Raw genomic sequence first — 57671 nt, forward strand, 5'->3', positions numbered from 1 at the left:
GAGTTGGTTTGTATATATTTTACGATGTGCGGATGATTCTTTATATACCGGGATCACCACAGATAAATCTCGACGTTTAACCCAACATAATAAAGGGATTGCCGCAAAATATACACGGGTACGAACCCCAGTTGAAATGGTTTACAGTGAAGATTCACCGGACCGCAGTGCCGCCAGTAAAAGAGAAATCGCCATTAAAAAACTAACTAGGAACAAAAAGTTAGCGCTCATAAACTCAAAAAAAACGGATTAATCTCAACATAACTTGGACGTATTACTTTAGGAGTTAATGTCTGTCGCATTCAATTCAAGGCCTTAGTCACTAAAATAGCATAGTCAACTAAAGTACCATTGCGTTATTAATTGCTTATAGACCATGATGAACTCAATTATTTAAACATGAGTTGGTTTATGCAAAACATTAAAGTTAACACCTATTTGTTAATGACGTTGGTGATGGGCCTATCAGCGACATCAGTCGATGTTCAGTCAATTGAAGCCGAAACTAAAAACGTTAATACCGTCACGGATTTTACATCATTAACTCATTTTGGTGATAACCCAGGTGAGTTGTTAGCGAGTGTCTATTTACCCAAAACCAAAATGGTAAATAACAAACAACAGAATAAATTAGTTGTGTTATTGCATGGGTGTGGGCAAAACGGTGAGACTTTATCTAGTCAAAGTGGTTTGTTGGATTTAGCCAAAAGTCATCAATTTTCATTATTAATCCCACAACAAGTGAGTACGAATAATGCCACGGCTTGTTTTAATTGGTTTTCCCAACAGGATCAACAAATAGAACAAGGTGAAAGCCTGTCTATCATGAATATGATACGCACAGTGCAATCCAAGTTTAAACTAGAGCAAGTGTATATTGTTGGTTTATCTGCTGGAGGTGCGATGGCCAGTAACCTTTTGAGTCAATATCCAGGTAGCTTTGAGGCGGGAGCCATTATAGCTGGAATACCTTTTCCTTGTGCCGATAATCTGGTTAAAGCCATTTCATGTATGAAATCTGGTTCTGACCTTAGTGCAAAACAACAAGCTGACCGTATTATGGAATTAAACAAAGGCGTTAAACAATGGCCCAAGCTAACCATTATATCGGGCAGCGCTGATGGCATTGTTAATCCAAAAAACTCACTTGATATGGCACAACAATGGAGTCAACTACATCAAGTTTCAGAACAACCGCAAACACAAAAAGGCACCAATATGACCATAAGCTATTGGGGAGACACCAAAAATGTCGAGCTAATTGAGTTAGATAATATTGGTCATGGTTTTCCGGTAAATCCCAATATTGAAGGTGGAGGTACGGTAGCACCTTTTGTGGTTGCTTCAGACCTGAGCGCGGCTCAGTATTTAGTTGGAAAATGGATTAATTAAATAAAAACATGTAGTTACGTTTATCCAATAGGTTAAACCATATACTACTATCGTACAGATTTAATATGGTAAAAATTCAGATACAGTTAAAAGGTCAAAAATAATTACACACACAATTTGAATAATCGAATTTAAAAAATTAACTAATTATAAAAAAAATAAAATTAACAGGGTAGCAACATGACAAATAAAAATATCAAAATTACGAGTCTCGCTTTAGCTATTTCAACCGCGTTAGCAAGCAACGTTTTGGTTGCAGCTGAAAATGATAAAAAAGAAAAAGTACAAGGTTTAGAAGTTATTGAAGTGACCGCTCGTAAAACAGCTGAAAACATTCAAAAAGTACCAGTAGCTGTCACGTCATTAAGTGCGTCTGATTTAGCTGAAGCTGGTATCTCAACCATGACAGAAGTTCAGCAGTTTTCCCCTAACACCACTTTGCAAACAAGTCGCGGAACAAACTCAACATTAACCGCATTTATTCGTGGTGTCGGCCAACAAGATCCACTTTGGGGTTATGAACCTGGTGTTGGTATTTATATCGACGATGTTTACATGGCCCGTCCACAAGGTGCCGTATTAGATTTATTAGACGTAGAGCGTATTGAAGTACTTCGTGGGCCTCAAGGTACACTTTACGGAAAAAATACAATTGGTGGTGCTGTAAAATATGTCACTAAAGAAATGTCCGGTGACATGGAAGCTAACGCAGAATTGACTGTTGGTAGTTATGGCCAAGCGGATATGAAATTAACAGGGCAAGTACCTGTTATTAGTGACAAACTTTATGTTGGGTTTGGTTATGCAAACTTATCACGTGATGGTTACGGTGAATTCTTAAAATCAGCCATTGCTGGCCAAGATAAAGAAAACTACAACAAAGACTTAACTGCAGCTAGATTGACCCTTGAATACCATGCCAGCAATGACTTATTCATGCGTTTAGCGTGGGATAGCACGACGGATAACTCTAACGCGAAAGGCGGTTATCGTTTATTGCCAAGTATATTAACTGATGCACCAGTACCGGATAGTGTGTTTGATTCTTACACCAGCATGCCAACAGAAAACTTAGTGGAGCTTGATGGTTTGAGCTTTATGGTGAACTGGGATGTAAGTAAAGACTGGTCATTAAAATACGTGGCTTCGTCACGTGAAAGTTACTCAGATACAAACATTGATTTTGATAATACCGATTTAGATATTTTTGATGTGCCTGCAATCTATGACGACAACAATACCAGCCATGAATTACAAGCAAATTATGTTGGCGATGGCTTTAAATTAGTCAGTGGTGTGTATTTGTATGACGGCGAATCATGTGGTCATTTTGATGCCATTTTAGGTGTATTAGGTCGTTCACTAGCTTTACCTGGTTTAACTCGTGAAGTGACCGGTTGTAATAACAGCACAAGTAGTGCGGTTTATGCTCAAGGTAGTTTTAATCTAACCGACGCATTATCACTCACCGTTGGTGCGCGTTACACCAATGAAGAAAAAGAAGCTTATGTAAATAATGGCTTAGCTTACACGGGTGTTTACCCGTCTTCTGGTTGGGTACCTGGTTATGTAAGAGACCCAAGCATTGTATTCCCACAAGTGCTAGGTACCGATACCAACAATGATGATGTATTAGATGCACCTGCTAAAGCGGATTGGTCTCGATTCACCCCACGTTTGGGCGTTGAGTATCAAATGGATGCAGACACTATGTTGTTTGCAAGTTACTCTCAAGGCTTTAAATCAGGTACGTTTAATCCTAGAGCCACAGTGAATGAAATGGCTGCGGATCCAGAAATTGTTGATTCATTAGAGTTTGGTATCAAGAAAGACTGGAATAATACTTTACGTACTAACATCACTGTATTTTCAATTGACCATAAAGACCGTCAATATATTACAATCACACCATCGCCAGATGACCAAACCGTGCTCAACCAGAACTTAGGTAACATCAAAGGTTCGAGTGTAAGTGGTTTGGAAGCGGAAGTGACATATTCGGCTTCTGCTGATTTAACCTTTAATTTTGCCTTAGGCTTGTTAGATGCAAAAATTGAAGATGATCCAACGTTAGTTGGCGAATTAGTTGGCTTGTCTAATACACCAGATATGACCATGAACTTGTCGGCAAACTACTTAATAGACAGTGATTTAGGTTATTTTGTTGTAACAGGTGGTTATTACTATCGTGATGATTACATCTTGTTTGAGGACAGTGATTTATTGTCGCAAGAAGGTTACGGTATGGTAAATGTCGGTGTGAATTGGGAAAGTAATGAAGGCAATTGGTATGGTGGTTTGTACGCTAAAAACTTAACGGACGAAGAATATCAAGTTGGTGGATATAACTTTGTTGCTGATAATGGTGATGGTACGTACACACCAGGTTTAGGCGGCGACCAGACCTTAGTAGCTTATTACGGCGACCCAATGACATTACATTTAACAGTTGGTTATCGTTTTTAATTAAACGAGTTAAGACTAACAGTAAAAGTAATGGGTAAGATTATGGAACACGTTAGTGCAAACTAACGTGTTTTTTCTTTTAACATGTTTAAATCAATGTTAGTACTTACCAAAGTTTATTGATTAACAAATACCAAACTAAGGAACATTATGAGCAAAGCAACCGTTGCCATCGCTGATGACCATCCATTGTTTAGAACGGCGTTAAAACAAGCGGTCATACAAAGTTTAGATACTGTCGATATTTTAGAAGCTGAAAATGTAGATAGTTTATTTGAGTTGATTGAACAAAATCCACAATTGGAATTAGTGTTTCTCGACTTGCATATGCCAGGTAATGACGGCTTTACTGGCTTAACAAGATTGCAAAACCATCATCCTGATATATTAGTTATAATGGTGTCCTCTGATGACACGCCTGAGATCATGCAAAAAGCAATTAACTTTGGTGCCGCAGCGTTTATCCCTAAATCCGCAGATTTATCGGTTATTGCCAGCGCCGTGCAGCAAGTATTACAAGGTGAGATCTGGTTGCCTGAAGGCATTGATTTAACGGCCAATAACCAAGAATTAGAAGTTCATAAGCAGTTAGCAAAACAACTTGCACAATTAACACCGCAACAATATATCGTTTTATCACAAATAGCCGATGGCCAATTAAACAAACAAATAGCTTATGATCTTGATATAAAAGAGACCACAGTGAAAAAACATGTTTCTGCGATTTTACTTAAACTAGAAGTCACAAATAGAACCATGGCCGGATTGGTGTTTCAGCAACTTAAGTTATCTTAACCTGAAAAAAACAGCATTGAGTTAAAGTCGTTAATTGGTATTACTCGCCGAATAATTCCTATGTTAGACTGATGTTGTCTTTTGGTATTATTGGGCTTGGTTTTTACCTCGTTATTTATTTCATGGTTAATTTACGAACCTTCGTTATCGTTTTTGCTATTGTTACTCTTAGTTTGTCTGGCCCAGCGCAGGCAAATAATAGTCAGACTGATGATAAGAAAAAAGTACAAGTTGCTTCGTTACAAGAACAAAAACAAGAACAATTATTAGTCCCAAATTTCTCTGATATTAATGACCTACTTGATTACAAGACTCAGTGGTTAATAAACAAACCTGAAAATGTGCTCAAGGCATTTCAACAATTTGAATCAAACTCACTAAACACCAAACCAGAGCAACACAGTGTGCAATATACTCTGGCGTTGGTTGATGTTTATACCAGACTATCCGATTTTGATAACGCTATAACGACGCTTGAGTCGATTGGAGTGATTGACAATTTAGATGTTACTGAACAGATCAAGGTATTAGAAAAAAAGCACAAGTATCTATACTTCAAGCAAATATATTTAACGCTAACCAGTTTTTATTGTTAGCAAACCAACTGGCCACAGACAATCAATTAACTAGGCAAAGTATCTTTACCGCATTATCAATCTCTGATAATTACGTCAGATTAGCTGATGAAGTAAACGCCGTATTTTGGCAAGAGCAAGTGCAGTCTTTGTTATCGACGCAAGACGACATTGGTATGTTAATCGAAGCGTCGATTATATTAGCTAAACAGCAACAAACCTTAGGGTTATATTTAACGGCGACTAAAACTTTAATTCATGTCATTGATTTAGTCTCAGCACAAAACTTCTATAATGTTGAAGCTAGTTTACGTATCCAGCTTAGCCATAATTTTAAGACCGCAGAGCAATACGTAAATGCGGAACAAGAATTAGAAAAAGCTTATAAGTTAGCGGTTAAATCTAGAAATCAACAACAGCAATTGATGGCGATTGTTAACTTGATTGATGTGTACATAATTCAATCTAAGTATGATGATGCACTGCCGTTGTTAAAGGCGGCAGAAAGATTAGAACGATTTTTTACATCGGCAAAAGATCAAAGGGCATTTGCATTAGTCAAAGCACAAGTTTTAGCTGGGACCTCACAATATAGCCAAGCGTTAATTATTCTAGATAAGATCAATACCGATGACATATTGGCACCACCTGAAAAACAAAAAATAGCTATCGATATATTAACGTTAAAATCAAAATGGTTAATGTTAAGTGGTGCTAAACAACCCAGCATTCTAGCTTTTGAGCAGTTGCTAACTAAATCATTAACGTATCAGCAACACACATCAAATTTAAAGTTAGATTTTGTTATGGCTAATTATCAACATGATCTCGAACAAGCAAAACAAGATGTAATTCAGCAAAAGTCTTTAACTGAAGAAGTGAAACAACAAAACTTAGCATTGGCTGAGAGACTATCTAATTTTAAAGTTCTGTTATTGCTTAGCTTTGTAGCATTAATTGCTGGTGGTTATTTTATCTATAAAAGGCTACAGCCTAAACGTACAGAGTTTCAGTTTATCGACCCTATTACCGGCGCTCATAATCACAGTTACTTTGTCAAACATGTAAATAGACTGATGCAAAACGACATGCCATTTAGTTTAGTTATGTTTGATGTAGATAATATGCGGATGATTAATCAAAAGTTAGGGCACGAATTGGGTGATAGGTTATTAACTCAAATTGTTGAGCGCTTGGGCGTTCGTTTGGGGAGTAATAAGTTGTTAGTTAGGTTGTCAGGTGATCGATTTATCGTCATTGCGAAAAATTTTAGCTTAAATCAGGCATTTGCACTGGCGGAAATCTTACGAAAAGAGTTAAATAGTAATAAGTTTTATGTGGACAATTTGGGCATTAATTTGTCTGCTTCATTTGGTGTTACTTGTCATTATGAAAATAAGACAATTGATTCCATGAAAGATGAAGTTCAAGACGCGCTAAATAAGGCAAAAACCAAAGGCGGTAACATTACCCAAGTAGTTGGTTTTTGTTAATAATAATTAGAAATAAAAAGGTTTAGGCAATGACAGAGGCAACTACGACCATAAGTAGTGACGGAATAGAACAGCTGCCATTAAGAAAATTCACGGAAGAGGCGTATTTAAATTACTCCATGTACGTGATCATGGACAGAGCACTACCTCATATAGGTGATGGTTTAAAACCAGTTCAACGCCGGATCATTTATGCAATGTCTGAGCTGGGATTATCCTCAAACGCTAAATATAAAAAATCTGCCCGTACCGTTGGTGACGTTTTAGGTAAATATCATCCGCATGGTGATAGTGCCTGTTATGAAGCTATGGTGTTGATGGCACAGCCGTTCTCGTATCGTTATCCGTTGGTAGACGGTCAAGGTAACTGGGGTGCCGCGGATGACCCTAAGTCATTTGCCGCGATGCGTTACACCGAAGCGCGTTTATCTAAATTTAGTGAATTGTTATTGTCTGAAATTGGTCAAGGCACCAGTGACTGGATCCCTAACTTTGACGGTACAATGGACGAGCCTAAGATACTGCCGGCGCGTTTACCTCATATTTTATTAAATGGGATCACCGGTATTGCGGTTGGGATGGCAACTGACGTACCACCACATAATACAAGAGAAGTTGCTGAAGCTTGTATTCACCTCTTAAAAGAACCTAACGCGACGTTAGAAGATTTAATGGGTTATGTAAAAGGCCCTGACTACCCAACTGAAGCCGAAATTATTACGCCATCGGCGGATATCGCTAAAATCTATGAGACAGGTAAGGGCAGCATTAAGATGCGTGCTACTTACGTGGAAGAGAATGGCGATATTATTATTACCGCATTACCGCACCAGGTTTCAGGCGGTAAAGTGCTAGAACAAATTGCTGCACAAATGACCTCGAAAAAGTTACCTATGGTAACGGATTTACGTGATGAGTCTGATCATGAAAACCCAACTCGTATTGTTATAGTCCCGCGTTCTAATCGGGTTGATATTGCCCCAGTTATGCAGCATTTATTTGCATCAACCGATTTAGAGAAAAACTACCGTGTTAATTTAAACATGCTTGGTCTAGATGGTTTGCCTAAAGTTAAAGGGCTTAAAACTATTTTAACTGAGTGGTTAGAGTTTCGTCGTGATGTCGTGACTCGTCGCTTAAACTTCCGTTTGGAAAAAGTATTAGCACGATTACATATTTTAGAAGGTTTATTAGTTGCCTTCCTGAATATTGATGAAGTCATTGAAATTATTCGAGCACACGACAAACCAAAACCCGTTTTAATGGAAAAGTTTGGTATTTCTGAAACTCAAGCTGAAGCGATTTTAGAGCTGAAATTACGTCAGTTAGCTAAGTTAGAAGAAATGAAAATTCGTGGTGAGCAAGACGAATTAGACAAAGAACGTGAACAGTTAGAATCGCTATTAGGTTCACGCGTCAAAATGAATAACTTGTTGAAAAAAGAAATAGCAGCGGATTCTGAAAAATACGGTGATGATAGACGTTCACCTTTAGTGGTTAGAAACGAAGCTAAAGCTATTTCTGTAAAAGACTTAGTACCAAGCGAATCAGTTACCGTTGTTATCTCTGATAACGGTTGGGCACGTTGTGCTAAAGGCCACGATGTTGACGTGGAAAAATTAAGTTATCGTTCAGGTGATGGATATAAATCTTCAGCCAAAGGTAAGAGTAATCAGCCAGTTGTGTTTATTGATAGTTCTGGACGTAGCTTTAGTACCGATGCACATTTGTTACCGTCGGCGCGAAGTCAAGGTGAGCCATTAAGCGGCCGCTTTAGTATAGTTGCTGGGGAAACATTAGAACACGCCATCATGGCAAAAGAAGAACAGAAATATCTAATTGCATCTGATGCGGGTTATGGATTTATTTGTACTTTTGCCGATATGTTAACGCGTCAAAAAGCTGGTAAAGCCTTGGTGCGTTTGCCAACAGGAGCGAAGTTAGCCTTACCGCAAAAAGTATCAAACATAGATACGGATCAGTGTTTAGCCATTACCAATGAAGGGCGAATGTTGGTCTTCCCATTAAAAGACTTACCTATGTTAGCCAAAGGCAAAGGCAATAAGATCATTAATGTGCCATCTGCTCGTGCGGCGAGTCGCGAAGAATATGTGACTCAAATTACGGTAGTGCCGGAAAGTGGCATGGTGGTATTACATGCTGGTAAACGTAAGCTTACCTTAAGTCAAAAAGACTTAGAGCATTATCAAGGTGAGCGTGGTCGTCGAGGTAGTAAGTTACCAAGAGGGTTACAACGTGTTGATTTAGTTGAGATTGAATTTAAAAACCCAGCGGATCAACCGGATGAACCAGAAGACGAACCAAATTCATTTTTGGGTGAATAATAAGAATAAATAAGGCATTTTATTCTATAGATTTAAGCTCTTATCTTTATAAGAGCTTTTTTATTACTTGTATAAAATTTAAATGTTACTGCTGTAGCATGAGTTTGTTACAATGCCGCCTTGAATTTTTAGGAGCTTGAGTTTGTGTTGGCAATAATTAGATTATTTTTAATGGCAATTTTTTTCATCTTGTCATCTGTGTTTTTGTTAAGTTACTTAATTGTAAGGCCATTTCGTCGAAATAATGTAAAAGTTGTTGCTAATGTTTATGGTTGGTTTATTCGATTTTTGGGGATTAAAGTCGAAATAAGAGGCCTTGAAAATGTGAAAGACCATCCTGTTGTTTATATCGGTAATCATCAAAACACCTACGATATATTTACAGTGGCCAATGCAGTACGAAAAAATACTGTGAGTGTTGGTAAAAAAGCCTGAAATGGGCGCCGTTTTTTGGTCAGGTATATTGGTTATCGGGAAATATATTAATAGATAGAGGTAACCGTACTAAAGCTCATGGCACCATTGGCCAAGCCGCTGCTAAAATTAAAGACAAAAAAATATCCGTTTGGTTGTTTCCAGAAGGTACTCGTTCAAACGGTCGTGGTTTATTAAAGTTTAAGTCAGGCGCATTTTATACTGCTCAAATGGCGGGTGTGCCAATAGTTCCTGTTGTCATCAGTACTACACATAATCAAATTAAATTGAATCGCTGGAATAATGGTAAGTATATTATTGAGTATCTTCCAGAGATCATGATTGAAAATGACGATAAAGTGACTATCAGAGATGCGGCTAATAATGCCCATGAACAAATGAAAGTTAAATTAGCAGAGTTAGACGCAGAATTAGTTGACGTTAACGCTTTTGATAAGAAATAGTACGTAACACACGTAGGAAAGAAAATGGATAATAAATCAATAGATTGGCAAGAGTTTACCAGCGATATTGTTGAGCAGTTAATTGAAGATGGTTCAAATGAAGAAGCCATGTACGGCATTGAGCATCACTTTGTAGCAATGACGGCTGAAGACGCAGATGTAGCCATGCAAAAAGGCTTTTTGAATGGTTGGGACATTTCAGAATTAGAGCAAATGGAAGAAGAAGACGGACAGATAGTATTTTGTTTTGATGTTGAAACAGAATGCCCATTAGATGAAGACATTATTGATGAAGAAGTTGCTATCATGCTTGAGTTTGCTAGTAGTCATAAACTGGAATATGAAGGGTGGGGAACACACTTCGAAGAATAATTATATTCTGTTTTAAATAAAAAATGGCGAGTCAGTTGACTCGCCATTTTTGTATGTAAATATGATTAACCTTGCGCTTAATTATATCTTTAACGGTTTAGTTGTTAATAATCGGACAAGGTTATTGGCCAATTAAATCAAGCTGCCAGGTGGATTTATGTTGATCAAACCCATGTTTTACAAACTCGACAAAGTCATCATTAATTAACGGCTTACTAAAGTAATATCCCTGAATTAATCCGCAATTAAAGGCATGTAATATCTTTAATTGCTCCAATGTCTCAATCCCTTCAGCAACGACTTTTAAGCTCATAGATTCGGCGAGCACCATAATTGCTTTTACGATGGCTTCGTCATTTTCATTATCTGCGATATCAATAATGAATGAACGGTCAATTTTTAACGTATTTATTGGGAATTTCTTTAAATAACTCAATGAAGAATAACCCGTACCAAAATCATCAACCGCAATGGTTACGCCCATGTCTTTTAAGTTTTGCAAACGTATTATGTTGTCTTCAACGTCAGACATGATGGCACTTTCAGTCAATTCCAATTCTAATAACTCAGGGGTAAGCCTGATTCGCTCAGAGCCAGTTTAACTTTTTCAATTAAGGCTGATTGCTTAAATTGAACACTGGAAACATTGACTGAAATACGACAAGGCATGCCATCGTCTAACCAACGTTTAGCCTGAAAACAAGACTCTCGTAATATCCATTCCCCTAGTTCAATAATCAAACCTGATTCTTCAGCTAAAGGAATAAACTCTATTGGTGAAACAACGCCCAATTCTGGATGTCGCCATCTCACCAAAGCTTCCGCTTTATTTACGCAATTGTTTACTAAGTCGACTTGTGGTTGGAAATGTAATTCAAACTCTCGATTCTCTATGCCGGTTCTCAGATATTCTTCTAGTTTTAAGTGCTCTAAACCTTTGTCATTTAAAGAATGGGCATAAAAAGAATAAGTCCGTCGGCCAATTTCTTTTGCTTTGTACATCGCAATGTCAGCGTGTTTCATTAATTCGTTTACTGAATTACCGTCATCTGGATAAATGGCGATACCAATACTTGGTGTTACCATTACTTCATAATTTTCAATCTTAATTGGCTTAGAAATACTGTCGATAATTCGTTGAGTGATGATGGCAATTTCTTCAGATCCTTCAACTTGACTTAAGAATAGGGTGAATTCATCACCGCCAAGTCTTGCTATTTCACTATCGGGTTTTGCTACATCAGAAGTTCTTGCGACCATATCGCTGGTACGAATACAGCCATTTAAACGTTCTGCAATCTCTTGTAACACCAAATCGCCATACTCATGACCTAAGGTGTCGTTTATCCGTTTAAACCTGTCTAAATCAATAAACATAACCGCAGCTTGATAATGGCCTCGTTTTGCTAATGATAAAAACTTCTCTAAGCTTTCGTAGAAACTCTGGCGGTTTGGTAAACCGGTTAATGAATCATAATAAGCAAGTCTGTGCAGTCGTTGTTCGTGAGCAAGTTGACGCCTAACTTTCTCTTTTTGTTGCTGAACTAATAAATAGACAGAAGTAACCAGCACTAATATATAAGTTAAATATGAATACCATGTGCGCCAAAGTGGTGGTAACACTTCAATTGGAATAACAAGCTCATCACTCCAAACATTATCATTATTACTTCCTTTAACTCTTAGGGTGTAATCCCCATCATCTAAATAAGAGAAAGATATTTTGTTATTGGTCCCTAAGTTAATCCAGGTATCGCCCAATCCTTCCATTTTATATTGGTATTTATTATTTTCAGGTTTAGTGAAATCTAAAGCGGCAAACTCAAAATCAACAATGGTTTTATTATAGTTTAGCGCTAATACGCCGTCTTCCCTTAATTCTTGATGGATAGGACGTACTACATTGGACTGACTGTACTTGGTAAGACGTAAATCAGGTTTGTGATTGTTAATCGGCACGTTTTCCGGTTTGAAGGTATTAAATCCGTTTGAGCCACCAAAATACATGCGGCCAGTTTTATCTTTATAAAATGCACTGCTGTTAAAGTCGGTACCCTGTAATCCGTGAGTGGTATTAAAGTTGATCACTGCAAAGGTTTTGCTATCTATTCTAGACAGCCCCTTGGCATGGCTAACCCAAATAAAGCCATTTTCATCCTCTAACATGCCATAAGTGAAATTACTGGCTAACCCATGTTGTGTCCCAATATGCTCAAAAACAGTTATGTTTTTGTCTAATTTAGCTTTATTGAGTCGAGCGATTCCTGCATCTTTGGTAGCAACCCAAATGTAATCTTTCGTATTAAGTACACCAAATATATCGTCACTAATCAGTTGAGCTTTTTTATTTGGTTGAGCTAAAAATTGAGTGATCTTTTTACTCTGGTAGTCATACTTGAGTAATCCACCATCTCGAGTAGCAATCCAAATGTTACCTTTTTCATCTTCAGTCAAATCAACGATATATATACTAATTGGGAAGTCTTTTATAGCTGATGGAAGTGTAACAAGTGAAAATTTTTCAGTGTTTCTATCAAAAAGATTAAGCCCTCCGCCATAAGTGCCAACGGCTAATTGCCCATTAGAAAGTTGCAGAATTTTACTTATGGCATTTTCACTAATGGAATCAGGATTATCATCATCATGTGAATAAACTTTAAATGTTGTAGACCCTTTTGTTCGTAAATGTAAACCACTTCGTAAAGTACCTACCCATAAGTTATCTGCATCATCAACTAATAAACTCATAATATTATCTTCTTGCAACGTATCTGTTCGTTGAAGGTTGGCCAAGATAGTCTTAATGTCATGACTATTATTAGATAATATATTTATGCCACCATTCCATGTACCTATAAATAACTCACCAGATGAATCTTTTGCAAAGGCCATTATCGAATTACTGCTTAATGCTCGATATTGACCATTTTTACTAATATGAGTAAAGTAATTTAACGATGCGTTCCATCGGCTAATACCAGATTGAGTTCCAACCCAAATAACACCTGCAGAGTCTTGCATTAATACGGAAGTTCTATTGCTTATCAAACTGGAATTACGTGAGGCTTGGTGCAAGGTACGAGTGAAAGCTTTACCATCTTCGTTTAATTTACATAGGCCATTTTCCGTAGCAAACCACATTGTGCTGTTGTTGTCTTGCATTATGCTATTTACATAATTGGCACAAAGACTATTTTCGATTTGAGCATTAAATATATAATGTTTTGTCACTTCTAATTTCTGATTTAGAACAAAGACACCTGCATCTTCCGACCCCACCCAAACGTGATTGTTTTTATCTACAAATAACGTTCTTATTTTATCACTAGGAATAGATAACTTTGTTTTTAAAGTTAATTGCTTGTAACTAGACTTATTTGCTTGTTTGAGCTTTAATCCATTTTTTGGAGATGCTATCCATAAATTATCATTTTGATCAAAAGTCAAATCAGAGACTGGATTATTCTTAATTGTTACATCAGATTTTTCATTCAAATAAGTTGAGAACTTAGCTGTTTGGATGTCAAATTCTGTATAACCAGAAAATTGACTAGCAAATAATAGATTTCCATTTGGAGCTTCCGTAATAGCAACATAGCTAGTTCCATCAATACCATCGATTCCTTTAGCTGAATTATAATTAGTAAAGCCATCAATTTCCGGAATATATAGATGAAAACCACCACTACTAGCAGCCCATAACCGACCTTCTGAATCGATATATAGATCCCAGATCCAGTTATTGCCTAAACTCGTTTCAATGCCAGGGGAGTGAGTATAGGTTTTAAAATGTTTGCCATCATAACGGGTTAATCCGTCCTGGGTCGCAATCCAAATATAACCCATATTGTCTTGAACTATGGCATTAACCGCAGGATGAGGTAAACCATGTTCCGCAGTAATGTGATTGAAGAAAATATTATTATTAGCTTCGTTTAACCATGTATTTGAAATGGCAGTTGAAGAAAAAATAAGTAATAAAACAGGTATAAAACGTTTTTTTATTATTAACTTGAAAGATGAAATAGAGAACAACATTAAATAACCACTTTATTATTTTTATTCGGGGTTAAAGCTGTACTAGTTTATAACATAACGCCAATTCAGTGTCACTGAATGCAAGCTTGTAAAGTGTAAGTATTTATAACGAAAAAAGCTCCTAATTAGGAGCTTTTACTAAATTTACAAATTATCGTAAATTACACAAATTCAGCACCACCTTTTTTAGTACGGATAGGCCATACAAAAGCTGCAATCTCAGCACCGCCTTTTTTAGTACGGATTGGCCATACAAATGCTGCAACTTCAGCACCGCCTTTCTTAGTACGAATTGGCCATACAAATGCCGCAGTTTCTAATGCTTTGTCATTTGAAGATAAACGCACTAAAGGATTGATAGTATTAAGTTGAGTTGTTTGTTCTTCTGTTAATGAAGCTGATATCGCGTTAATAACAGAAAAGTCATGAATAATTTCGCCGCCAACTTGCTGAACAAGTTCAACCATTGTTGCTTTACTCGCACCTTGTAACATATAGGCAGCTTCGTTTGAATTTGACTGATAAACATTAGATGCGGCTAACAATGTAAATACACTGGCAGTCGATAACAAGATTGCTTTTTTTGCTTTATTAAAAACTTTGTTAAACATGACGATAATTTCCATTTTTTTATTATTAGTGACTCTTTGCTAGCAAATTCAGTACCAAATAGAAAAGATGGATTTTTGACGTTATTAATTAGTTACTTAAATGGCTTGAAGGCCTTTATTTATAAGGGTCATTGATAATGGGCTTGTTTTTGATGTGGCTGTTCTTATCGTGTATTTTGAATATAAAAAGAGAGTTTGTGCGGTAAATGTTTGCCGTTAAGTGGCCGTTAGTGCGGTGTGTTTTTGCCGTGTAATTTTTATGTTAATAGCATCTAATTTACCGTTATGTAGTTATATAACTAATATACAAAAAAAGGTGTTATACACAGAAGTGGTTAACAGAGAAGGAATAAAAAGGAGGTGTTAATTAAACGCCTCCTTAATTTAATTAAATGGTTTTAAGTTTTAGCAAACGAGTAGCAACAACAGCAGTAATACAAGCTGTATAACAACTAAATATAAATACCATCCACTGTGGCATAGAATATCCAAACAATGACCAGTCGATATCGCCGCAAGTGCCTCTAGGTTCAAATAATGAAGGCATTAGAGTGTGCAATTGCAACCAATCTGGGAAGTTAGGGTAGACATCACAGCTAAGGGCTAATAAGAAGTTATCAGGATTTTGCATTGCCACGTGTTCCTGAGCAATTAACAGCCCCCAAATACAAGCCACCAATAATCCTGTAATACTGATCAATCGAGCGATATTACTTTGAGGAACTGATAACGCTGGTAGGCTGCTTAATAAGATGCCAAATACTGCGACACGTTGGTAAATGCACATAATACAAGGCTCTAACCCCATACCGTATTGAAAGTACAAAGCAACGGATTCTAATATAAGCGCACTGGTAGCTACGATAAACCAAGGCCAGCGTGTAGCTGGCCAAGTCGATATTGCAGTTAAATTAAACACTATGTTTAGTGACCAGTTATATTTGATTGGCCAATCGTAGTATGGTGTTCAATTAAGTTATGGTCATACATATATTGTGTTAAGTCAGCTAAACCATAATAAGTCGCTAACAAGCCAACAATAGAAAGAACAACAGTGTATGGCAATGCCATATAAACCATTTTTCCATATGACAATCTAATTAACGGTGCTAATGCAGATGTTAATAAGAATAAAAATGCAGCTTGACCATTTGGTGTCGCAACACTTGGTAAGTTAGTACCTGTGTTAATGGCTACCGCTAATAAGTCAAACTCATCACGAGTAATAATGCCACGTTGTAATGCAGCAGCAACTTCGTTGATGTACACAGTACCAACGAATACATTATCACTGACCATAGAGAGCAGGCCATTGGCGATAAAGAACATCACTAATTGCATCTTACCTTCAAAGGTTAATACCCATTGAATCACAGGAGCAAATAATCCTTGGTCAATTATTACAGCCACAACGGCAAAGAATACACAAAGTAATGCGGTAAATGGCAAGGCTTCTTCAAATGCTTTACCAATTGAATGTTCATCCGTAATACCGGCAACTGAGGTTGCTAAAATGATAACTGAAAGACCAATTAAACCTACAGCAGCTAAATGCAGAGCTAATCCAATGACTAACCAAACTGCGATTGCGCCTTGCGCCCATAATTTAACTTTATCGCGTTTTGTTAACCCTTTATCTTTTTCAATATCGTAATCAACTAATATCTTGCGAACTGACTCAGGCAATTGTGCCCCATAATCAAAGATCTTAAATTTCTCTAATAAAATCGTGGTTAATAAACCAAAAATTAATACCGGAATGGTAACTGGTGACATGCGTAGTGCGAACTCAATAAAACTCCAGCCCGCTCGTTCTGCTATTACTAAGTTTTGAGGCTCACCAACTAAAGTACAAACCCCACCTAATGCAGTACCCACACCAGCATGCATCATAATGTTACGCATGAAGGCTCTAAATTCTTCTAATTCTGAACGGGTAGGGACGTCTAAGTGATTGTCATCGGTATGGTCGTGGTCTGTTACATGATTTTGTTTACCGGATGCGACTTTATGATAAATCATATAAAAGCCGGTACTGACGGTAATAATTACGGCAACAACAGTTAAGGCGTCTAAAAACGCAGATAAAAATGCAGATGCTGCTGCAAATGAAACCGACAGGGCGACTTTAGATTTTACTTTTATAAGGAGTTTGGTGAAAGAATACATAAGTAAGTCTTTCATAAAATAGATACCGGCGACCATAAACACTAACAATAAAATGACGCTTAAGTTTTGCGAAATTTCATGTTCAACGTGTCCTGGGGTTGTCATTCCAATAATGATTGCTTCTAAAGCTAATAATCCACCAGGTTGTAATGGGTAACATTTTAACGCCATGGCAAGAGTAAATATAAACTCTAAAACCAATGCCCATCCTGCAATGTATGGATCTAAACTAAATAAGATTGGGTTGATAACCAAACACGCAATAATAGTGAGCTTGTACCATTCGGGAGATTTCCCCAAGAAATTTTGATAAAAAGCGCTCATAGAATTTTGCTGCATACGTTTAAAACCTTCCTTTAATTGTTTTGTAGGCGTTAGCCCGTTTGATGCTGAACTAATGTACTAAAGTTATTAGTTTAATCCTACATAAAATAGTAGTTTTCTTAGAGTTTTGAAATGATTGCGGAAAAAAAACCATTTGTTGTACTCGTGTCTTCTTCTGGTACAATCAGTCCAGATGAAATAAGGTAAACAGTATTAATGAAAATAATAAAGGCGCAAAGCCCAGCAGGATTTGCTGAAGAATATATTGTAGATTCTATTTGGAACAATCGTTTTCCTCCCGGTTCAATACTTCCAGCCGAACGAGAGTTATCAGAATTAATTGGTGTTACTCGTACTACTTTGAGAGAAGTATTACAAAGGTTAGCTCGTGACGGTTGGTTAACAATCCAACATGGTAAACCTACTAAAGTAAATAATTACTGGGATACATGTGGGTTAAATATTTTACCTACATTAGCCAAATTAGATGCTGAAGGCGTTGGTGAATTAATTGACCAACTATTATCAGCTCGCACAAACTTTAGTGCTATCTATGTTAGAGCCGCAATTAAAAACTCACCAGAGCAAGTGATAGCTTTAACACAGGAGGCGCTTGCGGTTTCAAATGATCCGCAAGAATTTGCTGATTTTGATTATCACTTAAATCATGAATTAGCTCACGCCGCAGGCAATATAGTATTTGTATTAGTACTAAACGGCTTTAAAGGTTTGTGGTCAAAGATTGCTAAGTATTATTTCTCACACGAAGAAGCACGCGCTTTGTCTAGGAAGTATTACGAAGAACTAGAAGTCTTTACTAAAGCGGGTAAACATGACGAATCAATTGCGTTAATTCGTAAATTTGGTTTAGAGTCAGCTAAAATCTGGCAAAAGGTAAAAGAAGATTTACCGTTAGATTTAGTAGAATAAAGTAAAACATACCTAACAGTAAAAACCTGCAATTTGCAGGTTTTTTTATATATACTATTAATTCGACTTTGATATCACTGAATCGCAACCTTTAAGGGACTAATTTAAACTTAAGTTATGCCACAATTAGAACTATTTCATATTCCAAGCCCATGTAAGGGCATTTGCTTAAACGGAACCAATGGCTTTTGCCAAGGGTGTTTTCGCAGTCGTGATGAAAGATTTCAGTGGATGCAGTTTAATGACGAAGAAAAACGTCATGTCATCAAACTATGTAAATCGAGAAAGCATAGGTGGATAAAAAAACAAATTGATATAAAAGTGTTACAAACGCCAAAAGAAGAAGACCCTACAAACGACTTATTTGGTGATCTATAACTGACCTAATCTTTGCGTAATAAAAATGAGCATTTAAGCTCATTTTTTTAATTATACTGCTTAATAAAATAAACTTAGTTCAGCTTAATATAAAAGAAAGAAAGAGCTTAACCTCAGTTTAGCAACTTTAGATCATACCTAAATAAACCTATTTCTTGTTTTTCAGAATTGCAATTACTTTTGTTGGTATTTATTTTTTGCTATATTTTTAATCAATATTTAAATTTCGGATTTTCAAAAGATGATTAAAAAGAATGGTAAGTCAAAATTCTGGACTCGTACTTTATGTCTATTGTCTGTACTTTTCTTAGTTTCTTGCGGCGGTAGCGAAAGTGACGATGTTAACGCAAACAACGACCCTCAAGATAATATCGATAACGTTGACAATGAAAATATTGAAATTTTGAATGATATAGAGGCAACATATTTAGAAGACTTGCAAGCCGGTCGTTGGACCGAAAACGGATGGAGTGGTGGTAACTTCCACGGTCTGGACGAAGCAATTGTAAAGGAAGTAATGAGTAGCTACGCTAACGTTCCGCCACCTCAAGTGGACTCATTTCCCGCGACTAATACTGAAACTTCGTGCCCTTATGTTAGTGAAGACGGTTCTCAAGATGCGATTTGTGATTATTATTGGGCTCATTGCCCAAACGAGCTTAATACAAGTTTCGATAACTTCGGCTTCGATGAAGTTTTGTGTAACGACGATAGTGGGCTTTTAGATGGATATCAAAGATATTATGCGTCTTCCAATACCTTATCATCAGTGGAGTTTATCGCATCAGGTGAAAGTGTTGGACCTGTAATTAGATTTGGGAATACAACCAATCGGGGCCCAAAAGACAGAGTGATTGCAAAATATTTCAATTACTTTGGTTTAGAACATGGACCTTACATCACCTTTTACGAAGATCATATCGATGACTTTAAATATAGAGTTAAACAATTAAGTTTTTTTGTATATGGAGAAGTTCAGGGAAATACAGTGAGTTTTTGGCCCAATGGGAATATTAAGAGTGTTGTGCCATACCTTAACGGAGAGTGTAACGGAAACGTAACCGAATTCTTTCCAAATGGAGAGTTAAGATTTAGTGCTCAATGCCAAGATGATAATGTTAGTGGCGATATCAGTCTATATAAAGCAATTGCTTGCAAACCAGGGCTTGGAGGGTTTGATTTTCCTGCTTTAGCAAATTTTATTGATCAGGACTTTATAGAACATTTTTTTCCGGTGTGCACATCGAAGATCCTGAATCGTATGATATATGCCCCGCAGTGGAGTTCTGGGATCAAAGTGATTATCTCTTTTACAGAACTCAAAAAATAGAAAGTTCAGTTAACACGCCTGTAACTTATATCCCTAGTTCACATGACTACTACGAGTACGACGGAGAGTTTCTTCGCTTTGAACTTGTTGATCCATTCTCGAATCAAATAAATAGTGAAGCTCAAGGAGAAGTGCTAATTGAAGAAGCTACGATATCAAAAAATCAATTTAATGGTTCATTTAGGAGATGGTTAAGGGAAGATGTGAGTCAAGTTGATAAATACTTATGGCGAGAAGGTATTTACTTAAACAATTCGATATTTAATGTTGTTGAGTATGATGCTAATGGTTTTAATGTTTACGAAGGGTTTTATTCAACGCGCCAAGAAGAGTCAGTAAGTGATCTCTCGGTTTCTATTCCCAGTATTTTAGATGTACTTAATTTTTTTCATGATGGCGATTACACTACAGAGGAAAGCGAATATCATCGTTTTGCGCATTTAAGTTCGATAGGATCTTCGTATTCGATATTAAATCGAGAATGGTATGTTTATGAAAATGATAAATCAGCTTTAACTATTAAATATGAAAAGTCGAATTACACTGCTGGCGAAGTGATAGAGATAGATGTATCTCAAGTAAATGACTTGCAAGCACTAAGTGCAACTTTTGAAAATGGGCTGTCTAATGATTTGATAGTGACAGACGGCGGTGCTGTATTCTTGTTTATACCATTTGATATAAATGATGGTGAGCAGTCGATTTTGCTAGATTTTCAGGAAGGTAGTAGGAAAGAACAGTTTGGTTTATCAATCAATATTGAATCTGCAGTCATCTCTGGAAGTGCGCGAGATTATTCGGTCAGTTTTATTGAATCACTTATCGAGCAGTTGATGGCAGTCGGCGAGTCGGGACAAACTATCGGAGGTGAAGAACCTTCTCTTCTTATAAGTAATTTACAAGATCAGTTAAATAAGGTTGAAGAGTTAACGGATGCAGAATTACAGCAACTAGCGAAGCTGCTAAGTGCCTTAAAAGCGGAAGATACTTCGAAAAACAGCCTAATTACCAAGACGAGAAGCACAATACTTTTAAATGATGATGATACATTTTCAATATTGGAGTGCGAGCCCGAAGCTATAAGGTTTACCAAAGCGATGGCGCGTAGTGTCATTGCAGCGGGATTGACAACTTTGTCAATTGAGGGCGCAATATCATCCGGCCCTTTAGGGCTACTATCAGGAGCTTTAGTCGTCGGGGGCGGTATCGCTGGAGCCGCGACTATCGTGTATGCACAAGACGCTTATAACTCAGTTTCTCTACTATATGGACACTGCACTAAATGGGCTGAGGCAGATCTTAGTAGCCAGGAAAGTGTATCGAGTAGTAAACAAGCACCACAGATGAAACAACTGGCATACAGGTCTGAATTGAACAACACGCAAGTTTTATCTTTTGTTAATCTTCAGACAACTCCTATGACACTTAATGTTAGTTATTCTTTAAGTAGTGAGCTAGAACAACAAGTTAATCGTATTCAAAATTTTATTGATGATTATTCTTCGTTGTTCCCAGATGCCCTTATCAATGAGTTCAGTACTATTAATCGCTCGCCTTCATTTGATGTGCCATACACAACTTATTCTATTTTGAATACCTCAAATCAAAACATTACAGGTGAGGTAACATCTAATGGCTTATTATTTCAGTGGTCAGAAAATGAAATACTCGATCAATCAACCATGTTTAGTTTTGATCTTGTATATACCGATGAATCGGGTGATCACCTCACAACATTTGAGGCATTAATCACTCCAAATGTTATTCCAGCTGGAGCACAGGGACGCTGGCAAGTAGAGCTAACTGTTACAGAAGATCAGCCTCCTTATAGTGGCTACAATGATTGCGAGGATTTCCTCGCGAGCTTTGACCCATATTTTTCAATAACTAATACTTATTATTTATACCAAGATCCAAACCTAACATCTCCGCAGTCAATTAATATGTGGGGCTTCAATCGAAGCCCAATGGCGGATACTTTGTTAGAAGCGGATTTCCTATACGGAAGTATGAGTTTTGACGGTTCATTTTCGATTGACAAGTTTTTCCCGGGAGGAACGATTAATGTGCCGAGAACTTCTGAGGGGCAGAAGACTGAGTTAGAGTCAATTGAGGGAGAGCTGCGTGCATTCTTGGGTAATACCTTTCTTGGAGAAGGTGGATTTTGTGTGGCCGAGTTTACGGCAACTAAGGTGTCTGACAATGTTGGTGCTCTGCCACCTGGAGTTTCGGGTGTTAATGCTCAATGAGTAAGATCTTCATTTGATAGATACTTCAAAAAAGTATCTATCATAGGAGCTTAAGATTTATTATTTATGGGCATTTATCAAAATGCAGAACACAAACTTTTACTTATGTCAGATTAATTTTGAGCTTGAATTTCATCGCCAGCCAAGTTCTTATTAATTTTCAGTCTTGGCTGACTGATCTTTCTATTCGAAAGATCAGAGGTGCGTGAATGTAGACCTTACTTTATCGACTTAACTAATATCTTTGAGTTTCGTTGATAGTTATAAAGTTGCTTTTTACCTTCTGGTAGTGCATCGATAGTACTTTCAATAAACCCTTGTTCTTGAAACCACATACCGCTAACCGTGGTTAATACAAAAACATTTTCTATACTCTGTTCTTTTGCTAATTGAAAAACAGCGTTGATCAATCTCTGTCCTCGATTCCCTTTACGGTAATCTGGATGGATCACAACACAGGCTAATTCAGCTGATTTTTCTTGGGGATAAAGATACAAAGCGGCGCAGGCGATGATCATCTCTTCCTTTTTAAGCACAATAAAGCGATTAATCTCCAACTCTAATAATTCTCTAGAGCGTTTAACTAAAATACCTTCGGCTTCCAAAGGCTGAATTAACTCAAGAATACCCACAACGTCATCAATGGTTGCGGTTGCGATCTGTTCTCTATGATCTTTAGCGATAAGTGTACCGGCACCATCTGGAGTGAATAACTCCTGTAGTAAAGCAGTATCGCTTTGATAGTTAACACAATGGCAACGTTCAACGCCATTTTCACCCGCTTTGATAATCGCTCTTAATAACAATTGACGGATATGATCACCCTGATCATCCAGTAATGTTTTAATCGTGCGCACACTGCAACTACGGATTAGTTCACCCTGTAAATCAATAATGCCATCGTCTTTACTAAAGGTGATCAGTTTATCGGCATTTAGTGCGATTGCGGTTTGGGTAGCAACATCTTCTAACGCCAAATTGAATACTTCACCTGTGGTTGAATAGCCGATAGGAGATAATAAAACAATCGAACCGAAATCTAATTGGGTGTTAATGCCATGAGTATCCACTCTTCGAACACTGCCTGTGTATTTAAAGTCAATGCCATCTTTTACGCCCACTGGTTTGGCAATAATAAAGTTACCTGTGCTAACTCGGATCTGTGAGCCGTGCATAGGTGAATTTACTAATCCCATGGTTAATAACGCTTCGATATGCAGACGCAACGAACCGATGGCATCTTTAACCGCAACTAAGGTCTCAGCATCGGTAATGCGAACTGAGTTTGCTATTTTACGTTCTATACCACGTTGAACGATACGCTCTTCAATTTGAGGTCTGGCACCGTGAACCACAACTAACTTCATGCCTAAGCTGTGCATTAGGGCAATATCGTGAATGATATTGGCAAAGTTAGGGTGACGAACGGCGTCGCCACAAAACATTAATACGACCGTTTTACCTCGGTGCGCATTAATGTATGGGGCGGCATTTCTAAACCATTTAACGTAATTAGGGTTGCTATTATCCATCATCTCTATCTATTAAAAACTAAACTAGGCCTAAGGTGTATTTCATTGCAACTTCGCTGTTTGGTTCTTTCAGCGGAGATGGCTCACTGTCTTCAATAATATTGTCAGCTAAAATGCTTTTATCAATCGTATCAAAACCCAGTTTGTCGAAATACGTTGGAATGTAAGTTAAAACAATAATGTCTTTAAGTTCCATTTGATGCGCAAACTCTAACAAGTATTGAACTAAAGCAATGCCTTGTCCTTGACGCTGAAACTCTTCTTGTACAACGATAGAGCGGATTTCAGCTAAGCTTTTCTCATATATATATAACGAGGCACAACCCACCACTTTGCCGCCAATTTCAGCAACAACAAAATTTTGAATATCATGAATAATATTATCTTGGCTTCTCGGCAGTATTTCACCTTTAGCCGCCCATTCATTGACCAATTCAAAAATAACCGCTGAGTCTGACATACGAGCACGGCGAACCGAAGTGACCTCAGCTTTGGTGGCATTCAAACGTTGCTGAATTTGTTTTAGAGCATTGTTTATACTTGCTTTCCCTGGAGCCCCCACAACTTGAGAGTTTAATAACGTTTTTTGTCCGGTTTGCACATCCGCTAATGCTTTTTCAACTTGCTGGCGAGATGTACCACCTAAAGACTCACGTTTGTCTAACGTTGATTCAATAGACAAGTGTTGGTAAACGTCTTTGTCTATCTTAGGGCTGAATTGTTGCAATTGTGTTAATGTTAGGTCTTCAAGAGGCACACCTTTTTCAATCGCATCAAGTACAACTTCACCCACAATATGATGTGCTTCTCTAAATGGAATGTCTTTACTCACTAAATAATCAGCTAATTCGGTGGCATTAGCATAACCTTGTTGAGCCGCCGCTAATGTACGCTTACGATTCACCGTTAAACCTTCAGCGACTAAAGTGGCCATTTCCATACATTCTTGCCAAGTATCTAACCCGTCAAACAAGCCTTCTTTGTCTTCTTGCATGTCTTTGTTATAAGCAAGAGGAAGGGCTTTCATGGTCATTAACATCGCGGTTAATGAGCCAGTAACACGGCCTGATTTACCACGGATTAATTCACACGCATCTGGGTTTTTCTTTTGCGGCATTAATGATGAGCCTGAACTGACAAGGTCACTCATTTCGACAAAACCTGCTTCACCAGAGTTATAGAAAATAAGATCTTCAGCAAAACGTGACAAATGAATCATCGAAATACTTGCTGTTGATAACAATTCAATCACGTGATCACGGTCAGAAACGGCATCTAAGCTGTTTAACGTTGCGGTTCTAAAGCCTAAATGATGGGCAAGGTCTTCACGATCAATTGGATAAGCAGTACCGGCTAATGCCCCTGAACCTAAAGGCGAAGTGTCAGCACGATATAGTGCGTCTTTTAAACGGCCAATATCACGGTTGAACATTTCTACGTAGGCTAAACACCAGTGGCCAAATGTCACAGGTTGGGCACGTTGTAAATGAGTGTAACCAGGCAATACTGTGTTACGTTCACGTTCAGCTAAATCTAACATGGCTTGTTGTAAGTTGACCAAAGCTACGTAAATCTCATTGCCTTTTTCTTTACACCAAAGTTTTAAATCGGTAGCGACTTGGTCATTACGAGAGCGGCCGGTATGTAACTTTTTACCAAGGTCGCCGGTTTTTTGAATAAGCTGAATTTCAACCCAACTATGGATATCTTCTGAATCTGCTTCAAGAATTTGTTCAGGATTGTTCTCAACCGATAACTTTAGCTCTTCTAATGCTTGAGTCAGTTTCGCAACTTCTTGATCGGTTAATACATTCACGCTATTTAGCGCACGAGCCCAAGAAATTGAACCAACAATATCTTGCACTGCCATGCGGTAATCCACTGGCAGTGAATCATTAAACTTCTTAAACTGTAAGCTCGCTTTTTCTTTAAAACGACCGCCCCATAAACTCATAAATTACTCCGCCACAAAAATGGGAAAACTCAGGCGAACCTGAGTTTTAAAATATTAAAACGTTAGTGCTTAACTTATTTTTTAGTTAAGGCTTTGATTCTGCTAGATAAGCTGTATAAACGAATGAAACCTTCTGCATGTTTTTGGTCGTAAACATCATCCGCACCAAAGGTTGCAAAATCTTCTGAGTATAAGCTATTTGGTGACTGTCTCTTAACAACAGAAGCGGTGCCTTTGTAAAGTTTAAGTACAACGTCACCCGTAACATCTTGAGCTAACGCATTTGCGCCCGCTAAAATCGCGCCACATAAAGGCGTGAACCAACGACCATCATATAATAAGTGTGAAAACTCATGACCCAATTGTTCACGATATTTTAACGTCATCTTGTCTAAGATTAATGTTTCTAAACCTTTATACGCTTTGAATAAAATGGTGCCACCTGGGGTTTCATAACAACCACGAGACTTCATGCCAACTAAACGGTTTTCAACAATATCGATACGGCCAATACCATGTTCAGCACCAATGTTATTTAACGTAGTGATTGCTTCAACGCCAGATAATTTTTTACCGTTAACTGTGGTTAATTCACCGTTTAAGAAACTAAGTTCAACATATTCCGCTTTATCTGGTGCTTGTTCAGGCGATTTAGTCCAAGTCCAAACTTTATCAGTCGGCTCTTGCCACGGATCTTCTAACTCGCCACCTTCGTGAGAGATGTGCCAAAGGTTAGCATCACGGCTATAAATCTTAGTTGCGCTTGCTGTCGTCGGAACGTTCTTTTCAGCCAAGTAAGCTAATAAATCTTCACGGCTTTCCATGTCCCATACACGCCAAGGCGCGATAACCGTTAAATGCGGTGCTAGTGCTGCAAAGGTACTTTCAAAACGTACTTGGTCATTACCTTTACCTGTACAACCGTGACAAACCGCGTCAGCGCCAAGTTTTAATGCTAACTCAACTTGCGCTTTAGCAATAACTGGACGTGCTAGAGATGTACCTAATAGGTATTCACTTTCGTAGATAGCACCCGTTTTTAGGGTTGGGAAGATGATGTCGTTTACAAATTCTTCTTGTAAATCTAATACGTGACATTCACTAGCGCCCGATGCGATTGCTTTTGCTTCAATGCCTTCAAGTTCGTCATCGCCTTGACCAACATTTGCAGCAAATGCAATGACTTCAACGCTTTCGCCATATTGCTCTTTTAACCAAGGAATAATAGCTGAAGTATCTAAACCACCAGAGTAAGCTAATACGATTTTTTTAATTTCTTTGTTTTGTGCAATTGCCATTTTTTATCTCTTAATCTTTATATTCTAAATTGTTTTATTTTACTAATATGCTGTGAAGTAGGGCGTTTTGAGCCCACATTCTGTTCTCTGCTTGTCTTAGAATGACAGATTGCTCTGAGTCTAAAACATCCGCAGTGACTTCCTCATCTCTATGTGCAGGTTGGCAATGCATAAAATACTTTGCATTGGCCGACTGCATTAATTCTTTGGTGATCTGGTAAGGTTTAAACGTACCTAATATTTGCTCTAAGCTTTTGTCATCGCCCATCGAAATCCAAGTGTCTGCGTAAATAGCATCTACGTTACCTAATGCATTTACATCGTTTGTTACTGTGACAGTACATTGGTTCTCGTCTGCAATCTTAGTCGCTTGTTGCACTATTTGCTCATCAACGCCATAACCTTCAGGTGTTAATACAACTAAATTCACACCTAATTGCGCGCCAGCTAACATTAATGAATGGGTCACATTATTGCCGTCACCAATATAAGCTAACGTTAATCCTTTTACCTCGCCAAATAACTCTTGTAAAGTCATATAGTCAGCCAAGGCTTGGCAAGGGTGGTAAAGGTCACATAATGAATTTACAACGGGTACAGACGCTGCTGACTTTAAGGTTGTTAATGTTGCATGTGACATCACTCGTGCGACAATCGCGTCACACCAACATGAAAGGTTGGCACCAAAGTCTGCCACATCCTCACGTTTACCCATAGCCCCATTTTGTTGGTCCAAATAAACGGCATGGCCGCCTAATTTATTAATACCTACATCAAAACTGACACGTGTTCTTAACGATGGCTTTTCATATAATGTAGCAATCGATTTACCTTTTAAAGCATCACCATACTTTTCTGGTGTTGCCTTCATGTCGATGGCCAATAATAAAATATCTTTTAATTGTTGCGGTGAGATGTCTAAATCACCCAAAACTGACTGGTTATATAAAGTCATTGTGTACCTGTATTTATTTAATTTGTTTGCTTAAGCATTAATTTGAGTGCCAAGTTGTATTTGTTCAGACAAATGTAACTTGTTTAACGCGTTAGAATCTTGCCAACTACCGATATGCACAGGTCGTCGTAAAAGTCGGGCGGCGTCATAAGCAGCGTTTACTTTCACTACCATGCCATCCCGTATCACTCCTGTGTGAATAAGGTTTGAAATTGATTCTTTATCGAGGGATTGAATTAATTGTTTTTCAGCATCTAATACACCGGCAACGTTACTTAACAAACATAAGTCAGCTTGTAATAATTTTGCTGTTGCCACCGCGGCATCATCTGCATTGATATTAAGTGTTTGACCGTTGGCATCACAACCAATTGAGTTAATTAACACGACAAAGCCATTGTCTAATAATGCGTTGATCGCGCTTGGATTATTTGGTTGTACTTCACCCACAGCGCCTAATTTTTCTGATTTAATATGTGCATCAAATAAATCAGCATCTGCAAGACTTAATGCGACGGCATTTACCTGTAAAGATTTACATGCTGCTAATAATTGCTGACTGGCCACACCAGCAAGAGCACCAACAACAAATGGTAAGTGGGTAAGTGGTGTTGCTCTAACACCATCAACTTTGGTGGTGTCTAATTGAGTTGCTAACATCATTTCTTCAACTTGAGGCCCGCCACCATGAACTATAACAACGGGACGAGTTTGTTTGATGTTAGCAATTTGTTGTAAAAACTCAGCTAACGCCACTTTATCTGTAAGGGCTTCGCCGCCTAATTTAAAAACGATAGGGCTAGCTAGGTTGGTCGTGCTCATTGTCAAATAGCCCCTTGCGTTTGTGAAGTAGGCAATAAACCAAGTCCTTCATGTAAACCACAAATAATATTAGCGCATTGAATAGCCTGCGAAGACGCACCTTTTAGTACATTATCTATTGCACTTATCACGATTAAATCTGTGCCATTTAATTGCCAATACAAATCACAATAAGGAGTATGAGCTACATCGTTTATATGAGGCGCTTCAGAACGTAAACGTACAAAGGGTTTGTCCGAATATTGTGATTCAAAAGCCATATTGATCTGTTCTAATGTCGTGCCTTCTTTTACTTGCATAACAATAGTGGCAAGAATGCCTCTGTCAAAATTAGCCACATGTGGCGTAAAGATGACTTTTCTACCTACTTCTTGGCATATTTCAGGCAGATGACGATGAACAAACAAGTTATAAGGTTTTAAACTTAATTCACAAAAGCTAGTTGCTAATGCGGCTTTTCTGCCAGCACCACTTACGCCACTAATTGCATTAATAACAGGTGTACACTGATCCGTTAATAACTCGCTTTTAACTAATGGTTTAATCGCCATTTGAGAAGCGGTTGGGTAACAACCGGGTAAAGAAATTAACGCTTTGTCTTTTAAATTATGTGCATTCCACTCAGGTAAACCATAAGGAATGTCACTTAATTGCCCGGCATATTGATGAGCAAAGCCATAATATTCTGGGTATAAGTCCGGATCTTGTAAACGGAAGCCGCCTGACAAGTCTAGAACCGTAATATTAATTGCGGTTAATGAATTGGCTATATCATGACTGAATTCATGGGGCGTCGCTAAAAAAATAAGCCCTTGGTCAACACCACTTAAAGTTGACTTCAGGGCTTCAATATTCGCTTTTCCACCAGGAACAAGAGTGAAATCGAGTAGACCTTTATATTTAGGATAAAGATCTGACAATAATTTATTGGCGTCACTGCTTTGCTCAGATACAAATAAAGCTTCCAATGAGAAAGTAGGGTGGTTGACAATCATTTTTGCCAACTCTACACCAGCATAACCACTTGCCCCAAATACGACACAAGGAATGTTTTTGTTGTTTGCCATTTAAATTACTGCTGAAAATATTTTACTAATTACGTTGATCAGGATAATCACAGATTATTATTGTGATGTAAACAATAAAAATGCAAATAAAGTGAATTTATATTCAATTGTTGGTTTTTTATCGTGTTCATGCTTTTTTATAAGGCTAACGCATCTTCCAAACTTGGTAATTTATTATCAAAGGTTTTAGGTTGGAATTGTGGCAAAGGTTCATTAATCGCCCATTGAGTAACTTTTCCATCAACAAATTCTATGTTGATCCATTGTAATAAAGTTAAAATTGGGTTGCCTGATGATGTTGTTTGGATGTCATGCCTTGATATGTTCGATGCAAGGGTAACGTTTAATGCTGCAATGATGGCTTCGTTACACTCATTTTTACTTAATATACAGGTGAGTCCCAATAGAGAGACTAATGAAGTGGTCAGTAAATTTAAGTCACCGGCTCTTTTATCAACTTGGATGTAAGTTTCATCAAAAACGGTAAAGTTGCATATTCCAGATTCAAAACATTCTTTTTCCATATTTGGAAATAAAGCGGTCACTTGCGCTTTGCTCATGCCTATTTTTAGTTGATTTAGTTGTATGTCATATTTCTGATTGATATCTGGAATGTCCTCAGTAGAACCAACTTTTAATATGACAAGATCAGCTTGACTGACACAAGCTGTTAGAAAAGTTAATGTTAGAGTTAACATTAACCATTGCAAACCAGCTCTTAGCTTTATTAAGTCCTTGTTAAATTTAAAGCCTTTGGGGAATATTTTTAACATTCGTATGTTCCTTTACAAAGAGTAATGACCTCCATTAAACAATGAATTGACGATATTTTGAATTGTTAAATTAACTTATTTAAGATCTATAAAGCGAGTAAGAGCCTGTGATACAATTCGGCAATTTAAAATACTTAGTAAGTTGTTGTTTTGCTTGAAGTTCAAGGTTTAACCTGTTTTCGTCAGAATCGCTGTTTGTTTGCTGATCTCAATTTTGTCTTATCTGAACACCAGATCTGTCAAATTGAAGGGCCAAATGGTGCTGGCAAATCAACTTTGTTAAGAGCAATTTTAGGTCTGTTTAGAGCTGACGAAGGTCAGGTAATATGGTCTGGTAAGAGTACAACGCAACAAGCTGAGCTATTTTTACAGCAAGTGTTTTTCTTAGGTCATAAGTTTGCAATTAATTCGGATTTAACGCCATGGCAAAACCTTGAGTTTTGGTCTGCGCTTAATCCGACACAAAATGACGACTTTGATTCTGCGTTAACAAAAGTAGGGCTTACCGGTCTTGAACATATCCCATGCCATTCATTATCTGCCGGTCAACATCGCCGTGTTGCTTTAGCTAGATTATGGCTCACTAATACTAAGCTGTGGGTATTGGATGAACCTTTTACAGCGATAGATAAAAGTGGTGTGCAATTATTACAACAACGCTTTAATTCGCACTTAACATCTGGTGGCATGATCTTATTAACGAGTCACCAAGATTTATCGCAAGACTTTGCTCAGTTACACACGATTAAACTCACTGATAATACTGGTGAGATAATATGAACAATCTCAGCACATCTAAACCACTTTCCTATTGGTCCGCGTTTAAGTCTATTTTTATTCGAGAGATTAAATTAGCTTGGCAAAAGCCTACACAATTAGTTCAACCAGTGGTGTTTTTTCTAATTGTTGTTACTTTATTCCCGTTAGGTATCTCACCAGCCCCAAAAACTTTACAAATGATAGGGCCTGGGGTTATTTGGATTGCCGCCATTTTAGCCATTATGTTGGTGGTTGAACGTTTATTTAGACAAGATTATCAAGAGGGAACTATTGAAGCTTGGTTATTGTCTACTGTGCCGATGTCACTCTTGGTCGGGGCTAAATTACTTGCTGCATGGTTTATCTCATGCTCAGTATTAGTATTAATAACCCCAGTGTTAGCTTTGTTGATGAATATTGAAACGCATGTGATACCGGCTTTGATGTTGAGCTTATTGGTAGGGACGCCAATATTATTGTTTGTTGGCGCTATCGGTAATGCGTTAACGGTAGGCTTAAATCAGGGGGGTACTTTTAAGTTTATTAGTATTACCTCTTTATATACCAGTGTTAATATTTGCTACGTCGTTAATTGAAGCCGCGACGTTAAATATGAGTTACACAGGTCAAATGTCTATTTTGATCAGTATGTTATTAGTGAGTTGTTTTTTCGCTCCGGTTGCTATCGCAGCCGCTTTAAAAAATACGGTGAATTAAGTTATGTGGAAATGGTTACATCCCTACGCAAAGGCAGAAACTACCTATAAGTTGTGTTATCGCTTATTGCCATACTTTTCTTGGTTAGCGGTGATCACATTAGTGTCAGGTTCTATTTGGGGACTTTTTTATGCGCCTTCAGACTATCAACAAGGCGATAGCTTTCGAATTATTTATTTCCATGTACCAACGGCAATTTGGTCAATGGGCGCTTATACCTCAATGGCCATTTGTGGGTTGATTGGTATAGTTTGGCAAATTAGAAATGCTGAACTCGCGGTTTATGCCATTGCGCCCGTTGGCGCGGCTTTTACTTTTTTAGCGCTGATTAGTGGTGCTATTTGGGGAAGCCTATGTGGGGCGCTTGGTGGGTTTGGGACGCCAGATTAACGTCAGAATTAATCCTATTGTTTTTATACCTAGGGGTTATCGCTTTATATAATTCTTTTGAAGATAAACGGACAGCGGCAAGAGCATCATCTATTTTAGCCATCGTTGGGGTTATCAATGTGCCTATCATCCATTACTCGGTTGAGTGGTGGAATACCTTACATCAAGGGGCTTCTATAACTAAGTTTGATAAACCATCCATATCACCAGATATGTTATGGCCATTATTATTGAACATTTCTGGCTTTCTGTTCGTATTAGCAGCATTAGTATGTTTAAGACTAGCAAATCAAATTTTGATAAATGATGCACGTCGTCCTTGGGTAAAGGCAATGGTTAGTGAAAATAATCACAAGGCAGAGCAATCTAAAAATAAAGCCACCTTAGCGGGTAAGGAATAAAAATATGCACTTTAATTCTATTTCTGAAGCTTTAGCGATGGGGGGATACGGCCCTTATGTATGGTCAACTGTAGGGATTGTTATAGCTGTTTTATTATTTTTGATTATTCACTCAATGACCGCCAAAAAACGTACATTAACCATGTTAAGACTTGAGCAAGAGCGTGCGAATAAAATTGCATTGGCTAAGCAGTCTAATAACGATTATCAATCAAAACCAAATCATAATTAATCGAAAGTAAGATCAAAATCATGAACCCACGTAGAAAAAAGAGACTGTTTATTATTGCTGCTTCTATTAGTTTTTTAGGGGCCGCAACTGGTTTAATGTTGTATGGCTTAAGCCAAAATATTGATTTGTTCTATACCCCTAGTGAAATTTTACAAGGTAAAGATTTAGGCAAAGGTAAAATTGGTGCTAAACCACAAATTGGTCAACGTCTAAGAATTGGAGGTATGGTTGTTGAGGGCAGTGTGGTTCGCAGTGAGCACAACTTAGATGTGTCATTTAGGCTGACAGACACCGGGCCAGAAGTAACCGTGAAATACACTGGGATCTTGCCAGACTTATTCCGTGAAGGGCAAGGTATTGTGGCGCAAGGTATTTTAATCAGTGCTGATACGATTGAAGCAACGGAAGTATTAGCGAAACATGATGAAGAATATATGCCGCCAGAATTAGCTGAAAAGATGAAAGGCATAAAACACGTTAAGCCAGAATACTAAGATCAGACTGTAACCAGATAAACTTGACCTTGTCTCGTTTTAAACCCTATAGATTTAATTAATTAATTAACAAGAAACTACTATGATCCCAGAACTCGGTAATTTTGCTTTATATATCGCATTTGCATTAAGCATTTTATTGTCGATATTCCCAGCAATTGGTGTAAGACAAAACAATGCAAGACTTATGGCAATGGCGCCAAATCTTTCCATAGGGTTATTTGTATTTACCTTATTTTCATTCTCTTGTTTGGTTTATGCATTTTTAACTGATGATTTCACGGTTGTGAATGTGGCACAAAACTCAAATTCTGCATTGCCAAACCAATATAAATTTGCGGCCAGTTTTGGTAGTCACGAAGGCTCATTTTTGCTTTGGTTGTTAATGCAATCAGGTTGGTTATTCGCGGTGGCTATTATGTCTAAAGGCTTACCAGTTGATATGCGAACTCGAATATTAACGGTATTAGGCTGGGTATGTGTTGGTTTTTACGCGTATATCATTATCTCGTCTAATCCTTTTGAACGTACATTGCCTTACTTCCCTGTTGATGGGCGGGATTTAAATCCGTTATTACAAGATATTGGCATGATCATTCACCCACCTTTGTTATACATGGGATATGTTGGTTTATCCGTTAGTTTTGCATTTGCTATTGCTGCTTTATTAAGTGGCAACTTAGATTCAACGTGGGCTAAATGGTCACGTCCTTGGACTGCAGCTGCCTGGGCATTTTTAACATTAGGTATCACAGTTGGCTCTTGGTGGGCTTATTCTGAGCTTGGCTGGGGCGGCTGGTGGTTTTGGGATCCGGTTGAAAACGCATCCTTCATGCCATGGTTAGTGGCTACCGCTTTATTACATTCATTAGCGGTATCCGAAAAACGGAATGCCTTTAAAAGCTGGACCGTGTTTTTAGCGATAGCGGCATTCTCCTTAAGTTTGTTAGGCACGTTTTTAGTCCGTTCAGGCGTTATCGTTTCAGTTCATGCTTTTGCTAGCGATCCGGAACGAGGGATCTTTATTTTAATACTATTAGCCTTAGTGATTGGCGGTAGTTTATTACTTTACAGTTTAAGAGCTGGCAATATTAAAAGCTTTGGTAAGTTCTCAATTTTCTCAAGAGAGTCCATGTTGTGGGGTAACAACGTATTGTTAATTGCCGCGACTATGGTGGTATTGATGGGTACATTATTACCTTTGGTACATAAAGAAATTGGTTTAGGTACTATCTCCATTGGCGAACCATTTTTTAATCAAATGTTTACCTACTTAATCGTCCCTTTTGCCTTATTGCTTGGTATCGCGCCTTTGGTGCGTTGGAAACAAGATAAACTGAATAACTTTGTTACTAAGCCTGTAGTAGTCATTATCAGCAGTGTCGTGCTGACATTATTGTGGTTAAAAGTTGAATTTAATGACATTAATTTGCTGGCTGCGCTGGGGACATGTTTAGCTGTTTGGGTTGTATTGTTTACCTTGTTAGAACTAAAACAAACGTCAAAGAAAGTATCTTTATTTAAACTGCCATTAAGTCATTACTCTATGAGTTTAGGCCATATAGGTTTAGCGTTTGTTATTGCCGGCGTCGCTTTAACCTCGCAGTATTCTGTAGAGCGTGATGTAAAAATGAATACTGGCGATTCAGCTGAACTTCGTGGGTATCAATTTACCTTTGATAAAATTAAAAATATTGAAGGTCCTAATTACGATGGTTGGGCAGCGGTAATTTCAGTAACCAAACAAGATAAGCCAGTTGCTACCATGTTGGCAGAAAAACGTTTTTATCCAGTTCAACGTAATACCATGACCGAAGCCGCCATTGATGATGGTTTCTTCCGTGATATTTATATTTCTTTAGGAGAACGACTACCTGATGGTGCTTGGGCATTACGATTATACGTAAAACCATATGTTCGCTGGATTTGGTTAGGTGGCATCATAGTCGCATTTGCCGGTGGTCTAACGTTATTTGATCGCCGTTATAGAAATAAAAACGTTGCAAAAGTAACTGCACAATAAGAGTAAATAAGATTATGACTAAAAAGATAAATTTTAGATTTTTACCCTTAGTAGTATTTGTACTTTTACTTGGGTTTTTATTAAAAGGTTTGTTTAGTGATCCCAATGAACGTGACTCTGCATTAATTGGCAAATCATTTCCACAGTTTGAGTTACCGGATTTAAATTCCAATAACAAAATTCATACTCCAGAAACATTATTAACTGAGCCTGTATTAGTGAATGTTTGGGGAACCTGGTGTTTAACCTGTAAATACGAGCTACCGTTTTTGACTAAGTTGGCTAATGAGTACGATGTTAAAATAGTAGGTCTGTATTACGACCAAAATCACGCTCCAGAGTTTGGTGAGTATGCGGATATTCCAACCATTCGAGTTGAAGTGAAAGAAATGTTGGCCCGATTGGGTAACCCTTATCAATATAATATTTTGGATTTAGATCGCAGTTTATCCCTTGATTTAGGGGTAACTGGTGCGCCAGAGTCATTTTTGATTGATGCCAATGGCATCGTTAGGATGCATCACATGGGTGATGTTAATGAACGAATTTGGCGTGAAAAGTTAGCCCCTGTTTGGAATGAGATCAGCCAATGAATAAATTTGTTATTACCATAGGGTTATTGCTACTAAGCAATATTGCTCAAGCGACGACAGAAGATCAAATAAGCTTTAAGTCGGAACAACAAAAACAGTTGTATTTAGAGTTAACTGCAGAATTACGTTGCCCTAAATGTCAGAATCAAAATATCGCGGATTCAAATGCAGTCGTAGCCAAAGATATGCGTGTAAAAACAAAACAGCTGTTAGATGAAGGACAAAACAAACAACAGGTTATTGATTATATGATTAATCGATATGGCCAGTTTGCTCATTATCAGCCGCCATTTAACGCAGCGACAAGTATGTTATGGCTTTTACCTATCGGGTTTATTTTATTTGCTGGTTTTGTTCAAGTTAAGCGCAGTAAGTCTAAACAACAGGTTGATGAGCCAACTAACTTGTCTGATTTAGACGATGAATTAGCTCAATTATTAGTCAGCCATTCAAACAACAAAATTGATACTTCTGCATCTAACAATGCGACGATAGAAGCTAATGTAAAGGACATTAAATAATGATGACTTCATTTTGGTTAGCAGCCATATTTATGCTGTTAGTTGCCTGTATTTTTGTATTAGTTCCTATGTTTACTTACCAAAATAAAGTGTCTAAGTCAGGGCAAACGTCAGATTGGTTTCATGCTCGTGAACAAGAGTTAGCAAAAGAATATGGCCTAGGTAAATACACAGAACAAGAATACAAAGATGCATTAACGGAATTAAAGTTAACAGCAAAAGATGAATTAACAACCCAAGCGAATGCAACAACAGACGTGCGTGAAAATAAAGTAATTAAACCTTATTTATTCACCGCGACCATTGGTTTAGTTGTTGTGGTTATTGGGTTTTATGCTTATAAAGGACTTTATCAGCAAGTTGATGATTGGCAGCAGACATTGTTAAAAATGCCTGAGTTAAGTACAAAGGTTATTGAGAACTTAGACTCAGAAGTATCACCAACTGAATTGCAGGAGTTTGCTTTAGGATTACGCACCAAACTCTCAGCATCCACCAGTGAAGATTATATTGGTTGGATGATACTAGGTAGAGTCTTAATGTCGTTACAAGATGTTGATGGTGCTTTATCCTCGTTTGAAAAGTCATATAACTTACAACGTAGTAATGTATCCAATACCATCAGTTTTGCTCAAGCTTTACAAATGAAAGGGGAAGAGTTTGAGATCAAACGATCGTTAACATTATTACAAGAAGCCATGGTGTTTCAGCCCGATAATGAATTAGCGGTTATCTTATTTGGTGAAGGTAACTTTATGCTAGAACGTTTTGATATTGCCAAACAAGGTTTTGAATTTGCGTTACAAATTTTAGATAAACAAGACCTACGTATCGAGCCTATAAAAGATAGATTGGAATTTATTGAACAACAGCTCACACCTAAAAATATACGTTCGATTCAAGTCTCCGTTTCTGTTATGCCTGAGCTGAACAGTCAACTAGAGCAATTTAGCCATGTATTTATATTTGCTAAAACGGATCAAATGCCGATGCCAATAGCAGTGAAAAAACTACCAGTCACTACTATGCCAATGAACGTGACTCTTTCAGATAACGACATGATGATAGAGGGCCAGAAGTTATCGGATTATGCGCAAGTAAATGTTTTTGCTCGCTTATCAGTTGATGAAAATGCACCTTTTGAACAAGGTGACTGGCAGGGCAGTTTATTAAACATCAGTACCTCAGAATCTGAAACCATCAATACCGTTATCATTAATAAGGAATATAAATAATGCAGTTTTTTAATCGGGCTACTTTGTTAGTGTTATTAATATTAGTGACGAGTGGCTGTACAACTAACTCGGAACAGCAAAAACAACAAGCCGCCACCAATGATACGGCGATGGTGCAAGACTTCTCGGACCCAAGAGACCCATTCGAAACGGTGAACAGAGAATTATGGGACTTTAACTGGAATATATTAGATAAATACTTATTAAGACCATTAGCGGTAGGTTATTCAGAATATTTACCACAACCAGCGCAAACAGGGGTAAGAAACTTTGTCACTAACTTAGAAGAACCTGGTTATGCGTTAAACAGCCTATTACAAGGTAAAGTGAAAAAATCAGGTACGGCAGCAGGACGTTTTGTTATTAACTCCACCATTGGCATACTTGGTATATTTGACGTTGCAAAATACATAGGTTTAGAACAGCACAAAGAAGACTTTGGGCAAACGATGGCGGTTGCTGGGGTTGGTAACGGTCCTTACGCAATGATCCCTGTGTATGGTCCTACAACGGCTCGTGACTTTTCTGGTGACTTCGTTGATGGCATGATCTTTCCTTTGTATTTATTAACTTGGCCAGAGTCGATACTTAAACTAGGGGTGAAAGCGATTTATACTCGTGCCGATTTGTTGCAACAAGAAAGAATGATAAACAGCTCAACCGACAGTTATATCTTTGTTAAAGAAGTATATTTCCAAAGTCAGAACTTTAAGATCCATGACGGTAATCCACCGCTGAAAAAAGAAGAAGAGTTTGATGAAGCGTTTTTAGATGAAATAGATTAATACCAGTCCAAATTGTTAAAAAGAAAGTAATAAAAAAGCCATTTATAAATTAAATGGCTTTTTTTGTTTTGGGCTTTGGGCTTTGGGCTTTAGGGCTATAAGGCTATAGAGTCATAAGGCTTTTATTACTTTACAGCTTACAGCTTACAGCTTTAAGGCTTTAACGCCTTATCACCACGCCCGATACCAACCACACCAGAACGAACGGTTTCAATGATATTGCCGTTTTCACGCATCACATCAATAAAGGCTTCAACCTTTTCTGAGGTTCCCAGTAACTGTACTGTGTAAATCTTGGCTGTTACGTCGATAATCTGACCGCGGAAAATGTCAGAACAACGTTTTATCTCTTCACGTTGTTCATTATTTTCAGCTAACATTTTTACCAGAACAATTTCGCGTTCTACATTAGGGCGTTCAGTCAATTCACGTACTTTTAATACGTCCACAAGTTTATTTACTTGTTTGGTAATTTGCTCAAGTACGCGTTCATCACCACGGGTGCTAATGGTGATACGAGATAAGGTTTCATCATCAGTTTTAGCAACCGTTAAACTTTCAATGTTATAACCACGTTGCGAAAACAAGCCTACAATTCTCGATAAGGCACCAGGTTCATTTTCTAATAGGATAGATAAAATACGACGCATTATTTGTTCTCCCCATCTTTAGTTGCCAATACCATATCGTCAATTTTACCGCCTTTAATTTGCATAGGATATACATGGGCAGTAGGGTCAACATTGATGTCTAAGAATACTAATTTGTCTTTCATCGCGAATGCTTTTTCCATTACATCTTTTAGCTCAGCTGGATCAGATACGCGCATGCCTACATGCCCATAAGCTTCAGCAAGTTTCACAAAATCAGGTAATGAGTCCATATAAGAATGAGAGTGACGTCCGTCGTAGAACATAGACTGCCATTGTTTTACCATACCTAACGAACTGTTGTTGATATTAATGATCTTAACCGGAATGCCATATTGCAAACAGGTTGCTAATTCTTGAATATTCATTTGAATGGAGCCATCACCCGTTACACAAGCAACATAACTGTCAGGGAAAGCTAATTTAACCCCCATAGCCGCTGGTAAACCAAAGCCCATTGTTCCTAGACCGCCGGAATTAATCCACTGTCTTGGTTTTTTAAATGGATAATACATGGCCGCGAACATCTGGTGCTGACCAACGTCTGAGGTCACATATGCATCACCATTAGTTACTTCGTATAAACACTCAATAACTTGTTGCGGCATGATTTGTTCAGGCGATTTTTTATAACCTAAGCTATCAACTTCACGCCATTGATCAATCTGGCTCCACCATTTGGCCATTTCATCTTTGTCGTTATCTATATCCGCACGTTCTATTAAGTCTAAAACTTGTTGTAGAACACGTTTGGCGCCACCAACAACAGGTACATGTGCTTGAATGGTTTTGGAGATAGAAGTTGGATCAACGTCAACATGTACGATAGTGGCGTTTGGACAGAATTTTTTGACGTTGTTTGTAACACGGTCATCAAAGCGGGCACCAACTGCAAAAATAAGATCGGCGTTGTGCATCACTTTATTCGCTTCGTAAGTACCGTGCATACCTAACATTCCTACAAACTGAGGATGTACACCAGATATGCCGCCAAGTCCCATCAGAGTATTGGTCACTGGGATATTTAATTTTTCTGCTAATGACGTTAGTTCAGTAGATGCGTCCGCAGAAATAATGCCGCCACCAGTATAAAGAACAGGGCGTTTAGCATTACATAATAATTCAACCGCTTTTTTAATTTGGCGTGGATGACCTTTAGAAGACGGTTTATACGAGCGGATGTTAATATCTTTAGGTAAGTTATATGGCGCTTTAATTAAAGGATTAACTATATCTTTTGGTAAATCCACCACAACAGGACCTGGACGACCTGTACGCGCAATATAATAAGCTTTAGCAATAGCTTCTGGAATGTCTTCTGCTCGTTTAACCAAAAAACTATGTTTAACGATAGGACGTGAACAACCTACCATATCGGTTTCTTGGAAAGCATCTTCACCAATAACGGTAGTAGGTACTTGACCTGATAAAACAACAAGAGGGATTGAATCCATGTATGCAGTAGCAATACCTGTAATGGTATTGGTTGCACCCGGACCAGAAGTAACGAGTACAGAGCCGACATCACCGGTTGCTCTTGCATAACCATCTGCAGCATGCACTGCAGCTTGTTCGTGACGAACAAGAATGTGCTCAATAGCTTGGTGTTCAAACAAGGCATCATAAATATCTAAAACGGCACCACCGGGATAGCCAAATAAATACTTAACGCCAAGTTCTTCCAATGACTTAACCACCATTTGGGCGCCAGATAACATTGGCGTTTCTTCTTTCTCCATACTTCAATACTCTCTTATTATTCTGTTGATCGTAGCTAGTTACGTTTTTACTCTAATTCAATTGGAAAATACACCCCTAATTAAGCATTTCTTTAAATAAATTTAGGTCTAAAGTAATAAAATATGATTTACTAAACATTCACTCAAATTGCATAAATACCTAAAGCTAATCTTAATGATTGAAATTAAACATTTAAGCCCATTAAAATTATCGGAACTAATGAATCGGTTAGATTTTTTTCGTGCCTTGGAGCCTATCGATAAAAAACACTTAGTTGAAAAACATTTGATTAAGGTCCGAAGTTATCGACAAGGTGAATATTTAATAGAGTACGGTGAACACGGCGATGAATTTTTTATGTTAATGGCAGGTATTTTAGATGTAAAAACCGCCAACGGTAATAAAGTGGCAGAAATAGAACCAGGACAAGTTTTTGGTGAAGTGGCATTTATATTAAATGAGAAAAGAACCGCATCCATAGTAGCTAGCGAAGATGTGGTCGTGATGTTGCTAGATCACAAAACGTTAAAAATGATGCCTGTAAATGTACGAGATAAAATAAAAGATAAATTGATTGCGGGTTTAGTTAATCGGGTATCAGAACTAAATTCTAAATTAGAACGCTTCATTTTATAACACATAACATACATGGACTTTACGTCGGTTATTAACCAGGGATATATACTAGCCCAAAACTAGGAATGGAGACAGAAACGCTGTATAGTTCGGCCGTTTTTTGTCGAGAATGAAGTTGTAATGAAAGAAAAGATTTTATATTTAATAGTTGTATGTGTCATTTTTGTCGCGCTTGTCGTTGGATTACAAAATATAGAGTCAGGTTCTTTATTTGGCTCTAGCGGTGGAGGTGGCTCTCGAGCTATGTCTATAGAAATGACTATGGCACCGGCAGAAGTCACTACGACTATTTCAGAATTAAAAGCCTATCGACCGCATTTAAGTGAAACTTGCTTATATGGCGCTGCTATGATGTTAAATGATCTAGGGGCGGAAGCAAAACAAGCGATTGATAGGGAAGGCAAGTGTATTCATACGTTAGTGTTATTTATTGCCAGAGAAAAGCATTTGGAGCACCAACTTAAAATTGATTCGGCTAAATTGTCTGAGCTAGAGTCTTTAGCTAATCAATCTGAATAACCCTTTCTGCCTCTATAGTAATAGAGGCTTCTTATTAAAATAACTGCTCCAGCTCTTTTATTGTCACTTTATCAGGCAAATCAGAATTAGCTAAAAAACGCATTTTTTTAGCCAATTTTTTACCTGTGATAGGGCGATATCTTCTAATGAAAGGAAGATACTTCAAACCAATAAATAACCAAATTGCAATTTTTTCACCGACCCTAAGTTGATCTCTTTTTCCGGCTAAAAACGAAGGTCTCACAATGATCACTTTATGCCAATTCATGGAAATTAAATTTTGCTCTAATTGTCCTTTGAGCTGCAGATAAAATGAAGGTGAATCTTGTTTTGCACCTGTCGAGGATACAAGTATTACTTTATTTACACCGTTATTCAGGGCATAGGTGGCTATTTCACTTGGTAAATCTAAGTCGACTTTTATTTGATTTAATTTACTGCCAGCTTGTTTTAACGTGGTACCAATACAGCAAAATAATTCATCACCAGCTAACTTCTCATGCCAATTAACCACATTGTTGAAATTAACCACATGTTGAATGAGTTTGTTGTTTGGGTCAGCGTCAATAGGAAGTGACATTAAGCGGCGGACAAAAATATGTACAACTTGGTAATTATCATCAAGTAATAACTGTCTGGTTAATTGTTTTCCTACCAGCCCAGTTGCGCCGATTATTAATGCTGTTTTATTTTCCATAATAAAATTATTTCCGTAGTCGTTAAGCTTTCGACTAAACCTTAATACTGGCTTTCAAACCAGCTTTCTAATATAACCACAGCAGATTGTGCGTCAATATTCCCTTTCTTTAAATTTTTGAAGCCACCTCGTTCAAACAAGGTGGCTTTTGCATCTACAGTCGTTAAACGTTCATCATGAGTTGTCACTTGCACGCCAAAGCGGCCATGTAAACGGTTGGCAAACTTTCTTGCTCGGACGGTAATATCTTGATCGGTTCCATCCATGTTCAATGGTAAACCCACGACAACTAAATCCGGTTGCCATTCCGTTAACAACTTTCCGACCTCATCCCAATTGGGAACACCATCTTTTGCTTTGAAGGCTTTTAGTGGAGATGCAGTGCCCGTTAACATTTGGCCAATAGCAAAGCCGATTGAACCTGTGCCAAAATCCACACCGATGACGGTTTTAACATCCATTACATTGTATCCATTTAATATATAAGCATGTTCAATTATGCGTGACCTGAAAAGGCCGTTAACTGTTCTACATTAATACCAAGCTTTTGCACTGCTTTTTCCCAGCGTTCTTCCACCGGAACATCAAAAATTAAGTTTGGATCAGCATCAATGGTTAACCAAGTATTGTCAGCTAATTCTTGCTCTAACTGCCCCGCAGTCCAGCCAGCATAACCTAAAGTCATGATGTACTTTTCTGGGCCTGCATCTGTTGCTAAGTTAGGCAGAATATCTTTGGATGTCGTTACATTAATTTGGTCTTGTAACTGCAAACTAGAAGACCATTTTTTATCACCGTTATGCAAAATAAAACCGCGGTCAGTTTGAACTGGGCCTCCAGACATCACATGGTTACTGTTTAATTCAATGTTGGCTTCTGAATCATCATCTTCAATATGCATCTCTAACAACACTTTGTTGATGGCAATATCAGTGCTTTTATTAATCACTAACCCCATAGCACCTTCATCATCATGCTCGCAAACATAAATAACCGTGCGTCCAAAATATGAGTCATCCAGAGCAGGCATCGCAATTAAAAATTGATTGGCTAAACTGGTCATCGATGAATGTTGATTCGGCATATTCGCTCCTTAGTTAGCAGACTCTATTTTTTTAGCTCTAAACGACGCTCAATGGCATCAAATAAGTGGCCAGTAATGCTAATGTCATAAGCTGCTTCAATTTCTTTAATACATGTAGGGCTTGTTACATTGATTTCAGTGACACCTTCGCCAATGACATCTAATCCAACAAAGATAAGACCTTTCTCTTTAAGTTTTGGTCCAATAGCTCGAGCAATGCGCCAATCTGACTCGCTCAGAGGTCTAGCTTCTCCACGACCACCAGCGGCTAAATTACCGCGAGTTTCACCTTTGGCTGGAATACGAGCTAGGCAATATGGCATAGGCTCACCATCAACGATTAAAATACGTTTATCACCATTTGAAATATCCGGAATAAAGGCTTGGATCATGGCGTAACAAGTGCCGTGATTGGTTAAGGTTTCAATTATAACGCCTAAATTAGGATCCTGTGGTTTAACGCGGAATATGGATGAACCACCCATGCCATCAAGCGGTTTTAAAATAATGTCTTTATGCTCAGCGTAAAACTCTCTAATTTGTTTATCAGAGCGAGTAACCAATGTTGGCGGAATATGTTCTGAGAACCAGCTAGTAAATAGCTTTTCGTTAGCATCACGTAAGCTTTGTGGTTTATTAACGATTAAGCTGCCTTCATCTTCTGCACGTTCTAACATGTAAGTTGAATAAACAAACTCAGTATCAAATGGTGGATCTTTACGCATTAATATGACGTTTAAGTCTGACAATGGCATGGTTTGCACATCACCTAGATTGTAATAATCATCGGCATCATTTTTAACGCTCAACGGTTTAGCATTACCAAATGCACGGCCATTTAATAAAAATAAGTCTGCCATTTCTAGGTAGTACAGTTCGTAACCACGGCCTTGGGCTTCAAGTAACATAGCAAAACTGGAGTCTTTTTTAATATTAATGTCCGTAATCGGATCCATTACAATACCAAGTTTAATAGTCATTATTTTTCCTAATAATTAGAGTTATGCTAAGTCGCCAAATTGTAATTGCAACGCAGATAATAGCGTTAATGCGGCGGTTTCTGTTCGTAAAATTCGTGGGCCTAATAATATCTCTTGATAACCCGCTGACACAGCCTGTTCTATTTCGTGGTCATTTAATCCACCTTCTGGGCCAATAATAAATCGAACGCCAGAATCAGGAACAACCAGACCTTTTACAGTAGTGGAGGCTCTTGGGTGTAAATTCAACTTTAACTGATCAGATTGTTGCGTTAAAAACTCAGTTATCTGTATTGGTTTGTGAATGGTTGGAATAGTGGCTCGGCCACTTTGTTCGCAAGCTGCAATCGCAATTTTTTGCCACTGACCATGTTTTTTATCTAAACGCTCGCCGGATAGCTTTACTCCACAACGTTCAGTGAATATAGGTGTGATATCCGTAATCCCTAATTCAACCGACTTTTGTATAGTAAAATCCATTTTATCGCCACGGGAAATACCTTGGGCTAAATGTACTTTTAGTGGGGATTCATTAGTGACCGGATGTTGTGATAAAACATTTACCACCACATTTTTTTTGGTCACTTCTGTAATTTCAGCATCATAATCATTGCCATCACCATTAAACAAGACGATCGATTGGCCCATTTGCATGCGTAATACACGACCAACATGATTAGCCGCTTCGGGTTCTAAATTAACTCTGGTGTTAACAGAGAGGGCGCTTGAGTGATAAATTCGAGAAGTTCGCATACAAAATTTTCAAGTGTTTAGACGTTAACCTGATCATATCAAGCTATTGAAAATCTTTATATCACAACTTTAACTAAGCTAATGTTTTTTGAATTTTTGTTTGATCAGAGTCATTCTTTAGGTATTAGTTGAGTTCAATTAATCTTGGCGTTATTGTCTTTGTTAATAAATAGAGTTTAACCAACAGGTTATAAGTCGGAGCTGAGATGTCAGTTGTTATAAACGTAGAAAAATTAACAAAACAATACAAAGAATTAACGGCTGTAGATGGTATTTCGTTTTCAGTAAAACAAAGTACTTGTTTTGGCTTATTAGGGCCAAACGGAGCAGGCAAAACCACGACCATAGAAATGATGGAAGGGTTAGTTAAAGCTAGTTCTGGTGAGATTCACTTTTTTGGTGAGTTAATTAATAAAAAAACGTTACGAGAAATAGGCATTCAATTTCAGCACACGGCTTTACAAGATTATTTAACGGTGGAAGAAACCATCGACATGTTTTCTGCCTTTTATCCGAGAGTGACTGAAAAACAAACCTTGATGGACCTTTGTGATTTGCATGAAATAGCCGACCGAGATCACAAAAAGCTCTCTGGTGGTCAAAAACAAAGATTATTACTGGCTTTAGCTCTTATTAATGATCCTAAGATACTATTCCTTGATGAACCGACAACCGGACTTGACCCACATGCCAGACGTAACTTTTGGGATTTGATCAATAAAGTAAAACAGCAAGGTAAAACAGTCGTGTTAACCACGCATTATATGGATGAAGCGGAATATTTGTGTGATGACATCGTCATCATGGATAAAGGCAAAATTATAGCGCATGACTCACCTCAAGGTCTGTTATCTAGCCACTTTTCCGGTGCCATTATTCGACTGCCAATTGAGAACTTAAAAGATGACAATCCAGAACAATACGGTCGTTTATTTGGTGAGAATCATGTTGATATCGATGCGGAAGACGTAGAGAAAGTGATTTCAGATTTATTAGCTAAAAAGATCTCGTTAGAGGGATTACAAGTGAAATCGGCTAATTTGGACGATTTGTTTATTAAGTTAACAGGGCATCAGTTGTCTGAAAGCGAACAAAAGGAACAAGCATAATGTTATTTTTTAAACGTTTTTATGCCATCTTAAAAGCCAGAAATTTAGAGTTTTTTCGTGACCGTGCATCCTTAGGTTGGAGCATCGTTTTCCCCGTTTTATTATTAGTTGGTTTTGCCATCGTATTTAGTGGCGATGGCAAAGACATGTATAAAGTTGGCGTGTTAAATACACCTGATAAAGAGGCAACATTTTTACAAACTAAATACATCGAATTTGTTGATTATCAAGATACAGAGCTGGCGTTAGGTAAGATAAGACAACATAAGTTGGACTTGTTAGTGGATTATCGTTTGGGTCTTTATTGGATCAACGATACGTCACCTAATGGTTATATGGCCGAACGTTTATTGTTGTCAGAACAAAATGACATTGCTAAAAAAGAATGGGTAAAACAAACCGTTACCGGTAAACAAATACGTTATATAGATTGGGTATTACCGGGTATTTTGGGCATGAATATGATGTTCAGTTGTTTATTTGGAGTGGGTTACGTTATTGTTCGATACCGTAAATCAATGGTATTAAAACGCTTAAATGCAACGCCAGTAAGCGCGTTTGAATTTTTAACGGCGCAAATCGTTTCCCGCTTATTCATCGTTATGTGTTTGTCGTCGGTGATCTTTATTGGTTGTGATCTGATCTTCGATTTTTACATGTTAGGCAGTTATTTTGATTTATTTATTATTGCCATATTGGGGGCGATGTCGCTTATATCGTTAGGTTTGATTATCGCTGCCAGAAGTCAAAGTGAAGAGTTAACAGGTGGCTTATTAAATATGGCGTCTTGGCCTATGATGATATTTTCTGGAGTATGGTTCTCGTTAGAGGGCAGCCCAGAACTTATTCAACAAATGGCCTACTGGTTACCGCTCACGCATTTAGTCGAAGGGGCACGTTCTATTATGACGGAAGGAGCAAACCTGTACGACTTACGTGAACATATCTTAGTTATGTTGGTCATGACGGGCGTATTTTTAGGTTTAGGCACGTTAATGTTCCGCTGGGATGGTGATGGCCGTTAATAAAGCCTCACCTATAAATTAAGTATTTGGCTATAAAAGTTAAAATTAATTGTGAAAATCAAGTACCATATGCCTTCTTTATCAGCCCCAGTTATTTGGGCTGATAAACCAACGGTTATCGGAGCGAGCATTGAGTAAACAAATTAATAACCCATTACATGGCATCACGCTACAAAACTTGTTAACAGAACTCGTTGACGTGTATGGCTGGGAGTATTTAGCTGAACAAGTGGAAGTACGTTGTTTTATGTTCGACCCTAGTATTAAGTCGAGTTTAAAGTTTTTACGAAAAACTCAGTGGGCTAGAGATAAAGTTGAAGCGATTTACCTGTCCATGTTAGCAGAACAAACAGACAGCCAGACCGAGAACGATTCTCAAAGCCATTCTGAAGACGGATCTCAAAGCCATTCTGAAGACGGATCTCAGAGCCAACCTGAAAGCATAAACCCGTGGGCCCAAAGCTTAAACGCATTATCAAATGACAATAAAAGCTAAGTTGAGTACAACAACTTAGCTTTTATGTCGCTTTCAAAAAAATGTTATAACCACTTCTCAAACAATCGCTTATCAATAGACTCAAAGCATTAAGACAATACTTGTTTGATCAAGTGTTTTAACGCCAATGCTTTCACTGGTTTTCTAATAAAACTAAACTGAGCATCACTGCAATGTTGTCTTAACTGCTCTGATGGATCCGCAGAGCAAACAATACATGGGGCTGACCATAGGTTGTCCTTAAACAATTCAAGTACTAAGTCCACACCATTGTCGCCATTATCCAAATGATAATCGGCAATCACTAATTGAGGTGTAAAGGGGGCCGTGTTGTTGTGCGCCACTTTATGCTGTTGCCAACCTTGCTGTCCAGAAACCGCCGTGACCTCACACCCCCAGCCTTGTAGCTGTTTGGTGAGAGCCGTTAACATTAATTCATCATTATCAATTAATAGTACCGATAACCCACTTAAATCTGAGTTTTGGTTGTTTTGTGCAGCGAGTTTTAAGTCATGCTCGTGGTTTTGTTTTTTAACTACTCTTGGAATATCCACATAAAACACCGAGCCTTTGTTGAGAGTAGATTTAATGCCCATAGATAAATTAAGTAACTTCACTATACGATCAGAAATTGCTAACCCTAACCCTAATCCAGGTTTATCTCTGTTGCTTTCTAAGCGTTCAAACTCTTGGAATATCAAGGTTTGCTTTTCAAGTGGGATACCAGGACCGTTATCCCAAACTTCTATTCTTATGGCGTTATTGTGGTGACGAACCCCTAAAAGTACTTTGGCCTTTGTTTCTTCACTTGTCGAGCCGGTTTGTTCATTACCTAGGGGACTGTAATGAATAGCGTTGGCTAACAAGTTTTGAATAACCCGTCGAATTAAACGTTTATCCGTATTCACCCAACAAGACGAATGTACATAACTAAAGGTTATCTGTTGCTGATGAGCTAATATCGCTATTTCATGGCTGAGAGGCTCTAACACATCGTTAATATTAAATGGGCTTAACTCAGGTTGTTGGCCGCTACTGTCTAATTTTGATATTTCGACTAAGTCTGACAATAATACTTCAACCACGTTTAATGAGTTTTGGATATGATCGGCAAGTTGCTCACTCGGCGTGTCTTTGACTTGTTGTTTTAACATATCTGTAAATAAGGCTAGGGCGTTAAACGGTTGCATTAAGTCGTGACTGGCCGCGGCTAAAAATCGAGTTTTACTTTTATTGGCCGCTTCCGCTTCTGCCATTGCATGATCAAGTTCTTTTGTGCGTTCAATTACGCGCATCTCAAGGGTTTCATTGGCCTGTTGTAGCGCTTTTTCTGCGGCTATATGTTTGGTGATGTCGGTAAAGGTACTAACAAAACCACCGCCGGGCATAGCTTGTCCTCTTATCTCCAATACGACGCCGTTAGGTAATTTACGTTGATAATAATGACTGTTGCCAGAACGCATATGTTCAATGCGTTTATTAATCAGTTCATCGGCGTCATTGCCATTAATGATCCCGCGTTGCACATTATATTTTAGTAACTCAGATATATGTTTACCGGCTTGTAAAAAGTTTGCAGGGTAACCCAACAACTCTATATAACGTTTGTTCCAAGCCACCAGGCGCATGTCTGCGTCAATAATACTCATGCCTTGTTCAATGTTCTCCACACCAGCTTGCAATAGCTCACGGTTAAATTGAAATAGCTCACTGGCCTCATCAACTATGTTGGCCACCTGTTCTAAAGACATTGGATTAACATCATCATCCGAGCTTGTGGCCGCTTTCATTACTAAGCGAGTTGATGCACTTCCTAAAACACTGGATAACTGCTTTTGGCTGTAGTCAATTAAATACTGCGGTGCTAATTGGTTTCGGTTCCTGTGAACTCCACTGCGTTCAATCAGTTCGGTGGCGGCATCGTGATTAACAAAACGATGCAATAAATTGAATAAGTCTTGGATGGTTAATTGATAACTAAACTGGCCTTGATGTTTTTTCATAAACAATTCGGCCTGCAGTTTTTCACCAATACTGCGAGATGAATACAAAGACACCACAATAAAAACCAATGTATTGACTAACAAACTCACTATCACGCCATGGGTAACATCATCCAAATAGCTAAAACCAAATAAACTAGTGGGCTTTAACCAAGCTAAATTAAACATGCCATGATTAACCAATGCTGAGTCAGGAAATACCATAGGAATAAATAAGGTATAGACCCATAATAACCCGCCCACAATTAACCCAGATAATGCTGCGATAGAGCTGGCTTTACGCCAATACAAGGCACCGATTACAGCAGGGGATACTTGCGCTAATAAAACAAAAGCCAATAACCCTAAAGTGGCTAAATGACTTTGTTGAGACACAAAACGTTCAAACAAAAACGACAGTAATAACACTAATGCAATCGCTGCGCGTCTAAAGGTAAGTAATAAACGTGACAGTTGCGTTTTTTGCGCCAAGTTAAATATTTTAAATTTAACCAAACTGGGGGTGATGATGTCGGTGGTTAACATGGTACTAAGTACAATTGCGGCCACAATTACCATACTGGTGGCTGCTGCTAAGCCGCCTATATACACTAAAATACTTAGCCATTCTTGTTGGTGATACAAAGGTAATGTCAGTATATAAGTATCGGCATTAACACTGCCGCCTGGAAACGTGACCTGTCCAGCGATGGCGATAGGCAGTACAAATAAGTTAATTAATAACAAATACACAGGGTATAACCATCGTGCTTTTTTTAGCTCTGATTCGTTGTTATTTTCAATAAACATCATGTGATAAAGCTGTGGGGTGATGAATATGGTCACCATACCCAATAATATTTGGGAAACGGTAAAGTAAGCGGTTTGGGTATCGTCTAGTTGAGACTGAAGCGCTTCTTGTTGCGGAATTTGTTGGTTAAGTAAGTCAGTAAAACCGTCAAATAAATAATAAGTGGTAAACAAACCCACCAAGGTGATGGCAAATAATTTAACGATAGAACTAAAGGCAATAGCAAAAACTAACCCTTGGTTTTGATTATTAATGGCCACGTTACGAGCACCAAACAAGATACTGAATACCACTAATACGATTGTCACTACAAAGGTGGTGCTGATGCCTGATTGATAACTGCCAGTAACGAGATCAAAGCTCTGACTGATTGCCCGTAACTGCAAAGATATATAAGGAATCGTTCCCAGTAACGCAATTAATGACACCACACCAGCAATCATAGGTGCACGTTCATAGCGGCTGGCAATAAAGTCAGCAATGGAGGTTAAGTTTTGTTGTTTGGTGACACGTAACATTTTTAACAGCAGCGGCCATGCCAATACAAAACAAGCGATGGTGCCAATATAGATAGGTGCTAACCACAAACCAGAGCTGCTCGCTTGACCAATGATCCCGTAAAACGCCCAAGAGGTACAACTAACCCCTAACGACAAACTATATACCCAAGGGTTGCTTGCCCACTTTTTATTGCTAGCCTTTTGACCCCAATACGCTACTAAAAATAGTAAAACCAAATAACCAATAGATAAAAATGTAATAAGCCAAGTGTCTAAAGAAAGCCAAATTAACAAAACAAAGACCTTAAAAATGGTTGGACTAAAAAACGTTAAAATAATACTAACGTAGACAGGAGGTTAACACACCGATAATTACGCCATAGTGAACTAAGGTAGTAGTTATTTTTTATCAAGGCTAAGTTAGTCTGCCTAATCGGTGATTAACCCTATTGGAAGTTAGCATATATGAAAATCAGTAATAAATACTTAGTCGAGGGCATTGTTTTCTTTAGCTATGTTTTATTCGCCATGGCTTGGGTTGGTGGAACCGCAAGCATGGATCAAATCATGGCAGAGTTGCATGTCAGTAGTCTAGCATCGGCAAGTTTTATCAGTGGTGCGGTTACCATAGCTAAGATCATAGGCACGTTCTTAGCTGCATGGATAGCCATAAAAATGGGAATAAAAAACGCATTTTTAATGTCCTGTATTTTGGTGTGTGTTGGTGTACTTACGCCCATTGCAGGCAGTTATGATGTATTACTTGTGAGTCGCTTTTTGATGGGATTAGGCGGTGCATTAATGATTGTATATTTTAATCCTATAGTAATGCAGTGGTTTCCAACGGAAGAACGTTCAACCATAAATGGTTTAAATGCCGTAGCATTTAATATAGGTACCGCTGTCATTTTATGGTCAATGACAGGCATTAATATAGTTACGGGCGGTTGGCAAAATTCATTATTAGTGTTTTCAGGCATCAGTTTATTATTAGCGTTAGCATGGTTGTTTGTTAAGTGGGATAACAATGAAACAACGAGCAGTGCTGCAACTGCCACATCGCCAGATCCTCAAAATACTGCGCCAGAAGCAGATTACAGCTATGCAGATGGTTTAAAAGACCGCTTTAATTGGGTGTATGCATTAACGTATTCAGGTTTGCTGGCTTTTTATATTTGTTTATTTACCTTTTATCCAAAAGCCGGAATTGTTGCCAGTAAGTGGGTTATCGGTTTTGGTATAGTTGGTACTATTGCAGGCATGATTTACAGTAAAAAAATTAAACAACGGATACCTATTATTAGATGGTCTGGTTTAGTTCAGCTTATTACTGTTTTAGGATTATCATTTAGTGTCAATCCAATGATCCAAACGTTATGTGCCATTGTGCTAGGTTTCTTCATCTTCTTTCCAATCACGGCATTGGTTACCATTCCACACGAAATGCCAAAAATGACCAGTCAAAAAATCACTGTAGTTTTTAGTTTGTTTTGGTCGATTAGTTACTTATTTGCAACTGTGGTGTTGTGGGTGTTTGGTAAGTTAGTTGATTTATCAAATGGCGATTTTACCTATGCATTTATCTTGATCAGTATCATCAGTAGCACATTCTTTATTGGTAGTTTTTTCTTGGCAGAAACCAATAAAAAGTCGCAATCGGTAGAGGAATAATTTATGCGCGGAACCTTAGCCCCTCATTTAGAAGAATTTATTGGTCAGCTTAATCAAGCGGCGGAACAAGCCATTAAAGATGGCGTTATACCAACACCTGAACTTGCTAGAACAAACTTAGCTAAGTTGTCTGCGTTTGTAACAAAATCACCAGATATCGCGTTTACACAAAGTTCTGAATTAGTGATTGGTGCACAAGCTATTCCAGTAAGAATTTACAGTCCAGACCCGGATGCTCGTTTGCCGGTATTACTTTATTTTCATGGCGGCGGTCATATGTGCGGTGATATTCAAATGTATGATCCTATGTGCCGCAAAATAGCCCTTGCAGCGAATTGTGTGGTGATAAGTGTTGAATATCGTTTAGCCCCAGAATACCCATATCCAGCGGGCTTAGATGATGCAGAATTGGTTCTACGACACTACCAAACCTTATTAACGGATGTTGCTTACAATAATCAGATTATGGTTGCAGGAGACAGTGCCGGTGGTGCAATTTGTACTAGCTTAGTGATGCGTAAAAGCCAAGGGGCTGATTTAACCATAGATAAACAAGTGCTGATTTACCCAAGTGTAGATTATTCTTTTAGCTTTCCATCGTTTATTGAAAACGGTGATGGTTACCTGTTAACTAAGGCTCGTGTGCAGTGGTACTTTGAAAACTACTTTCATCAAGACGAAAGTAGAAAAGCGGTATCACCTGTATTTGGGCCATTAGATAACAAAGCGCCGCAAACGTTAGTCATTACTACAAGTTGCGATCCTTTAAGGGATGAAGGGATTGCTTATCATCAGCGTTTAGTGGAACTGGGTGTTAACTCCCAACATTATGAGTTTGAAGGTATGGTGCACGCGTTTATGAATTTAGAGGATTTAGTGCCTGATGAATGTGCATTATTATTTGAAAAAATTGGTGCGTTTATTAATAGCTAAAATTTTAAATTTTAGCTCAACGTGTCGAAAACAACTTTTTATTTGTGTTCGTTATCGTTTAATATTTTAGCAATACGGTTGAAGATAATTTCCGATAAATTCCAATAGTAGAGTTCGGAGTCTGTTGTATTGTTAAATTGAACGACAACTGTATCAGTCTCTTTATAATATTTGGCATGGCTTTGATAGCCAGGAATCCAACCGCCATGTTCATACTTATAAATTGAACTATATATTTCCTGCCCACCTTGCTTAAACAATGAACCATCATTTAGTGCACGCAAAAATATACCCACGTCTTCTGCTGTTGCGATCATTCCACCATAATTAGATGACTTTATATCTTCCTCGACACCGACATGATATCCCCCCATTAAATTATCAATATTTACATCATTAAGTGAACCATAAGTGTTGACTAAATTAAGAGGCGTTAATATTTCATCTTTAATGTATTGAAATCTTTCTTTGCCGGTTGTTTTTTCAATCAGTTTGGCAATGAGTAAATAGTTGGTATTTGAATATTCATAGTCACTATCTGGTTTAAAGTTAGCCGGTAAATCAAGTATCAGCTCAAGGGCTGTTTGGTAATTTTCAGCAGGGTAAGTCCAATAGTTTGGCGTGTCAGTGTAATTAGGTATGCCACTTCTGTGTTGCACCATCATTTTTAAGGTGATTTTATCTGCATTTTCAATTCTTCCTGCAAGTTCAGGGAAGTAATCGGCAAGAGTGTTAGTTAAAGATAATTGTTCGTTATTGACTAACTTGGTAATGGCAACGGCAGAATATAATTTACTAATACTGCCTATCTTAAATAAATCATGAGGGTCTGCGGATATTTTGTTTGCTCTGTCAAACCAACCAGCTGCAAAAAACTCAGATGGTTTGCCTTTTGTATCCACGTAAACGATTATGCCATCAAAACCCAAATCAACGGCCTCATTAACTTGCTCTTGAACTGTATTTGGTAATGGTAATACCCAAGCCTTTATCAAGAGCCAAGGTACAAATGCCAGAGAGATTATGGTGCCAAAAAGTAATGCCATTCTGATGTAACCTCGGAATTGATTATTCAAGTTATGATTCTCTTTATGCAGTTTATTTATTGGTATAATAACAAACCAATTAAGTAATTCATGTATTCATATTCATTGATTTATAAGTGCCAAAGAAATGACAAAAGGTGACAAAGAAAATTAATTTTTGAATTGTCCCGAACTAAAGTTAGATAAAATTTAGTTCGGGATGTGTGTTAGGTGAAGTAATTAATAGAATTGGTATTAGTGATTATTGCGCCGTCCAAGCGCCGTCTATTGGTAAGGCAGAGCCGGTAATCGATGATGCTGCATCAGTACATAAAAACAATATTAATTCACCAATATGATTGGTTTGTGCCATTTGTGCTTTAGGTTGTTTGGCGGTGATCAATTCATGTTTAGCTTGTGCCATATCGATGTTTTTAGCTGCGGCAATATCTTCTATTTGTTTATTAATTAATGGTGTTTCTACCCAACCAGGACAAATAGAGTTGGCGGTAATGCCGTTATTAGCATTCTCAAGAGCAACTACTTTGGTTAATCCTACAATGCCATGTTTAGCGGCTACATAAGCGGATTTATTCACCGAACCGACTAATCCATGCACAGAGGCGATATTGATGATCCTTCCCCAGTTATTTTGCTGCATATGAGGAAGCGTTTGCTGAATGGTGTGAAATGCGGATGACAAGTTAATAGCTATAATGGCATTCCATTTATCCACCGGAAACTTATCTACGGATTCAGTATGTTGAATACCGGCATTGTTGACTAAAATATCGATGCCGCCCATTTGGTTACTGACTCTTTCAATCATTGCTGTGATCTCTTCTGGATCACTTAAGTTAGCACCATCAAATAAAGTGTTGATCCCGTAATCATCGGCAAATTGTTTGGCTAACGTTTCGCCTTCTGATTCAGACATTAAACCATGTAACACTAAATTTATGCCTTGTTTAGCCATTACATGAGCTGCTGCCAATCCAATGCCGCTGGTGGAGCCAGTGATCAGTGCATTTTTATTTTTTAACATTATGAACCTAATTTGACATTTTTTTTATGATGTTAAGAGTATATCGGTTATACAAATGGTTTTAATTACTACCTTAGGTCAATACGCAAAGTCGTTATTTGATCACCTCAGGTGGTCTAAAGTAGCACTTAAAAACAGTAGGTTATGCCAACAAGTTAAACTAAACTTTAAAACACAAATCAACAAACAAACTGTCAAGTAGGGTTTACTGAACACAGTTTATAAAAACAACAATTGTTGACGTTATGTAGGGTGTATAAATCAATGTTATGCCACCATGACACTATTAAGATAATAAGTATAAAAATAAAAAGTTAAAAATACAGAGGGTTAATTTATGTCGGGTTTTGACAAAGTAGTGAATAGCTACCAAGAAGCCATGGCGGGACTGGAAGATAACATGACAGTCATCGCGGGTGGATTTGGTTTATGTGGCATCCCTGAAGGGTTAATAGCCGAGATTAAAAACAAAGGCACCAAAGGCTTAACGGTTGTATCTAATAACTGTGGCATAGATGGTTTTGGTTTAGGCATTTTATTAGAAGACAAGCAGATCAAAAAAATGGTGTCTTCTTATGTTGGTGAAAATGCACTTTTTGAAAAGCAATTACTGGATGGTGAATTAGAAGTTGAATTAACGCCACAAGGTACCTTGGCTGAGAAAATGCGTGCTGGTGGTGCGGGTATTCCTGCATTTTATACAGCAACGGGTTACGGCACACCCGTAGGTGAGGGCAAAGAAAGCCGCGAATTTAATGGTCGTCATTACATTTTAGAAGAAAGCATTACTGGTGAATTTGCCATTGTTAAAGCTTGGAAAGCTGACCGTTACGGTAATTGTGTTTACCGTCATACTGCACAAAACTTTAATCCTATGGCCGCTACGGCAGGCAAGATCACTGTTGTGGAAGTGGAAGAGATTGTTGAACCGGGTGAGTTGTCGCCAACTGAAATTCAAACTCCGGGGATTTATGTAGATCGTATTATCTTAGGGTCTTTTGAAAAACGTATCGAAAAAGTAACCACAAGCGATTAGGAGTGACACATGAGTTTATCTAGAGAACAAATAGCCCAACGTGTGGCACAAGAATTCAACGACGGTGATTACGTAAATTTAGG

Annotated in this window: 49 protein-coding genes and 4 pseudogenes (2 of these 53 running past the window's edge); 32 read left to right on the forward strand and 21 right to left on the reverse strand. The window is 38.0% G+C overall.

Translation table 11 applies throughout. The features are described from left to right. From RT723_RS16670 to rraB, 9 genes and pseudogenes are all read left to right on the forward strand, one after another. Positions 1–253, forward strand: partial view of a GIY-YIG nuclease family protein gene (locus tag RT723_RS16670; RefSeq protein WP_315948280.1) — the 3' portion only. The gene continues 2 nt to the left of window position 1, outside the view; the window shows 253 of its 255 coding nt (coding positions 3–255); the start codon is cut by the window's left edge — 1 of its three bases falls inside, at position 1; it ends in the stop codon at positions 251–253. Positions 254–411: 158 nt separating this feature from the next. Then, the gene (locus RT723_RS16675; RefSeq protein WP_315948281.1) at positions 412–1392 is read left to right on the forward strand and encodes an extracellular catalytic domain type 1 short-chain-length polyhydroxyalkanoate depolymerase; all 981 of its coding nucleotides are present in this window, start codon (positions 412–414) and stop codon (positions 1390–1392) included. 180 nt (positions 1393–1572) lie between these two features. Then, the gene (locus tag RT723_RS16680) at positions 1573–3858 is read left to right on the forward strand and encodes a TonB-dependent receptor (RefSeq protein ID WP_315948282.1); all 2286 of its coding nucleotides are present in this window, start codon (positions 1573–1575) and stop codon (positions 3856–3858) included. Positions 3859–4008: 150 nt separating this feature from the next. Next, positions 4009–4653: a response regulator gene (locus tag RT723_RS16685; protein ID WP_315948283.1), complete on the forward strand. Its 645-nt coding sequence runs from the start codon at positions 4009–4011 to the stop codon at positions 4651–4653. Positions 4654–4724: 71 nt separating this feature from the next. Beyond that, on the forward strand, positions 4725–5249 hold the full coding sequence (locus tag RT723_RS16690; RefSeq protein ID WP_315948284.1) for a hypothetical protein: 525 nt from the start codon (positions 4725–4727) through the stop codon (positions 5247–5249). Continuing rightward, a complete protein-coding gene (locus tag RT723_RS16695) occupies positions 5243–6721 on the forward strand; it encodes a GGDEF domain-containing protein (protein ID WP_315948285.1) in 1479 nt (492 codons plus the stop codon). The genes RT723_RS16690 and RT723_RS16695 overlap by 7 nt, the downstream gene beginning before the upstream one ends. Positions 6722–6750: 29 nt before the next feature. After that, positions 6751–9066 (forward strand): DNA topoisomerase IV subunit A, encoded by a 2316-nt coding sequence (gene parC, locus RT723_RS16700; RefSeq protein WP_315948286.1) that lies wholly within the window; start codon positions 6751–6753, stop codon positions 9064–9066. Between the two features lie 144 nt (positions 9067–9210). Further along, positions 9211–9944 (forward strand): annotated as a pseudogene (locus RT723_RS16705) (1-acylglycerol-3-phosphate O-acyltransferase). 24 nt (positions 9945–9968) lie between these two features. Continuing rightward, positions 9969–10316 carry a ribonuclease E inhibitor RraB gene (rraB, locus tag RT723_RS16710; protein ID WP_216053455.1) on the forward strand — a complete coding sequence of 116 codons (348 nt, stop codon included), beginning with the start codon at positions 9969–9971 and terminating at the stop codon, positions 10314–10316. Between the two features lie 121 nt (positions 10317–10437). On the opposite strand, the pseudogene RT723_RS16715 reads toward rraB, so the two are convergent. The 4 genes and pseudogenes from RT723_RS16715 to nhaB form a co-directional block, all read right to left on the reverse strand. Beyond that, positions 10438–14354: pseudogene (locus tag RT723_RS16715) on the reverse strand (EAL domain-containing protein). 161 nt (positions 14355–14515) lie between these two features. Continuing rightward, positions 14516–14965 carry a hypothetical protein gene (locus RT723_RS16720; RefSeq protein WP_315948287.1) on the reverse strand — a complete coding sequence of 150 codons (450 nt, stop codon included), beginning with the start codon at positions 14963–14965 and terminating at the stop codon, positions 14516–14518. A 388-nt stretch (positions 14966–15353) separates the two neighbouring features. Next, positions 15354–15884, reverse strand: coding sequence for a disulfide bond formation protein DsbB (dsbB, locus tag RT723_RS16725; RefSeq protein ID WP_315945847.1), 531 nt, complete (start codon positions 15882–15884; stop codon positions 15354–15356). A gap of 5 nt (positions 15885–15889) precedes the next feature. After that, positions 15890–17473 (reverse strand): sodium/proton antiporter NhaB, encoded by a 1584-nt coding sequence (nhaB, locus tag RT723_RS16730; RefSeq protein ID WP_315945846.1) that lies wholly within the window; start codon positions 17471–17473, stop codon positions 15890–15892. A 201-nt stretch (positions 17474–17674) separates the two neighbouring features. On the opposite strand from nhaB, the gene fadR reads away from it, so the two are divergent. From fadR to RT723_RS16750, 4 genes are all read left to right on the forward strand, one after another. After that, on the forward strand, positions 17675–18388 hold the full coding sequence (gene fadR / locus RT723_RS16735) for a fatty acid metabolism transcriptional regulator FadR (protein ID WP_216053460.1): 714 nt from the start codon (positions 17675–17677) through the stop codon (positions 18386–18388). A 117-nt stretch (positions 18389–18505) separates the two neighbouring features. Next, on the forward strand, positions 18506–18766 hold the full coding sequence (locus RT723_RS16740; protein WP_315945845.1) for a DUF1289 domain-containing protein: 261 nt from the start codon (positions 18506–18508) through the stop codon (positions 18764–18766). A 292-nt stretch (positions 18767–19058) separates the two neighbouring features. Beyond that, positions 19059–20096: a toxin-antitoxin system YwqK family antitoxin gene (locus RT723_RS16745; protein WP_315945844.1), complete on the forward strand. Its 1038-nt coding sequence runs from the start codon at positions 19059–19061 to the stop codon at positions 20094–20096. Next, entirely contained in the window at positions 20045–22345 is a 2301-nt protein-coding gene (locus RT723_RS16750) for a hypothetical protein (RefSeq protein ID WP_315948288.1), read from the forward strand. The genes RT723_RS16745 and RT723_RS16750 overlap by 52 nt, the downstream gene beginning before the upstream one ends. A gap of 218 nt (positions 22346–22563) precedes the next feature. Here the strand turns inward: RT723_RS16750 and argA are convergent, their stop codons facing one another. The 7 genes from argA to RT723_RS16785 all read right to left on the reverse strand — a co-directional run bounded on the left by argA (position 22564) and on the right by RT723_RS16785 (position 30746). Beyond that, a complete protein-coding gene (gene argA, locus RT723_RS16755) occupies positions 22564–23877 on the reverse strand; it encodes an amino-acid N-acetyltransferase (RefSeq protein WP_315948555.1) in 1314 nt (437 codons plus the stop codon). A 19-nt stretch (positions 23878–23896) separates the two neighbouring features. After that, positions 23897–25831 carry an argininosuccinate lyase gene (gene argH / locus RT723_RS16760; RefSeq protein ID WP_315948289.1) on the reverse strand — a complete coding sequence of 645 codons (1935 nt, stop codon included), beginning with the start codon at positions 25829–25831 and terminating at the stop codon, positions 23897–23899. Between the two features lie 74 nt (positions 25832–25905). Further along, positions 25906–27129, reverse strand: coding sequence for an argininosuccinate synthase (locus tag RT723_RS16765; RefSeq protein ID WP_216053463.1), 1224 nt, complete (start codon positions 27127–27129; stop codon positions 25906–25908). Positions 27130–27163: 34 nt separating this feature from the next. Then, positions 27164–28084 (reverse strand): ornithine carbamoyltransferase, encoded by a 921-nt coding sequence (locus RT723_RS16770; RefSeq protein ID WP_315948290.1) that lies wholly within the window; start codon positions 28082–28084, stop codon positions 27164–27166. Positions 28085–28114: 30 nt separating this feature from the next. Beyond that, the gene (gene argB / locus RT723_RS16775; RefSeq protein WP_315948291.1) at positions 28115–28906 is read right to left on the reverse strand and encodes an acetylglutamate kinase; all 792 of its coding nucleotides are present in this window, start codon (positions 28904–28906) and stop codon (positions 28115–28117) included. Positions 28907–28908: 2 nt separating this feature from the next. Beyond that, positions 28909–29973 (reverse strand): N-acetyl-gamma-glutamyl-phosphate reductase, encoded by a 1065-nt coding sequence (gene argC, locus RT723_RS16780; RefSeq protein ID WP_315948292.1) that lies wholly within the window; start codon positions 29971–29973, stop codon positions 28909–28911. Positions 29974–30110: 137 nt separating this feature from the next. Further along, complete coding sequence (locus RT723_RS16785) at positions 30111–30746, reverse strand: hypothetical protein (RefSeq protein ID WP_315948293.1); 636 nt, start codon at positions 30744–30746, stop codon at positions 30111–30113. A 150-nt stretch (positions 30747–30896) separates the two neighbouring features. Here RT723_RS16785 and ccmA point away from each other — a divergent pair, with 150 nt between their 5' ends. The 10 genes and pseudogenes from ccmA (at position 30897) to RT723_RS16835 (ending at position 38896) form a co-directional block, all read left to right on the forward strand. Next, positions 30897–31526 carry a cytochrome c biogenesis heme-transporting ATPase CcmA gene (gene ccmA, locus RT723_RS16790; RefSeq protein WP_315948294.1) on the forward strand — a complete coding sequence of 210 codons (630 nt, stop codon included), beginning with the start codon at positions 30897–30899 and terminating at the stop codon, positions 31524–31526. Continuing rightward, a pseudogene (ccmB, locus tag RT723_RS16795) lies at positions 31523–32222 on the forward strand (heme exporter protein CcmB). Before ccmA ends, ccmB begins: the two are co-directional and overlap by 4 nt. A 3-nt stretch (positions 32223–32225) precedes the next feature. Beyond that, positions 32226–33013: pseudogene (locus RT723_RS16800) on the forward strand (heme ABC transporter permease). Between the two features lie 4 nt (positions 33014–33017). Beyond that, positions 33018–33245, forward strand: a complete 228-nt coding sequence (gene ccmD, locus RT723_RS16805; protein ID WP_315948295.1) for a heme exporter protein CcmD — start codon at positions 33018–33020, stop codon at positions 33243–33245. A gap of 20 nt (positions 33246–33265) precedes the next feature. Further along, positions 33266–33739 (forward strand): cytochrome c maturation protein CcmE, encoded by a 474-nt coding sequence (ccmE, locus tag RT723_RS16810; protein WP_315948296.1) that lies wholly within the window; start codon positions 33266–33268, stop codon positions 33737–33739. 82 nt (positions 33740–33821) lie between these two features. Continuing rightward, complete coding sequence (locus RT723_RS16815) at positions 33822–35762, forward strand: heme lyase CcmF/NrfE family subunit (protein ID WP_216053473.1); 1941 nt, start codon at positions 33822–33824, stop codon at positions 35760–35762. Positions 35763–35776: 14 nt separating this feature from the next. Further along, a complete protein-coding gene (locus RT723_RS16820) occupies positions 35777–36355 on the forward strand; it encodes a DsbE family thiol:disulfide interchange protein (protein ID WP_315948297.1) in 579 nt (192 codons plus the stop codon). Then, positions 36352–36876: a cytochrome c-type biogenesis protein gene (locus tag RT723_RS16825; protein WP_315948298.1), complete on the forward strand. Its 525-nt coding sequence runs from the start codon at positions 36352–36354 to the stop codon at positions 36874–36876. Before RT723_RS16820 ends, RT723_RS16825 begins: the two co-directional genes overlap by 4 nt. After that, on the forward strand, positions 36876–38111 hold the full coding sequence (ccmI, locus tag RT723_RS16830) for a c-type cytochrome biogenesis protein CcmI (protein WP_315948299.1): 1236 nt from the start codon (positions 36876–36878) through the stop codon (positions 38109–38111). The genes RT723_RS16825 and ccmI overlap by 1 nt, the downstream gene beginning before the upstream one ends. After that, positions 38111–38896, forward strand: a complete 786-nt coding sequence (locus tag RT723_RS16835) for an MlaA family lipoprotein (RefSeq protein WP_315948300.1) — start codon at positions 38111–38113, stop codon at positions 38894–38896. Before ccmI ends, RT723_RS16835 begins: the two co-directional genes overlap by 1 nt. A 152-nt stretch (positions 38897–39048) precedes the next feature. On the opposite strand, the gene ilvN is transcribed toward RT723_RS16835, so the two are convergent. Beyond that, positions 39049–39546: an acetolactate synthase small subunit gene (gene ilvN / locus RT723_RS16840; protein WP_216053478.1), complete on the reverse strand. Its 498-nt coding sequence runs from the start codon at positions 39544–39546 to the stop codon at positions 39049–39051. Beyond that, positions 39546–41285 (reverse strand): acetolactate synthase 3 large subunit, encoded by a 1740-nt coding sequence (locus tag RT723_RS16845; protein ID WP_216053479.1) that lies wholly within the window; start codon positions 41283–41285, stop codon positions 39546–39548. The genes ilvN and RT723_RS16845 overlap by 1 nt, the downstream gene beginning before the upstream one ends. A 175-nt stretch (positions 41286–41460) precedes the next feature. Between RT723_RS16845 and RT723_RS16850 the strand changes: the two genes are divergently transcribed. Further along, a complete protein-coding gene (locus RT723_RS16850) occupies positions 41461–41922 on the forward strand; it encodes a cyclic nucleotide-binding domain-containing protein (protein WP_315948301.1) in 462 nt (153 codons plus the stop codon). Between the two features lie 120 nt (positions 41923–42042). Beyond that, positions 42043–42441, forward strand: a complete 399-nt coding sequence (locus RT723_RS16855) for a hypothetical protein (protein WP_216053481.1) — start codon at positions 42043–42045, stop codon at positions 42439–42441. Between the two features lie 34 nt (positions 42442–42475). Here RT723_RS16855 and RT723_RS16860 read toward each other — a convergent pair whose 3' ends face one another. The 5 genes from RT723_RS16860 to rsmE are packed head-to-tail and all read right to left on the reverse strand — an operon-like array spanning position 42476 to position 45955. Continuing rightward, on the reverse strand, positions 42476–43138 hold the full coding sequence (locus RT723_RS16860) for an NAD(P)H-binding protein (protein ID WP_315948302.1): 663 nt from the start codon (positions 43136–43138) through the stop codon (positions 42476–42478). Positions 43139–43179: 41 nt separating this feature from the next. Continuing rightward, on the reverse strand, positions 43180–43599 hold the full coding sequence (ruvX, locus tag RT723_RS16865) for a Holliday junction resolvase RuvX (protein ID WP_315948303.1): 420 nt from the start codon (positions 43597–43599) through the stop codon (positions 43180–43182). 35 nt (positions 43600–43634) lie between these two features. Then, positions 43635–44201, reverse strand: a complete 567-nt coding sequence (locus RT723_RS16870) for a YqgE/AlgH family protein (RefSeq protein ID WP_216053586.1) — start codon at positions 44199–44201, stop codon at positions 43635–43637. Between the two features lie 44 nt (positions 44202–44245). Continuing rightward, positions 44246–45202 carry a glutathione synthase gene (gene gshB / locus RT723_RS16875; RefSeq protein WP_315948304.1) on the reverse strand — a complete coding sequence of 319 codons (957 nt, stop codon included), beginning with the start codon at positions 45200–45202 and terminating at the stop codon, positions 44246–44248. A gap of 21 nt (positions 45203–45223) precedes the next feature. Further along, the gene (rsmE, locus tag RT723_RS16880) at positions 45224–45955 is read right to left on the reverse strand and encodes a 16S rRNA (uracil(1498)-N(3))-methyltransferase (protein WP_315948305.1); all 732 of its coding nucleotides are present in this window, start codon (positions 45953–45955) and stop codon (positions 45224–45226) included. 206 nt (positions 45956–46161) lie between these two features. On the opposite strand from rsmE, the gene RT723_RS16885 reads away from it, so the two are divergent. From RT723_RS16885 to RT723_RS16895, 3 genes are all read left to right on the forward strand, one after another. After that, positions 46162–47064: an ABC transporter ATP-binding protein gene (locus RT723_RS16885; protein ID WP_315948306.1), complete on the forward strand. Its 903-nt coding sequence runs from the start codon at positions 46162–46164 to the stop codon at positions 47062–47064. After that, the gene (locus RT723_RS16890) at positions 47064–48089 is read left to right on the forward strand and encodes an ABC transporter permease (protein WP_315948307.1); all 1026 of its coding nucleotides are present in this window, start codon (positions 47064–47066) and stop codon (positions 48087–48089) included. Before RT723_RS16885 ends, RT723_RS16890 begins: the two co-directional genes overlap by 1 nt. Before the next feature lie 130 nt (positions 48090–48219). Beyond that, positions 48220–48585, forward strand: coding sequence for a VF530 family protein (locus tag RT723_RS16895; RefSeq protein WP_315948308.1), 366 nt, complete (start codon positions 48220–48222; stop codon positions 48583–48585). An 89-nt stretch (positions 48586–48674) separates the two neighbouring features. On the opposite strand, the gene RT723_RS16900 is transcribed toward RT723_RS16895, so the two are convergent. Beyond that, positions 48675–52172 (reverse strand): hybrid sensor histidine kinase/response regulator, encoded by a 3498-nt coding sequence (locus RT723_RS16900; RefSeq protein WP_315948309.1) that lies wholly within the window; start codon positions 52170–52172, stop codon positions 48675–48677. 171 nt (positions 52173–52343) lie between these two features. Between RT723_RS16900 and RT723_RS16905 the strand changes: the two genes are divergently transcribed. After that, positions 52344–53549 carry an MFS transporter gene (locus RT723_RS16905; protein ID WP_315948310.1) on the forward strand — a complete coding sequence of 402 codons (1206 nt, stop codon included), beginning with the start codon at positions 52344–52346 and terminating at the stop codon, positions 53547–53549. Positions 53550–53552: 3 nt separating this feature from the next. Further along, positions 53553–54482 carry an alpha/beta hydrolase gene (locus RT723_RS16910; protein WP_315948311.1) on the forward strand — a complete coding sequence of 310 codons (930 nt, stop codon included), beginning with the start codon at positions 53553–53555 and terminating at the stop codon, positions 54480–54482. Between the two features lie 38 nt (positions 54483–54520). On the opposite strand, the gene RT723_RS16915 is transcribed toward RT723_RS16910, so the two are convergent. Both RT723_RS16915 and RT723_RS16920 read right to left on the reverse strand, forming a co-directional pair. Beyond that, complete coding sequence (locus tag RT723_RS16915; RefSeq protein ID WP_428983715.1) at positions 54521–55528, reverse strand: serine hydrolase domain-containing protein; 1008 nt, start codon at positions 55526–55528, stop codon at positions 54521–54523. A 241-nt stretch (positions 55529–55769) separates the two neighbouring features. Further along, the gene (locus tag RT723_RS16920) at positions 55770–56552 is read right to left on the reverse strand and encodes a 3-hydroxybutyrate dehydrogenase (protein WP_315948313.1); all 783 of its coding nucleotides are present in this window, start codon (positions 56550–56552) and stop codon (positions 55770–55772) included. Positions 56553–56889: 337 nt separating this feature from the next. On the opposite strand from RT723_RS16920, the gene RT723_RS16925 reads away from it, so the two are divergent. Beyond that, positions 56890–57588: a CoA transferase subunit A gene (locus RT723_RS16925; RefSeq protein WP_216053493.1), complete on the forward strand. Its 699-nt coding sequence runs from the start codon at positions 56890–56892 to the stop codon at positions 57586–57588. A gap of 9 nt (positions 57589–57597) precedes the next feature. Further along, positions 57598–57671, forward strand: the beginning of a protein-coding gene (locus RT723_RS16930; protein ID WP_315948315.1) for a CoA transferase subunit B. The gene runs 586 nt beyond the window's last position; 74 of the gene's 660 nt are visible here — the first part of the coding sequence; the start codon lies at positions 57598–57600; the stop codon falls past the right edge of the window.

This window comes from Psychrosphaera aquimarina (assembly GCF_032461525.1).
In the GTDB taxonomy this organism is placed as follows: Bacteria; Pseudomonadota; Gammaproteobacteria; order Enterobacterales; family Alteromonadaceae; genus Psychrosphaera; species Psychrosphaera aquimarina.

Bases quoted from the DNA above. Each gene is read 5' to 3' on its own strand.
- RT723_RS16675 (WP_315948281.1), top strand. From the start codon at position 412: ATGCAAAACATTAAAGTTAACACCTATTTGTTAATGACGTTGGTGATG.
- RT723_RS16680 (WP_315948282.1), top strand. From the start codon at position 1,573: ATGACAAATAAAAATATCAAAATTACGAGTCTCGCTTTAGCTATTTCA.
- RT723_RS16685 (WP_315948283.1), top strand. From the start codon at position 4,009: ATGAGCAAAGCAACCGTTGCCATCGCTGATGACCATCCATTGTTTAGA.
- RT723_RS16690 (WP_315948284.1), top strand. From the start codon at position 4,725: ATGTTGTCTTTTGGTATTATTGGGCTTGGTTTTTACCTCGTTATTTAT.
- parC (WP_315948286.1), top strand. From the start codon at position 6,751: ATGACAGAGGCAACTACGACCATAAGTAGTGACGGAATAGAACAGCTG.
- rraB (WP_216053455.1), top strand. From the start codon at position 9,969: ATGGATAATAAATCAATAGATTGGCAAGAGTTTACCAGCGATATTGTT.
- RT723_RS16720 (WP_315948287.1), bottom strand. From the start codon at position 14,965: ATGTTTAACAAAGTTTTTAATAAAGCAAAAAAAGCAATCTTGTTATCG.
- nhaB (WP_315945846.1), bottom strand. From the start codon at position 17,473: ATGCAGCAAAATTCTATGAGCGCTTTTTATCAAAATTTCTTGGGGAAA.
- fadR (WP_216053460.1), top strand. From the start codon at position 17,675: ATGAAAATAATAAAGGCGCAAAGCCCAGCAGGATTTGCTGAAGAATAT.
- RT723_RS16740 (WP_315945845.1), top strand. From the start codon at position 18,506: ATGCCACAATTAGAACTATTTCATATTCCAAGCCCATGTAAGGGCATT.
- argA (WP_315948555.1), bottom strand. From the start codon at position 23,877: ATGGATAATAGCAACCCTAATTACGTTAAATGGTTTAGAAATGCCGCC.
- argH (WP_315948289.1), bottom strand. From the start codon at position 25,831: ATGAGTTTATGGGGCGGTCGTTTTAAAGAAAAAGCGAGCTTACAGTTT.
- RT723_RS16765 (WP_216053463.1), bottom strand. From the start codon at position 27,129: ATGGCAATTGCACAAAACAAAGAAATTAAAAAAATCGTATTAGCTTAC.
- RT723_RS16770 (WP_315948290.1), bottom strand. From the start codon at position 28,084: ATGACTTTATATAACCAGTCAGTTTTGGGTGATTTAGACATCTCACCG.
- argB (WP_315948291.1), bottom strand. From the start codon at position 28,906: ATGAGCACGACCAACCTAGCTAGCCCTATCGTTTTTAAATTAGGCGGC.
- argC (WP_315948292.1), bottom strand. From the start codon at position 29,973: ATGGCAAACAACAAAAACATTCCTTGTGTCGTATTTGGGGCAAGTGGT.
- RT723_RS16785 (WP_315948293.1), bottom strand. From the start codon at position 30,746: ATGTTAAAAATATTCCCCAAAGGCTTTAAATTTAACAAGGACTTAATA.
- ccmD (WP_315948295.1), top strand. From the start codon at position 33,018: ATGCACTTTAATTCTATTTCTGAAGCTTTAGCGATGGGGGGATACGGC.
- ccmE (WP_315948296.1), top strand. From the start codon at position 33,266: ATGAACCCACGTAGAAAAAAGAGACTGTTTATTATTGCTGCTTCTATT.
- RT723_RS16815 (WP_216053473.1), top strand. From the start codon at position 33,822: ATGATCCCAGAACTCGGTAATTTTGCTTTATATATCGCATTTGCATTA.
- RT723_RS16820 (WP_315948297.1), top strand. From the start codon at position 35,777: ATGACTAAAAAGATAAATTTTAGATTTTTACCCTTAGTAGTATTTGTA.
- RT723_RS16825 (WP_315948298.1), top strand. From the start codon at position 36,352: ATGAATAAATTTGTTATTACCATAGGGTTATTGCTACTAAGCAATATT.
- ccmI (WP_315948299.1), top strand. From the start codon at position 36,876: ATGATGACTTCATTTTGGTTAGCAGCCATATTTATGCTGTTAGTTGCC.
- RT723_RS16835 (WP_315948300.1), top strand. From the start codon at position 38,111: ATGCAGTTTTTTAATCGGGCTACTTTGTTAGTGTTATTAATATTAGTG.
- ilvN (WP_216053478.1), bottom strand. From the start codon at position 39,546: ATGCGTCGTATTTTATCTATCCTATTAGAAAATGAACCTGGTGCCTTA.
- RT723_RS16845 (WP_216053479.1), bottom strand. From the start codon at position 41,285: ATGGAGAAAGAAGAAACGCCAATGTTATCTGGCGCCCAAATGGTGGTT.
- RT723_RS16850 (WP_315948301.1), top strand. From the start codon at position 41,461: ATGATTGAAATTAAACATTTAAGCCCATTAAAATTATCGGAACTAATG.
- RT723_RS16855 (WP_216053481.1), top strand. From the start codon at position 42,043: ATGAAAGAAAAGATTTTATATTTAATAGTTGTATGTGTCATTTTTGTC.
- RT723_RS16860 (WP_315948302.1), bottom strand. From the start codon at position 43,138: ATGGAAAATAAAACAGCATTAATAATCGGCGCAACTGGGCTGGTAGGA.
- ruvX (WP_315948303.1), bottom strand. From the start codon at position 43,599: ATGGATGTTAAAACCGTCATCGGTGTGGATTTTGGCACAGGTTCAATC.
- RT723_RS16870 (WP_216053586.1), bottom strand. From the start codon at position 44,201: ATGACCAGTTTAGCCAATCAATTTTTAATTGCGATGCCTGCTCTGGAT.
- gshB (WP_315948304.1), bottom strand. From the start codon at position 45,202: ATGACTATTAAACTTGGTATTGTAATGGATCCGATTACGGACATTAAT.
- rsmE (WP_315948305.1), bottom strand. From the start codon at position 45,955: ATGCGAACTTCTCGAATTTATCACTCAAGCGCCCTCTCTGTTAACACC.
- RT723_RS16885 (WP_315948306.1), top strand. From the start codon at position 46,162: ATGTCAGTTGTTATAAACGTAGAAAAATTAACAAAACAATACAAAGAA.
- RT723_RS16890 (WP_315948307.1), top strand. From the start codon at position 47,064: ATGTTATTTTTTAAACGTTTTTATGCCATCTTAAAAGCCAGAAATTTA.
- RT723_RS16905 (WP_315948310.1), top strand. From the start codon at position 52,344: ATGAAAATCAGTAATAAATACTTAGTCGAGGGCATTGTTTTCTTTAGC.
- RT723_RS16910 (WP_315948311.1), top strand. From the start codon at position 53,553: ATGCGCGGAACCTTAGCCCCTCATTTAGAAGAATTTATTGGTCAGCTT.
- RT723_RS16915 (WP_428983715.1), bottom strand. From the start codon at position 55,528: ATGGCATTACTTTTTGGCACCATAATCTCTCTGGCATTTGTACCTTGG.
- RT723_RS16920 (WP_315948313.1), bottom strand. From the start codon at position 56,552: ATGTTAAAAAATAAAAATGCACTGATCACTGGCTCCACCAGCGGCATT.
- RT723_RS16925 (WP_216053493.1), top strand. From the start codon at position 56,890: ATGTCGGGTTTTGACAAAGTAGTGAATAGCTACCAAGAAGCCATGGCG.